The sequence below is a fragment of the Psychrosphaera algicola genome (assembly GCF_028401425.1).
Classification (GTDB): Bacteria; Pseudomonadota; Gammaproteobacteria; order Enterobacterales; family Alteromonadaceae; genus Psychrosphaera; species Psychrosphaera algicola.
In genome coordinates, this window is the sequence record NZ_JAQOMS010000002.1 from 4152343 (window position 1) to 4209582 (window position 57240).

General features: G+C 41.2%; 66 protein-coding genes and 10 pseudogenes. 44 read left to right on the plus strand and 32 right to left on the minus strand.

Annotated features, from left to right (window positions below):
* Nucleotides 1-36: 36 nt before the first annotated feature.
* From PN838_RS22820 to PN838_RS22845, 6 genes are all read right to left on the minus strand, one after another.
* Complete coding sequence (locus PN838_RS22820) at nt 37-573, minus strand: TonB-dependent receptor (protein ID WP_272182091.1); 537 nt, start codon at nt 571-573, stop codon at nt 37-39.
* The gene (locus tag PN838_RS22825) at nt 548-1615 is read right to left on the minus strand and encodes a TonB-dependent receptor domain-containing protein (protein WP_272182092.1); all 1068 of its coding nucleotides are present in this window, start codon (nt 1613-1615) and stop codon (nt 548-550) included. The genes PN838_RS22820 and PN838_RS22825 overlap by 26 nt, the downstream gene beginning before the upstream one ends.
* Nucleotides 1600-2142: a hypothetical protein gene (locus tag PN838_RS22830; protein WP_272182093.1), complete on the minus strand. Its 543-nt coding sequence runs from the start codon at nt 2140-2142 to the stop codon at nt 1600-1602. The genes PN838_RS22825 and PN838_RS22830 overlap by 16 nt, the downstream gene beginning before the upstream one ends.
* Nucleotides 2139-2696, minus strand: coding sequence for a hypothetical protein (locus PN838_RS22835; protein WP_272182094.1), 558 nt, complete (start codon nt 2694-2696; stop codon nt 2139-2141). The genes PN838_RS22830 and PN838_RS22835 overlap by 4 nt, the downstream gene beginning before the upstream one ends.
* Nucleotides 2697-2785: 89 nt before the next feature.
* Nucleotides 2786-3106 (minus strand): hypothetical protein, encoded by a 321-nt coding sequence (locus PN838_RS22840; protein WP_272182095.1) that lies wholly within the window; start codon nt 3104-3106, stop codon nt 2786-2788.
* Nucleotides 3107-3173: 67 nt separating this feature from the next.
* Nucleotides 3174-3317: a hypothetical protein gene (locus PN838_RS22845; protein ID WP_272182096.1), complete on the minus strand. Its 144-nt coding sequence runs from the start codon at nt 3315-3317 to the stop codon at nt 3174-3176.
* Between the two features lie 571 nt (nt 3318-3888).
* Between PN838_RS22845 and PN838_RS22850 the strand changes: the two genes are divergently transcribed.
* From PN838_RS22850 to PN838_RS22875, 6 genes are all read left to right on the plus strand, one after another.
* A complete protein-coding gene (locus tag PN838_RS22850; protein ID WP_272182097.1) occupies nt 3889-4131 on the plus strand; it encodes a hypothetical protein in 243 nt (80 codons plus the stop codon).
* A complete protein-coding gene (locus PN838_RS22855; protein ID WP_272182098.1) occupies nt 4125-4520 on the plus strand; it encodes a carbohydrate binding domain-containing protein in 396 nt (131 codons plus the stop codon). Before PN838_RS22850 ends, PN838_RS22855 begins: the two co-directional genes overlap by 7 nt.
* Nucleotides 4517-5080 carry a carbohydrate binding domain-containing protein gene (locus tag PN838_RS22860; protein ID WP_272182692.1) on the plus strand — a complete coding sequence of 188 codons (564 nt, stop codon included), beginning with the start codon at nt 4517-4519 and terminating at the stop codon, nt 5078-5080. Before PN838_RS22855 ends, PN838_RS22860 begins: the two co-directional genes overlap by 4 nt.
* Complete coding sequence (locus PN838_RS22865) at nt 5056-5898, plus strand: carbohydrate binding domain-containing protein (RefSeq protein WP_334313555.1); 843 nt, start codon at nt 5056-5058, stop codon at nt 5896-5898. Before PN838_RS22860 ends, PN838_RS22865 begins: the two co-directional genes overlap by 25 nt.
* Nucleotides 5899-5994: 96 nt before the next feature.
* A complete protein-coding gene (locus PN838_RS22870) occupies nt 5995-6858 on the plus strand; it encodes a carbohydrate binding domain-containing protein (RefSeq protein ID WP_272182100.1) in 864 nt (287 codons plus the stop codon).
* Nucleotides 6849-7043 carry a putative glycoside hydrolase gene (locus PN838_RS22875; RefSeq protein ID WP_272182101.1) on the plus strand — a complete coding sequence of 65 codons (195 nt, stop codon included), beginning with the start codon at nt 6849-6851 and terminating at the stop codon, nt 7041-7043. The genes PN838_RS22870 and PN838_RS22875 overlap by 10 nt, the downstream gene beginning before the upstream one ends.
* 249 nt (nt 7044-7292) lie before the next feature.
* Here the strand turns inward: PN838_RS22875 and PN838_RS22880 are convergent, their stop codons facing one another.
* The 12 genes and pseudogenes from PN838_RS22880 to PN838_RS22945 form a co-directional block, all read right to left on the minus strand.
* Nucleotides 7293-8714 carry a BspA family leucine-rich repeat surface protein gene (locus PN838_RS22880; RefSeq protein ID WP_272182102.1) on the minus strand — a complete coding sequence of 474 codons (1422 nt, stop codon included), beginning with the start codon at nt 8712-8714 and terminating at the stop codon, nt 7293-7295.
* A pseudogene (locus PN838_RS22885) lies at nt 8686-9189 on the minus strand (BspA family leucine-rich repeat surface protein); the annotation flags it as partial. The pseudogene PN838_RS22885 and the gene PN838_RS22880, both read right to left, overlap by 29 nt.
* A 12-nt stretch (nt 9190-9201) precedes the next feature.
* On the minus strand, nt 9202-9570 hold the full coding sequence (locus PN838_RS22890; RefSeq protein WP_272182103.1) for a hypothetical protein: 369 nt from the start codon (nt 9568-9570) through the stop codon (nt 9202-9204).
* Between the two features lie 270 nt (nt 9571-9840).
* Entirely contained in the window at nt 9841-11307 is a 1467-nt protein-coding gene (locus PN838_RS22895; protein WP_272182693.1) for a tryptophan halogenase family protein, read from the minus strand.
* Nucleotides 11308-11426: 119 nt separating this feature from the next.
* Nucleotides 11427-11840, minus strand: a complete 414-nt coding sequence (locus PN838_RS22900) for a cupin-like domain-containing protein (protein ID WP_272182104.1) — start codon at nt 11838-11840, stop codon at nt 11427-11429.
* Between the two features lie 17 nt (nt 11841-11857).
* Nucleotides 11858-12462, minus strand: a pseudogene (locus PN838_RS27675) (cupin-like domain-containing protein).
* A 57-nt stretch (nt 12463-12519) separates the two neighbouring features.
* Nucleotides 12520-13253 (minus strand): annotated as a pseudogene (locus PN838_RS22915) (SapC family protein).
* Nucleotides 13254-13390: 137 nt separating this feature from the next.
* Nucleotides 13391-14251, minus strand: a complete 861-nt coding sequence (locus PN838_RS22925; protein WP_272182108.1) for a TonB-dependent receptor domain-containing protein — start codon at nt 14249-14251, stop codon at nt 13391-13393.
* Nucleotides 14232-15647, minus strand: a complete 1416-nt coding sequence (locus PN838_RS22930) for a TonB-dependent receptor (protein ID WP_272182109.1) — start codon at nt 15645-15647, stop codon at nt 14232-14234. The genes PN838_RS22925 and PN838_RS22930 overlap by 20 nt, the downstream gene beginning before the upstream one ends.
* A 4-nt stretch (nt 15648-15651) precedes the next feature.
* Complete coding sequence (locus PN838_RS22935; protein WP_272182110.1) at nt 15652-16455, minus strand: TonB-dependent receptor plug domain-containing protein; 804 nt, start codon at nt 16453-16455, stop codon at nt 15652-15654.
* 744 nt (nt 16456-17199) lie between these two features.
* Nucleotides 17200-18228, minus strand: coding sequence for a glycoside hydrolase family 43 protein (locus PN838_RS22940; RefSeq protein WP_215964317.1), 1029 nt, complete (start codon nt 18226-18228; stop codon nt 17200-17202).
* A gap of 44 nt (nt 18229-18272) precedes the next feature.
* Nucleotides 18273-19754: an MFS transporter gene (locus PN838_RS22945; RefSeq protein WP_272182111.1), complete on the minus strand. Its 1482-nt coding sequence runs from the start codon at nt 19752-19754 to the stop codon at nt 18273-18275.
* Nucleotides 19755-20202: 448 nt separating this feature from the next.
* On the opposite strand from PN838_RS22945, the pseudogene PN838_RS22950 reads away from it, so the two are divergent.
* Nucleotides 20203-21424, plus strand: a pseudogene (locus PN838_RS22950) (XylR family transcriptional regulator).
* Nucleotides 21425-21546: 122 nt separating this feature from the next.
* On the opposite strand, the gene PN838_RS22955 reads toward PN838_RS22950, so the two are convergent.
* From PN838_RS22955 to PN838_RS22990, 8 genes and pseudogenes are all read right to left on the minus strand, one after another.
* On the minus strand, nt 21547-21942 hold the full coding sequence (locus PN838_RS22955) for a Gfo/Idh/MocA family oxidoreductase (RefSeq protein WP_272182112.1): 396 nt from the start codon (nt 21940-21942) through the stop codon (nt 21547-21549).
* On the minus strand, nt 21930-22544 hold the full coding sequence (locus tag PN838_RS22960; RefSeq protein ID WP_272182113.1) for a Gfo/Idh/MocA family protein: 615 nt from the start codon (nt 22542-22544) through the stop codon (nt 21930-21932). Before PN838_RS22960 ends, PN838_RS22955 begins: the two co-directional genes overlap by 13 nt.
* A gap of 13 nt (nt 22545-22557) precedes the next feature.
* Nucleotides 22558-23196 (minus strand): hypothetical protein, encoded by a 639-nt coding sequence (locus tag PN838_RS22965; RefSeq protein WP_272182114.1) that lies wholly within the window; start codon nt 23194-23196, stop codon nt 22558-22560.
* Nucleotides 23197-23275: 79 nt separating this feature from the next.
* Entirely contained in the window at nt 23276-23731 is a 456-nt protein-coding gene (locus tag PN838_RS22970; RefSeq protein WP_272182115.1) for a hypothetical protein, read from the minus strand.
* Nucleotides 23721-24491, minus strand: a complete 771-nt coding sequence (locus PN838_RS22975; protein ID WP_272182116.1) for an alpha-glucuronidase family glycosyl hydrolase — start codon at nt 24489-24491, stop codon at nt 23721-23723. Before PN838_RS22975 ends, PN838_RS22970 begins: the two co-directional genes overlap by 11 nt.
* Nucleotides 24440-24739, minus strand: coding sequence for a hypothetical protein (locus PN838_RS22980; protein ID WP_272182117.1), 300 nt, complete (start codon nt 24737-24739; stop codon nt 24440-24442). Before PN838_RS22980 ends, PN838_RS22975 begins: the two co-directional genes overlap by 52 nt.
* A gap of 96 nt (nt 24740-24835) precedes the next feature.
* Entirely contained in the window at nt 24836-25468 is a 633-nt protein-coding gene (locus PN838_RS22985; protein WP_441295815.1) for a mannitol dehydrogenase family protein, read from the minus strand.
* Nucleotides 25469-25540: 72 nt separating this feature from the next.
* Nucleotides 25541-26292 (minus strand): annotated as a pseudogene (locus tag PN838_RS22990) (mannitol dehydrogenase family protein); the annotation flags it as partial.
* Between the two features lie 236 nt (nt 26293-26528).
* Between PN838_RS22990 and PN838_RS22995 the strand changes: the two are divergent.
* The 20 genes and pseudogenes from PN838_RS22995 (at nt 26529) to PN838_RS23090 (ending at nt 39489) form a co-directional block, all read left to right on the plus strand.
* The gene (locus PN838_RS22995) at nt 26529-27074 is read left to right on the plus strand and encodes a hypothetical protein (RefSeq protein WP_272182120.1); all 546 of its coding nucleotides are present in this window, start codon (nt 26529-26531) and stop codon (nt 27072-27074) included.
* A gap of 116 nt (nt 27075-27190) precedes the next feature.
* The gene (locus tag PN838_RS23000; RefSeq protein WP_272182121.1) at nt 27191-27919 is read left to right on the plus strand and encodes a sugar-binding domain-containing protein; all 729 of its coding nucleotides are present in this window, start codon (nt 27191-27193) and stop codon (nt 27917-27919) included.
* Nucleotides 27920-27927: 8 nt separating this feature from the next.
* Nucleotides 27928-28449 (plus strand): hypothetical protein, encoded by a 522-nt coding sequence (locus tag PN838_RS23005; RefSeq protein ID WP_272182122.1) that lies wholly within the window; start codon nt 27928-27930, stop codon nt 28447-28449.
* A gap of 380 nt (nt 28450-28829) precedes the next feature.
* A complete protein-coding gene (locus PN838_RS23010) occupies nt 28830-29741 on the plus strand; it encodes an endo-1,4-beta-xylanase (protein ID WP_334313557.1) in 912 nt (303 codons plus the stop codon).
* Nucleotides 29726-30088: a family 43 glycosylhydrolase gene (locus PN838_RS23015; protein ID WP_272182123.1), complete on the plus strand. Its 363-nt coding sequence runs from the start codon at nt 29726-29728 to the stop codon at nt 30086-30088. Before PN838_RS23010 ends, PN838_RS23015 begins: the two co-directional genes overlap by 16 nt.
* Nucleotides 30085-30966, plus strand: coding sequence for a family 43 glycosylhydrolase (locus PN838_RS23020; RefSeq protein ID WP_272182124.1), 882 nt, complete (start codon nt 30085-30087; stop codon nt 30964-30966). Before PN838_RS23015 ends, PN838_RS23020 begins: the two co-directional genes overlap by 4 nt.
* Before the next feature lie 17 nt (nt 30967-30983).
* The gene (locus PN838_RS23025; protein WP_272182125.1) at nt 30984-31385 is read left to right on the plus strand and encodes a beta-xylosidase family glycoside hydrolase; all 402 of its coding nucleotides are present in this window, start codon (nt 30984-30986) and stop codon (nt 31383-31385) included.
* A gap of 110 nt (nt 31386-31495) precedes the next feature.
* Nucleotides 31496-31831, plus strand: coding sequence for a hypothetical protein (locus PN838_RS23030; protein ID WP_272182126.1), 336 nt, complete (start codon nt 31496-31498; stop codon nt 31829-31831).
* Nucleotides 31832-31923: 92 nt separating this feature from the next.
* A complete protein-coding gene (locus PN838_RS23035; RefSeq protein WP_272182127.1) occupies nt 31924-33264 on the plus strand; it encodes a glycosyl hydrolase 115 family protein in 1341 nt (446 codons plus the stop codon).
* Between the two features lie 44 nt (nt 33265-33308).
* Nucleotides 33309-33725, plus strand: a complete 417-nt coding sequence (locus PN838_RS23040; protein WP_272182128.1) for a hypothetical protein — start codon at nt 33309-33311, stop codon at nt 33723-33725.
* Nucleotides 33726-33736: 11 nt separating this feature from the next.
* Nucleotides 33737-34270: a hypothetical protein gene (locus PN838_RS23045; protein WP_272182129.1), complete on the plus strand. Its 534-nt coding sequence runs from the start codon at nt 33737-33739 to the stop codon at nt 34268-34270.
* A gap of 6 nt (nt 34271-34276) precedes the next feature.
* Nucleotides 34277-35092 carry a C4-dicarboxylate TRAP transporter substrate-binding protein gene (locus tag PN838_RS23050; RefSeq protein ID WP_272182130.1) on the plus strand — a complete coding sequence of 272 codons (816 nt, stop codon included), beginning with the start codon at nt 34277-34279 and terminating at the stop codon, nt 35090-35092.
* A 17-nt stretch (nt 35093-35109) separates the two neighbouring features.
* Nucleotides 35110-35238 carry a hypothetical protein gene (locus tag PN838_RS23055; RefSeq protein WP_272182131.1) on the plus strand — a complete coding sequence of 43 codons (129 nt, stop codon included), beginning with the start codon at nt 35110-35112 and terminating at the stop codon, nt 35236-35238.
* 60 nt (nt 35239-35298) lie between these two features.
* Entirely contained in the window at nt 35299-35862 is a 564-nt protein-coding gene (locus PN838_RS23060) for a TRAP transporter small permease (protein ID WP_272182132.1), read from the plus strand.
* Nucleotides 35859-36395 (plus strand): TRAP transporter large permease subunit, encoded by a 537-nt coding sequence (locus PN838_RS23065; protein ID WP_272182133.1) that lies wholly within the window; start codon nt 35859-35861, stop codon nt 36393-36395. The genes PN838_RS23060 and PN838_RS23065 overlap by 4 nt, the downstream gene beginning before the upstream one ends.
* 97 nt (nt 36396-36492) lie before the next feature.
* Nucleotides 36493-37133: pseudogene (locus PN838_RS23070) on the plus strand (TRAP transporter large permease subunit).
* Between the two features lie 37 nt (nt 37134-37170).
* Nucleotides 37171-38343, plus strand: a complete 1173-nt coding sequence (manD, locus tag PN838_RS23075; protein WP_502592193.1) for a D-mannonate dehydratase ManD — start codon at nt 37171-37173, stop codon at nt 38341-38343.
* Between the two features lie 213 nt (nt 38344-38556).
* Nucleotides 38557-38891, plus strand: a pseudogene (locus PN838_RS23080) (aldo/keto reductase).
* Nucleotides 38885-39256, plus strand: a complete 372-nt coding sequence (locus PN838_RS23085; protein ID WP_272182134.1) for an aldo/keto reductase — start codon at nt 38885-38887, stop codon at nt 39254-39256. The pseudogene PN838_RS23080 and the gene PN838_RS23085 overlap by 7 nt, the downstream one beginning before the upstream one ends.
* Nucleotides 39257-39264: 8 nt before the next feature.
* A complete protein-coding gene (locus PN838_RS23090) occupies nt 39265-39489 on the plus strand; it encodes a hypothetical protein (protein WP_272182135.1) in 225 nt (74 codons plus the stop codon).
* A 190-nt stretch (nt 39490-39679) separates the two neighbouring features.
* Here PN838_RS23090 and PN838_RS23095 read toward each other — a convergent pair whose 3' ends face one another.
* From PN838_RS23095 to PN838_RS23120, 6 genes are all read right to left on the minus strand, one after another.
* Entirely contained in the window at nt 39680-39940 is a 261-nt protein-coding gene (locus PN838_RS23095) for a response regulator transcription factor (RefSeq protein WP_272182136.1), read from the minus strand.
* A gap of 197 nt (nt 39941-40137) precedes the next feature.
* A complete protein-coding gene (locus tag PN838_RS23100) occupies nt 40138-40572 on the minus strand; it encodes a response regulator (protein ID WP_272182137.1) in 435 nt (144 codons plus the stop codon).
* Nucleotides 40562-41338: a response regulator gene (locus PN838_RS23105; RefSeq protein ID WP_272182138.1), complete on the minus strand. Its 777-nt coding sequence runs from the start codon at nt 41336-41338 to the stop codon at nt 40562-40564. Before PN838_RS23105 ends, PN838_RS23100 begins: the two co-directional genes overlap by 11 nt.
* 47 nt (nt 41339-41385) lie before the next feature.
* Nucleotides 41386-42255 (minus strand): sensor histidine kinase, encoded by an 870-nt coding sequence (locus tag PN838_RS23110; protein WP_272182139.1) that lies wholly within the window; start codon nt 42253-42255, stop codon nt 41386-41388.
* An 8-nt stretch (nt 42256-42263) separates the two neighbouring features.
* Complete coding sequence (locus PN838_RS23115) at nt 42264-42857, minus strand: purine-cytosine permease family protein (protein WP_272182140.1); 594 nt, start codon at nt 42855-42857, stop codon at nt 42264-42266.
* A 46-nt stretch (nt 42858-42903) separates the two neighbouring features.
* A complete protein-coding gene (locus PN838_RS23120) occupies nt 42904-43944 on the minus strand; it encodes a purine-cytosine permease family protein (protein ID WP_272182141.1) in 1041 nt (346 codons plus the stop codon).
* Between the two features lie 573 nt (nt 43945-44517).
* On the opposite strand from PN838_RS23120, the gene PN838_RS23125 reads away from it, so the two are divergent.
* The 17 genes and pseudogenes from PN838_RS23125 to ureG all read left to right on the plus strand — a co-directional run bounded on the left by PN838_RS23125 (nt 44518) and on the right by ureG (nt 56884).
* Nucleotides 44518-44697, plus strand: coding sequence for a hypothetical protein (locus tag PN838_RS23125; RefSeq protein WP_272182142.1), 180 nt, complete (start codon nt 44518-44520; stop codon nt 44695-44697).
* The gene (locus tag PN838_RS23130) at nt 44663-45469 is read left to right on the plus strand and encodes an outer membrane beta-barrel protein (RefSeq protein ID WP_272182143.1); all 807 of its coding nucleotides are present in this window, start codon (nt 44663-44665) and stop codon (nt 45467-45469) included. Before PN838_RS23125 ends, PN838_RS23130 begins: the two co-directional genes overlap by 35 nt.
* Nucleotides 45470-45524: 55 nt before the next feature.
* Nucleotides 45525-46808 (plus strand): annotated as a pseudogene (gene urtA, locus PN838_RS23135) (urea ABC transporter substrate-binding protein).
* Nucleotides 46809-46992: 184 nt separating this feature from the next.
* Nucleotides 46993-47157 carry a hypothetical protein gene (locus tag PN838_RS23140; RefSeq protein WP_272182144.1) on the plus strand — a complete coding sequence of 55 codons (165 nt, stop codon included), beginning with the start codon at nt 46993-46995 and terminating at the stop codon, nt 47155-47157.
* The gene (locus PN838_RS23145; RefSeq protein ID WP_272182145.1) at nt 47142-47702 is read left to right on the plus strand and encodes a hypothetical protein; all 561 of its coding nucleotides are present in this window, start codon (nt 47142-47144) and stop codon (nt 47700-47702) included. Before PN838_RS23140 ends, PN838_RS23145 begins: the two co-directional genes overlap by 16 nt.
* A gap of 85 nt (nt 47703-47787) precedes the next feature.
* Complete coding sequence (locus PN838_RS23150) at nt 47788-48234, plus strand: ABC transporter permease subunit (protein WP_272182146.1); 447 nt, start codon at nt 47788-47790, stop codon at nt 48232-48234.
* A 2-nt stretch (nt 48235-48236) separates the two neighbouring features.
* Nucleotides 48237-48638: an ABC transporter permease subunit gene (locus PN838_RS23155; protein WP_272182147.1), complete on the plus strand. Its 402-nt coding sequence runs from the start codon at nt 48237-48239 to the stop codon at nt 48636-48638.
* Nucleotides 48639-48643: 5 nt separating this feature from the next.
* Nucleotides 48644-49795 carry an urea ABC transporter permease subunit UrtC gene (gene urtC / locus PN838_RS23160; protein ID WP_272182148.1) on the plus strand — a complete coding sequence of 384 codons (1152 nt, stop codon included), beginning with the start codon at nt 48644-48646 and terminating at the stop codon, nt 49793-49795.
* Nucleotides 49795-50649: an urea ABC transporter ATP-binding protein UrtD gene (gene urtD / locus PN838_RS23165; RefSeq protein ID WP_272182149.1), complete on the plus strand. Its 855-nt coding sequence runs from the start codon at nt 49795-49797 to the stop codon at nt 50647-50649. The genes urtC and urtD overlap by 1 nt, the downstream gene beginning before the upstream one ends.
* Nucleotides 50646-51341 carry an urea ABC transporter ATP-binding subunit UrtE gene (urtE, locus tag PN838_RS23170; protein WP_272182150.1) on the plus strand — a complete coding sequence of 232 codons (696 nt, stop codon included), beginning with the start codon at nt 50646-50648 and terminating at the stop codon, nt 51339-51341. The genes urtD and urtE overlap by 4 nt, the downstream gene beginning before the upstream one ends.
* A gap of 286 nt (nt 51342-51627) precedes the next feature.
* A pseudogene (locus PN838_RS23175) lies at nt 51628-52464 on the plus strand (urease accessory protein UreD); the annotation flags it as partial.
* Nucleotides 52465-52553: 89 nt separating this feature from the next.
* Nucleotides 52554-52856, plus strand: a complete 303-nt coding sequence (locus tag PN838_RS23180) for an urease subunit gamma (protein ID WP_272182152.1) — start codon at nt 52554-52556, stop codon at nt 52854-52856.
* A gap of 29 nt (nt 52857-52885) precedes the next feature.
* Nucleotides 52886-53194: an urease subunit beta gene (locus PN838_RS23185; RefSeq protein ID WP_272182153.1), complete on the plus strand. Its 309-nt coding sequence runs from the start codon at nt 52886-52888 to the stop codon at nt 53192-53194.
* A gap of 2 nt (nt 53195-53196) precedes the next feature.
* Nucleotides 53197-54900 (plus strand): urease subunit alpha, encoded by a 1704-nt coding sequence (gene ureC / locus PN838_RS23190; RefSeq protein ID WP_272182154.1) that lies wholly within the window; start codon nt 53197-53199, stop codon nt 54898-54900.
* A 55-nt stretch (nt 54901-54955) separates the two neighbouring features.
* Nucleotides 54956-55446: pseudogene (ureE, locus tag PN838_RS23195) on the plus strand (urease accessory protein UreE).
* A 42-nt stretch (nt 55447-55488) separates the two neighbouring features.
* On the plus strand, nt 55489-56169 hold the full coding sequence (locus tag PN838_RS23200) for an urease accessory protein UreF (protein ID WP_272182155.1): 681 nt from the start codon (nt 55489-55491) through the stop codon (nt 56167-56169).
* Nucleotides 56170-56272: 103 nt separating this feature from the next.
* Nucleotides 56273-56884 carry an urease accessory protein UreG gene (gene ureG, locus PN838_RS23205; RefSeq protein WP_272182156.1) on the plus strand — a complete coding sequence of 204 codons (612 nt, stop codon included), beginning with the start codon at nt 56273-56275 and terminating at the stop codon, nt 56882-56884.
* The last annotated feature ends 356 nt before the right edge of the window (nt 56885-57240 follow it).

Here is a 57240-nt window from a genome sequence, read left to right on the forward strand (position 1 = left end):
GGTGTGCTTCCATGAACAACTAATTCAATGTTTGAATTAGAACGTACCTCTAACAATGAAAGAGTAACGTCGGTCATTAACTAACCATGAGCGATGTAGTTTCAACTTGTTATCAACTTGCATATACGTTTCAGTTTGCGTATTTAACAAGTTAACACCTTGAACACCGATTTTAAGTTGGTCATTGATTTGATAGAAAATCGAACCGTCCATATACCCAGAGTCACCCGTCCAAATCGGTAATTTACTGATTGTATCGCGCGACGTTACAAGGTACTCAGAGCGCCAGTTGTAAGCAACACGAGCTGACCAATCGTCTTTTTCATACATCAAAATTAAGTTCGCTGTATGTTCAGATTGACCTTGCAGTGGTAGTGACGATTGCAATGCATAGCTCTCGCTACCTACGTTGCCGTATACATACTCTAAGTTACCGTCACCGTTTGTATCACGTTTGTCGGCATCATCTATCTTACCATCTTGGTTAAGGTCTTGAGCATCACCAATATCTGTGCTGTCTAAGTTAGCGTTTGGCGTTCCTTCCGTTTTAATATACGTATAGTTTGCTTGCATTCCTAAGCCGCTCCACGCACCTTAGCAACATATCGAAGAATTGTTGATAGTTAATTTCAACACCTTTCATCGAACCTTTGCCACCATTTGTCGGGCCACTTACGTCAACTTGCTGAGTAACGCCTGTTTCTGGATTGGTAAATTCTCTAACCGTGCCGCCATTAATAAAGAAATTGGTTAGATCTTTATAAAAGAACGAGGTGGTTAAAGAACCAACGTCATCGTAATACCATTCGAATGACGCATCCCACTGTACTGATTCCATTGGTTTTAAGAATGGGTTACCTGATGATGCAGTCCAACCGTTAATTCGGGCACTTTCAGGGTCGATCATTAAGTTTTGTTCTAAATCATTGCCGCTCGCATCAACCGGTAAACCGGTTGTAGAATCTGATGGGGCGTCTGGATGCGGATTTTCTGCATTCCAATAGGCCGGCAATCTGTCGGCTTCTAAGTTATGACCCAAAACACCAATCGTTGTATTGTTTCTCAAGTTACCAATATCTGGCAATGCAATGGCTTTTGACACGGCAAAACGTGCAAGTAGATCGTCTGTTAATTCAACTTTAATGTTAAAGCTTGGTAAATATTTAGTGTAACTTTGTGATGCTTCATTAGGCACTAATGCACCATTTGCAAAGTTTCTAAAATCTTCAGACATATAGTTAATAGTTTGTTCTAAGAACCGAGAACTTGTTGCAAATAAATTGTAATCTTCAGGATTATAATTTAACGGATCCCAACCTTCAGGTGCAGGATATTGAGTCAGCTGCTCAGGAAATGACGTAGTACCACGAGTGGTATTTTCAATTCGAACTGCACGCAAACCAATGTTACCGGCAACACGATATTCCCAGTCGTCATTTTCGAAATCTAAACGAATATAGGCTGCTGTATTGCCTTCAGATGTATAACTGATCTCTTGTGGTAAGAATTGGTTCGTTAATGAACGGCTTGAACAGTCATCTTCGTATATACGAGATGCGGCTGGTCTAAAGTCGCCACAACGGTCTGAGTACATTGGCTCTAAGATAACCCCCAATTTTCGTAATTGTTGGTCATCGCATTTGCCGGATGAAGGGCAGTATTTCCACCTTGAATTGTGGCAGTACCGCCGCGGAAGAAATTACTCCAATCGACAACTTCATGAACTTGACCAAGCTGTGCTCTACCGGCAATATCATCAATTAGCGGATCATCTAAATAAACCGGATTAGCCCAAAGTGCACCTAATGAGCCCCAGTTGTACTTACTGTATTTGACTCTTTGTTCACGTTCAGCACGACGAACACCAAATTTCAATTGAACAAAGTAGTCACTGTCGAGCGAATAAGTTGCATCAATACTTAGCGCATTTGATACCCCTTTACTGCGTTCGTAATGGTCCATCGCCGCAGCAAAATGGTATGAAGTTAATTCATTAAAGTAGTTGTCACCACGATAGTCGACACCAATAGCATCCACTTCTTCTTGCGTTGCAGCTGACCAAGGATTGATCATTTCAAGATTTGGGGTACTACCAGTGGTGTCCCAATTTTGATTCGCGTGGGTCATAAACATAAGTTTCATGTCATCATCTGTTTTTTCAGCAACAATGTGTTGGAAATCAAAAACGAGTGACAAGTTGTCCGTCGGCGTGTATTCAACTTTAAGTGAAATGTCGTCGACTTCTGTACGTTGCTGCTTAATTCGGTTACCAGTATTGAATCTGAAACCAAAGTTTTGAACTTCACCACTATAGGCGAACGTTCGGCGTCGCCGCGCCAACCACCAGATGTATCGGTGATACTGCCGCTTTCATAAACACCGTCGTCATCAAATTCAAACTCAGTACCTGGAATTGCGCCTGCTCTATAATCGCCAGGTTGCCATTCTGAATTTATGTTATGTTCATTCCAAGATAAGACAGAATCAGAACGCAAAAACTGCACAGTTGCTTTAAGTGAGCTATCTTCACTTTGCCATTGTAGTGCTGTTGCAATACCTGTTCTTTCTCGAGTATCTTGTTTCATGCTTAAGTTAGCACTTGTTGGTACTAAGACACCTTCATCACCAATTTGTACACCGGTTGGCGCATATTTGGCAAACGAACCGTCATAGATATATGGGTTCGCGACTTCCATCCCGTTTAAACTACTTAACGGTCTGAATTCAAAGACATTATTTTGAATGCCGTGGCTGTCAGCTTCTAATCGAGACTTAGAAAAGTTAATTAAAAACCAAATTCACCAAGTTCACCTTTATCCCAGCGATCGCTGTATAAACCCGAGAAGGTTGGGGTGGTTTCTTTAGCAATATCACCACGTGTCCAATCGGCAGAAAACGCTAATTGGCGACCCGCTTGGTCAAATGGACGACGGGTGCGCAAACTAATTGTTCCGGCAATGCCGCCTTCAATCATGTCAGCCGTTTGGTTTTTGTATATATCAACACCGGCCATCATTTCAGGTGGAACGTCTTGGAAGCTTAATCCACGGCCTGAGTCGGCGGTAAAAGAATCTCGACCATTAAATTCGCTTCGAGTTTGAGTCATTCCTCGGACGACTGCACCAGAACCTTCAGAGCTAAAGTGATCAGGGTCGTTTGATGCCGCAAAACGTTCAATCGATACGCCAAGGTAAACGTTGCATTGCTTCTAAAACGCTTCGGTCAGGTAAAGAACCGATATCGTCAGATGTAATGGAATCGACAAATGTTTCAGCATTACGTTTTAAATTTTGCGCGTTAAGTAAGTTGCTCCTCATGCCCTTTACTTCGATGACTTCTACATTGTCTTCAGCTTCTGTTTTTTCTCTTCTTGACTGTAGACATTTGTACTTAAGCTCATAATAGCCATGGCTATTAATGACTTTTTAAATATAGGTATTTGTCTTTGAATACCCTTTGAATTACGACCAACGTGCCCCATGCTTTTGCTCCACATTTTAGCTTTATTATTTATTATGACGGATACATTTTATTCATATTTTGCAGGTGACATTTATTGTCTCTACTTTTAGCAAATTATCGCTAACGCCCAACAGAGCTTAACAGATAAACCTTTAATACAAATTTCTTAGGTGTATTTAGGTACTTATTTACCAAATAGTCAATTGAACTATAAGAAAACGCAAATTAAAAACAATATATCGCAAGATATACTGATTTTTGTCACTTACTGAGGACGTAATTTACCGACAAAATTAGGTCGATTTATTATGTTTTTGAGTTTGAAACTTGTCTTTTTTTTAATCCTGATTATCGCTATACCTTTTCTAAATTCATCTCTATATAGTTTGAAAAGACATAATTATAATAATATTTGTGAGTAGAAAAATGATAAGTACAAATTATAAAATTGGTTTATTGAGTTCTTTAATCGCATTGTCAATTACAGGTTGTTCTCTAGAATTGGAAGATGAGGAAATTAATGTAACCCCGCGTTATGCTGATGTGGTTATTGCACCAGTTAGTGATGACGTAGACACTGGAGCGGGCTCTGACAAATTATCGTTAGATAATGCAGACTTGAAACGGGTAGCACCGACCCATGGTTCGGGAACGGTCCAGCTGTGTTGACCATCGAACAAACTGAAGTCAAAGCAGGGTCATTTAGTTTAAAAGTAACCGATAGAACAGATGGATGGAATGGTGCCGCTATTTCCTTTGGCGACAAGCTAATTGTCGGCCACACTTACTCTGTTTCTGTTTGGGTTAAAATGGCAAATGTTGACTCATCTAATGTTTCATTGACAGTCAAAGTCGCGGACGACGATGGTGATCATTATAACGGTATAGGGTCAACGATAGCGACAAACACCGATTGGGTTGAGCTAACGGGTGAATATACTCATGCGCCAATAGGAACTGAAACTGCAGAACCTTACATTTATATCGAAGGTGCAGATGCTGGCGTTGAATATTATGTCGATTCGTTAGTGGTTATCGATAATGATTTCGAACTATAGGTGGCGCTGTAGATACGAGCGTCGCACTTGATAACTCAGGTTTTGAGTCTGGCGTTCAAGCCCCGTGGACGACTCAAGGCGATGCGATGTTAACGCTTGAGCCGACAGAAGTTAAAGAAGGGAGTTTTAGTGCGTTGATAACCGGTCGTTCTTCAGGCTGGCATGCTCCTATCTATACAATTACAGACAAATTAGTTGTTGGCGACACATATTACTTTTCAATATGGGTGAAGTTAGTCGAAGAGACAGCGGAAAACATGAAGTTAAGTTTAAAAGTTGTTGATGACAGCGGCGATAACTACATAACAATTGCCAATGCATCGGTTGATAATACGGCATGGGTTGAATTAACCGCCGAATATGTTCACGCGTCAGATGGTCCTGAAACACAAGTGATTGTTTATGTTGAAAGCGACTCTCCAACAGCATCTTATTATATAGACTCACTAAAAATTGATGGTGAGGCCGTAGTCGTTCCAACCAATATTTTACCAAATGGTGACTTTGAATTGGGTGCCGGTGACAGTTTTGAAAACTGGGGGCTTGGAATGGTTCAGTAAATGTTACTGCTGAAACAACTGATGTTCATGGTGGTAACCGCGGTGTGAAAGTGGTTGGTACCGGCACGAATCCTTGGGATGTACAATTAGGAAGTGACGCTGTAGAAACAGTTGTTGGCAATGAATATGTGCTTTCAATGTGGATAAAAGGTGAAGAAGACGGAGGTGTAGTTCGCTTCTCTACAAGCAGTGAAGCTGGTGCACTTTATGGTGCTGATGAAACGATTGGGACATCATGGCAACAAGTGACCTGGACATTTGCAGCGAACGATGTTGCAACTCAAGTTGTTCTGGATTTAGGAGCGTCTGCAGTTACTTATCTAATTGATGATGTTGAACTTATTCCTGTTGCTGCCGAACCGGCTTACATGTTATCGGCTGATACAGTCTTGTTAAACGGTGACTTAGAACTAGGTACAGACAATGACTTTGATAATTGGGGCAAGTGGAACAATGGTGATGGCATTGTGCAAGAACTTACTGAAGTTCACAGTGGTGCACGTTCAGCCAAAGTGACTAATGGCAGTGACTTTAACGCCGAGTATCAATCGCAACTTGTTAGTGATGAAACCACTTTAGTTGTAGGCACTACTTATAGTGCATCGGTTTGGATAAAAGGAACCGTTGATGGCGAAGTTCGTTTTTCTACCAATGAAACTACGCCGCAATATGGCGCTACAGCTATGGTTACCGCTGATTGGTCTCAAGTCGTTTGGGAGTTTACCGCAACAGAGGAAGTGACTAGGCTCGTTTTTGACTTAGGTAAAACGCCAGACGCAGTTTATTACGTCGATGACTTTGAATTAGTGGCTAAATAGTCAATTGGCTATTTAGCCCTAATACATAATCATAAAAACTCTTAATTTATTAGTAAATTAAGAGTTTTTTACTTTATCAAGAGAAGAGATGATCTTATGAATCAATACAAACAAAAGTTAAAGCGCGCAGCTCAAAATATTTCATTGGCTATAATGTTTGGCATTTCTTGCTTAATAACTGCGCACGCCGCTGATTTCTCAATTACGGTAAAAACCAAGACAATAAAAGGCGACCAGTACAACAACGTTGCCACAAAAAGTATTACGGGAGACCACTGGGAGCTAATTTCAGGGCACTATAAACATAGTAACGACAAAGACCTTGCCAGTCCGTATCTGTATATCGAAGGGCCCAACAAAGGCATCAATTATTATATCGACAGCCTCGTTGTGGTAGATTTAAATTCAGAGCTATCTGGCTCGGCAGAGAATCTAACCGATAATGCAGATTTGGAAACCGGATCTGTGTCACCTTGGTTTAAAAATGGTGATGTAAAATTAGCCCTTGAAAGTGCAATTGTTAACGATGGTAAATACAGTTTAAAGGTCAGTCAACGAACAGATAATTGGAATGGGGCCGCAATCGCGTTTAATAGAGCTCTAATCAGCGGTCATACTTATAAAATATCAGCTTGGGTTAAATTAGCTAAATCTGAGGCCACAGTAAAAACCGTGCAAAAAAGCAATCCTTCCTCAGTAAACAGTAATTATGTTTATTTTACCGACGGTAAACCAACAGGCGAATGGGGAATAGTGCTCGGCGATAGCAGCGACTGGACAAAAGGCATCAAAAATAACACCGGGTCATCAGCCGATAAGCAACTAGCGGTAAAACCTGCAACGTATAAAGTGGCTAATGATGCGATAAATATCAAGTGGGCTCGTAAAAAGGCAAGGGGCAGTTTGCGATTTACGGTGCAAACATTGATCTATCTTCGTTGCAAGATTCAGTGGCTTTAACGATGGAAGTTAAAGTCATCAGGAAACCTAAAAAGAGCGTCCAGTTTGGTCTAGACTGCGGATATCCATGCCGTGGTGAAATGAACATTCAAAAAATGTTTAGAGGTCTACCAAAAGGTGAATGGGTGACGTTTCCTATTCCACTCAACTGTTTTGTCGCCCAGGGCTTGATGCCAGTAGAATAAATGGCCCATTATTGATCGCGTCCGACGGTTCATTTGAAATTGAAATTGCGGATGTACGCATGGAGCAATTACCTGAGGGCGCACCAACCTGCGCAAACTAGATAACTTTTAATTAGATTCGCTGAGTATTGACGTTATGTTCAATACTCAGCATCAGAGGTTTTATAAACCAACCAACATCAACTCACTTATTAACATCAAAGCGTTTGACGGTAGATGTTAGGCGTTCAATAAACATCAAACTTAACGTTAATTAAAGGGGTTGAACTCAGGCGGTAGCGTGCCGCAACTAAGGGTAAACATAGCACCTTTTTCATAGGGTTCGCCGAGTGAGGTTTTCTTAACTTGAGATACCACCCAACCACTGATATCTTGCTTAAAGCTAGAGTTACAGAACATTTTATTCATAGACCAGACACTAGACACATCCCACGAACCAATATTTTGGTTGAATTTAGATTCGGCAAACATGCTATACGCTCGATTCAGATTAGAGACATCCCAAGAACTAATATCTTGATTGAAAACAGAACGTTGAAACATACTTTCCATATATTTTACATTAGAGACATCCCATAAGCTGATGTCTAGGTTAAAAACTGACCCTAAAAACATTGAACTCATATCAGTTACAATAGAAACGTCCCAAGAGCTTATGTCTTTATTAAAAACAGAATCTTGGAACATACCGTCCATATATTTCACATTAGAGACATCCCAATTTCCAATGTCCTGATTGAATACTGAGCTTTCGAACATTCTAGCCATACTTTTTACATTAGAAACATCCCAATTTCCAATGTCCTGATTGAATGCAGAGCTTCTGAACATTCCAGCCATAAGCTCTACATTAGAGACATCCCAATTTCCAATGTCCTGATTGAATGCAGAGCTTCTGAACATTCCACCCATATATTTCACATTAGAGATATCCCAAGAGCTGATGTCTTGATTAAAAGGGGTAGCTGAAAACATTCCACCCATATTTTCTACATTAGAGATATCCCAAGAGCTGATGTCTTGATTAAAAGGGGTAGCTGAAAACATTCCACCCATATTAGTTACATTAACGACATCCCAATTGCTAATGTCTTGATTAAAAAGGGTAGCTGAAAACATTGCACCCATATCAGTTACATTAGCGACATCCCAAGAGCTGATGTCTTGATTAAAAGGGGTAGCTGAAAACATTGCACTCATATCAGTTACATTAGCGACATCCCAAGAGCCGATGTCTTGATCAAAAGGGCTAGCTGAAAACATTTCACTCATATCAGTCACGTTAAAGACAACCCAAGGACGAATGTTTTGATTGAATTCTGAGTCTTTGAACATTTCACTCATATCAGTCACATTAAATACATCCCACGAACCTATGTTTTGATTGAACTTTGATCCTTTGAACATTTCACTCATATCAGTCACATTAGATACATCCCACGAACCTATGTGCTGATTGAACATTGATTCTTTGAACATTTCACTCATATTAGTCACATTAGCGACATCCCAAGAGTCGATATCTTGATTAAATTCTGAGTTTTTGAACATTTCACCCATATTAGTCACATTAGAGACATCCCACGAGCCTATGTCCTGATCAAATTCTGAGTTTTTGAACATTTCACTCATATTCGCCACATTAGAGACATCCCACGACCCAATGTCCATAGTTGAACTTAGAATCTTTGAACATTTCACTCATATCAGTCACATTAGAGACATCCCAAGCGCCAATATCTTGATCGAAACTTGACTCGTTGAACATTAATTTCATGCTAGTCATACTAGAGACATCCCAAGAATTAATGTTTTGATTAAACAGTGAAGAAGTAAACATCCTGCTAGCACTTTTCAAATTAGAGACATCCCATGAATTAATGTCTCGATTGAATGCTGAGTAGGCAAACATTTCGTTCATATTCACCACATTTGAAACGTTCCAATCACCAATATCTTGTTTGAATTGACTATTATAAAACATACGCTCCATATTAGTCACATTAGAAACATCCCAAGAGCCGATATCTTGGTTAAATCTTTCATTGGAAAACATTTCACTCATATCAGTCACTTTAGAAACATCCCAAGCGCTAATATCTTGATTAAAATCTGCTGAATTGAACATTCTCGACATGTTTGTTACATTTGATACGTCCTAGGATGTAATATCAGGAACGTATTGTGCATTTATAAACATCCATTTCAAGTTAGTGACTTTGGTCGTTATAACGGTATGTAAATCGGCTTTATCATAGTCTCGAATGGTTTTGTCATCTACTATGGTGTATTCGACCCCATTGATTAATTGAGTTTTCCCCACACTTGCTTCATCAACTGCAACAATGGTTATGCCATTCTCTGCGAGGTAGGCATAGGCAGATAGTTCAGGGTTATGTGGGAAGGGATCCAAACTGTCGACAACGCCATCGTTGTCAGAATCGATATCAGTTTCTTGGTCCGGCTTACTGTCAGAGGAGCAGCCAAAAAGGAACAGGGGAATTGCAATTAACCATAGTGTTTTCAAAGTCATAATCCTTTATTATTATCATTAAAAATTATACTAGGCAGTGTGTAGAAGATAGTCAATAGTACACGCGGTGCATTAGTTTCGGTTGTTAGTTGTTAGTTGTTCGTTTTTTGTCAATATTACTTTACGTCGTAAAGACGGCATCTTTTCGATGGTTATATTAAATAACTGTGGCTCATAATTGCCTTACTTAACCAAGTAACGGGGGCATGTCTATTTAGACTAATCCTGTTGCAATATTGTGACTGCATTTAGGATTGGCATAAGTTAGTTTTTAATTTCTGGTGCTTGGCAATAATGTTTAACAAACTCCTGATGAGTGGGCAGTTGGTCTACTGCCGATTTAATTGAATGCTTCAACCCTGTCAGGAACTTTTCTAGCTCTTGGTCACTCATCGTTTTAACCATGTGGTGGTACTGTTTAGGGGCTATGCCTTGCCCCAACATCACCTGAACCCAAGAGTCGACTCTGAATAACTCACCGTCTGACTGAAACGCACGACCACCGTCTTTAAATAAATTAATCCTGTGTGACAAGGTCTTAGGTACTTCCATATCTTTGCAATAACGCCAAAACGGGCTGTCGTCACGTTGCGTTACGTGATAATGCAAAATGATAAAGTCGCGTATTTTTTCAAGCTCGACTGCAGCTTGTTGGTTGTATTCATCAATAACTTCATCTGTGATGCCACCAAAGGGAAATAGCTTCATTAAGCGAATGGTTGCCATCATAAAAAGATGGATACTGGTTGATTCCAAAGGCTCAACAAACCCACTGGAAAGTCCCATTGCAATACAGTTTTTATTCCAATTTTTCCGTCGTCGACCGGTTCGGTATTTGATCACTTTGGGTTTGGTAATTGGCGGTCCATCAATGTTATCTAAAAGTTGTTTTATGGCTTCTTCATCCGACATATATTGACTGCAAAACACTAATCCATTACCTACTCTATGTTGTAATGGAATTTGCCACTGCCAGCCCGCGCTATGTGCAATAGACCGCGTATACGGAACTGCAGGACCTGTCGACGCGGTTTGCACAGCGACAGCACTATCACATGGCAACCAATGTGACCAATCTTCGTACCCTGTGTGCAGCGCTTTTTCGATGAGTAAACCTCGAAAACCTGTACAGTCAATAAATAGGTCACCTTCGATGGCTTGACCGGAGCCCAATGTAATAGCGCTTATGCCGCCAGTTGTTTGGTCTTTCAGTACATCTACAATTTTACCTTCGATGCGAGTAATACCTCTATCTTCACTGAATTTTCGTAAAAATCGACCGTATAAAGTTGCATCCATATGATAGGCATAGTTTATTTTTGATTTAGCCGAGGTGGCAAATTTGCCAGCTTTGGCTGCTTGTAATTCATAACAATAGTCACCAAATGGCGCATCGATGCCTTTTTCTAACCCATGTAGCCAAAAGTCATGGAATTCACCCAAGTAAAAGTCTTTACCTGTGATCCCAAATGAATGTATGTATTTATCACCAATTTGGCCCCAATTTTCAAATGAAATACCTAACTTGAAGGTGGCTTGCGTGGCTCGCATCACTTCCTGTTCGTCGATACCTAAAAACTTATGGAAGGTCCTCATGGGCGGTATGGTCGCTTCACCTACGCCTATCGTGCCGATGTCATCCGATTCGACTAGGACAATGTCGAGTACTTTTCCAAGTTGTTTAGTTAAGGCTGCTGCGGCTATCCATCCGGAGGTTCCGCCACCTGCGATGACGACTTTTTAATTGGTTTTGTTGCCATGTTTTTATTATACGAAGTCAAAATGAGTTCCAACGTTTAAAGTGAGCTTTAACTTAACCTATGTTAGCAAAGTTAGGAAATTCGCTCGGGTTATCGATTAAGCTTATTTAACAATTGCGCTCTGAGTTTTCTTGCCTGTAATTCGTCTATTTTTCCCAACGAACCTCTTGCCTGCTCTGGCAGGTGTTCACCCGCGTGAGTTGACTCGGAAAAAATATAATAATCAAAGACTTGCTGCCATGCCTTTTTCTCTGTTAATGGTCGATCTTTAATGCTGAGTAGGGCATGTTGTAATACGTTCATTGCTTCACCTAAGTAGTTAGGTACGTTGTTCCACCAGTAGTTAATAAGTACGTTAAACTTACTTAAGCCTTCAACTTGATGCCACCACATACGGGGCAAATACAAGGCATCCCCGGGGGTCAATTCAGCAATTTGTCCCGCTGCAATGGCGTCTTTAAAACGTGGGTATTTGTCAACGTCGGGCTCGTTAAAATCAACCATACTGATAGCAGGACCACTTATAGGTTTAACTCAAGTGGGTCTGGGTAAAGGTTATGTATTTGTTCAGGAGGGAATAATGTGAATCGACGATTACCCACAACACAACACGCAATATTGTCTGACGTATCATAATGGCAAGCGGCGAGGGTGGCATTGCCGAGCCAAATTTTCATCTCGGGTTTTGACATCAAACCGCTGTTGATGTGTTTTGAAATATCGAGATCGTTATTTTCCCTGAGCGAAGGTAAGTGTTTATCAACAAAGCTTGAGGCAATATAATACGACGGAGTTAGAGGGGCATTCAGAGTTGCCATTATCAAGTCTAAAACCTCGCTAATTGGCATTTTTTGAGATTGATAATCGAGCTTACTAATGTCGTTATTATAAAAAAACGACCTTGGATTTCGGGTCTACCAATACATGCAATGGCGGGTTTGCCATTGTCGGCAGATTTTAAATAATCTATTGCTTGGCTATTTGAAGCTTGGCCCGCCTTATATAATTCCCAGTTGTTAACCAATCCTCTTAAAATAACAGGCTCGGAGGAATTCAGTATATGCTCAGGGATTTGACCTGAAGTACCGACATCAATGCTGTTTGTTTTGTTTGTTATATTTTGCATACCCTAACTTGCCACAAGTCTTGTTCTATTACATCGAAATTAATAGATGCTGCCGAATTATTCTATTAGTTGGTTTTTCAAATTGATTAATTTTTGAATGTTAGAAATTGAGGCAATGATTAAAAAGGCACTTTGTAAAAAGCCTGACCGATTTAGCTTTTCAAGACTTGCGCCATCGAGGTTTTGGAGTTTCTCTTCACTAATTGTGTAGTTGCCATTGAGTTGGTATTTTTCACCGTTATCTAACGTAAATTCAATTGTAATGGGTTCTATTAAACTGAGCTCTTCAAATGCCGCAAACATGACATTGGTCAATTTCGCGCCCTCGGTAATTCGCTTTAATGAACTTGCGCTGTTTTCCAAGTACTGACAGTTACCGCCATGCTCTAAAAATAAGGCTGTTCCGTCAGAAATATTTATTCGTGTGCTGTCCATATCAATATGGATCACTGGTGCTTTTTCGTCACCACCATCGGCTGATTGGTCTTGATAACCAATTAAAAAGGGTTCACGGGCGATAATAGCCGGGACATATTCTGCATTCCATCCAGTGGCTGTTGTAGTGTCTAAAAACAGGTTTTCGTTTTTTCGAAGCCTAATATAACGGTAGATAGGAACTGGTTAGTCTCAGGGTCTTTGCGAAATAAAATAGGGTACTCTTTTTGAATGTCTTCAATCTCATTAGGGAAGATTATTGTACTCGCAATGTTATTGCCGTGAGCAGCGCTATAGCGAGGATCAATTTTTAAATCTTTGTGGGTTACGTTGTTTAGCAATACATGGTTGGCCATTGTTATTATTATTCCTGTATTTATAGGGCAAATCGGTTTGATTCCGCGTGCATTAATCTCGTTGTTGGGAAAAGAAAGCCGCTAAATTTAGCGGCCTTCTATACGTTCAAACTGTTTCTAAGTAATTAGATTACGTATTAGAAAGAGTAACGTGCGCCCACTTGATAACGTGCCCCTAACTCTGTTAAGTACCAAAGTTGGGTTTTGTTACGTGCATGCGAACGGCTGTTTTCTTCAGTAAGGTTAATCCCTTCGAAGAATACGGTTAAGTCGTCGTTCACTTCATAACTTACGTTAAGGTCAATTTGAGAGTAAGCTTCAACGTAACGCGGGTTATTTGAACTACCTTTGTTAACTTCCGCTAAGTACTCGTCACGCCAGTTGTAGGCAATACGTGCTTGCCAACCATCTTTCTCGTACATCGCGACAACGTTAGCTGTATCGCTCAAACCAATTAACGCAAACTGAGATACATCTGGATCCGCTTCGTTATCAAACTTAATATCGCCACGAACTAACGTATAGTTAGCTTGTACACCAAAGCCAGTATCACCAAAGAAGTGTTGGACCGCAAATTCAGCACCATAAATCTTAGCTTCTTTGTTATTGTCAGGTGTATTGGTGCGGAAAATCATTTCAGGGTCGCCAGCAACTGCTGTTAGATCCCATCCCGGAGTTTCTGCAAGTTGTGCTGCTTGAGCATCAGAACCATCATAATCCGCTGCGCCGTTCGGGAATACTTCTGGGTGCTCTAACAATACCATCATGTTATATAATGAACTGTCGTCTAGCGCCCAACCACCGTCTATTACAGCTTGTGCTGCTGCTTTTGCGCGTGCTCCGCCTGTAACGTCTAAGATACCAAAGTGACCGCTGTCAACTTGCTTGCTACCAATAAATTTAGCCACGTTCTTTTGGAAGAAACCAGTAGAAATGTAACTTGCTTCGTCAAAGTACCATTCTAAAGACAAATCAACGTTAGAAGATTCTAAAGGCAATAAGCATCAGGTTAGATGCGCTAGCTGTTGGTTTTGCGCCAAGTAGTGTTGAACCACCGCCGCCGCCAAAGTTACTAGCAGAAACCCCTAAGCTTCCTAATCCAGCGCGAGCGATTGTTTTACTGAATGAGAAACGACCTTTTAAATCATCTGTGATATCAATATCGAAATCAAATGTTGGTAAAAGGTTGTCATAGCTGTTTGTTGCCGAAAATGGCGCAGCAGGAATGTTACTGTCTACATAAGGTACTACGTCATCGTTATCTTCCCAGCTGAAAAATATTGTGCCTACCAAAGAACTCGATTCAACTTCAGTCTTTTCAAAACGTAGACCAGTCAATACGTGGAAAGGCATGCCATTTAGTTCACCGCCAACTGCAATTTGCATATAAGCAGCCGTTGTTGATTCAATAACACGGTTACTTGCAGACAAAGATGCTTCAGATTCAGTCGGGATACCTGGATACAGATTAAGTGCTGCATCATATATTGCAGAAGGGCTACCAATAAAACCATAACCTGGGGTAGATGACGTTGGGTAATCGTTAAATTCGCCCGCTAAGTCAAATGGCTGAAGTATATCGCCAAACTCACCTAGGTTTGCAACACCCCAGTTACCAAGCGCAATATTGTTACCAGCCGTTTGCATAGAAAGTGAATCCATTTCACTGACTTCCACACCAAAGTCAAAGCGACCGTCGTCAAATTCATACGTACCATCAAACTTAACTTGAGATATGTCTGTTTCTTGTGATGCATTTCTAATACGAGCGATAGACGAACCAACATCGCCTGCGTCTACCATGCCGTTATTATTTGCGCCACGGATACTGTCATCGTAAACGTTGCTAAACGTTGGCAAGTCAGCGCCCCAGAACCATTCTGTTTGTGTTTTAATTGGAGCACCTAGACCAACAGCAAGTTCACCACTGTTACGAGGGCCAACACCGCGACTGTGCATATTTGACTGGTGGGCATCAAGTCGTAAAATCAAGCTGTCATTAACTTCGAATTCAAAGTTAACACCTAGTGAGGTGAGGGTATTTAAGTTTTCACGTAATTGTTGCTCGTAGCCTTCATCCGAACCGCCAGAATAGGCTTCTTTAGCATAAATTGGTGTTGCTACCGCAGAGTCGTCAAAAATGACTTGTTGTACGTTGTCACCATTCTGCATCCAGTTGGTGATTTCACCACGGTGCTCAGTAAGTTGGTTTTCAGCGAATGTATAATCAAGTGTACCGGTAATTCTATCGGTAGGTCTAAATTGTAATGTTAATTGGGCGTTATCTCGAACACGTTGGGTGTTTGAAAATGCATAACGGATGTCATTTGGACGAGCGTATAATTGACCATCTTCAGGTTCATTTTGATAAATGTCTCCGGTATTATTATACAAACCACTATAGGTTATTTAGGTCATTCCAGTATCCGATGTTCCAGTTGTTTACGGTCGCTCCAGTGTAACCAGAATCACGCTCTTGGTGACTGACTGATAAGCTAACTCCATAAATTGAATCGTCATCGCTATAGCTGATCAAGCCTGAAAGTTCAGGTGTAATGTCGCTGCCAGTTCTGTTTGTTGTATCTGCTACAGCTTTAACGCCTACATTGGCTTTAAACCCGACGGTATCGAGTGGTCTTGCTGTATTAATATTGATTGTTGCGCCAATACCGCCAGTGGCAATATTTGCTTTACCTGTTTTATAAACTTCAACAGACTTTACGCTTTCTGATGCAAGGTTGGCAAAATCAAATGCTCGCGTACCACCGCCTCGAGTCGTTCCATCAGCACCTGAACCGGCACCATAAGTTGTTGCCGCAGGCATCATTCGACCGTTTAAAGTCACCATGTTGTTATCACCCGCAAAACCACGGACAGTAACTTCCGACCCTTCGCCGTTTACACGACTGATAGAAACACCAGTAATACGTTGTAGTGATTCAGCTAAGTTAGTATCTGGGAATTTACCCATATCCTCTGATGAAATTGCGTCTACAACGCCCTCTGCATCTCGTTTTAAACGCGTTGACTCTTGAATACTTGAACGCATACCAGTAACAGAAATGACTTCAATTGAGGCCTCCGCTGCTGCGTTATCGTCGGCTGCAATTGCGACACCCGCATAGAAGCTTGATGCAATGCTAGCGGCTAGTAGTGATTTTGCAAAAGTTTGATTCTTACGCTGTGATTGTAAATGTTTCATTTTAATTCCCACTTTGTATTGTTGTGATTTTTTTAAGTGTTCGTCCATTTATATTCATGACTGAATAACAAAAGATACATTTTTAATCCCTCAATCCTTGAGCGAGTTGTTTCCCGGACAACTTTCCCTCAAAAAATGCATCATTCGCACAAATACAACCCAATTTGTAAGCGGTTACATATGGACATTTAGTAATCTATTACAAATCGCTTTTTAACGATAATACTAAATTAAACATTCCATTTATGTTAATCCGCAAATTAGATTTTGGTTTTTCGTAATGTTGTTTTTTGTTTTTATATTTCAATGGTTTACTTTCATTGTTGAAGTTTGGTTTGTTTCTGAAAATTAGTTTGGCTTGTCGTTTTAAACTCATGTGTCCAGACGAAACTGCACCCGTTTTAGGTGTTTTTTGAGTCGTCACAAAATAGAAAGAATACATGATGGTTAAAAGCGTTTTTGGATTGCTATATTGGATATGAATAATGTCAAAATAGTCATTCCTCACTCTCAAAAAAACAGGTGTTTGGTCTATGACTTTTTAGTCAAATAACCTGATATGAATGTAAATTGTTCACGACTTTACTGCCGTTACGTTGGTGTTTACTCAGGTTCGTCTCAACATGTGTTTGTAAAGCGTGGTTAGTTGAAATTTCGAACCAAGGTATCTACAAGTAAGTCATTTTTAAATAGAAAATAAGTGATTGGCTCACTTATTTTCTATTAGCCACAATGGGTTACAGGTTATTTGTTGTAAGGCGCAATCGGAATTATGGTGCCATCATCATTGTAATTAATTTCTGCCATTTTAATTGACCGTAAATGTGTTACGCCTTTTGAAAGCACACAGTCATGGTAAAACAAATACGATTTATCATCGATTTCACAAATGGAGTGATGCGTTGTCCAGCCCTCTACAGGGGTTAGGATGTGCCCTTGATAGGTGAATGGTCCGTATGGATTGTCACCGATGGCATAACAAATCAAATGGCTATTGCCTGTTGAATAAGAGAAGTAGTATTTGCCATTATGTTTGTGCATCCAAGACGCTTCAAAAAAGCGACGTTGGTGATCACCGGCTAATAATACATCGCCATTTTCATCTAATATTTTTAGCTCTTTAGGTGTTTCATCACATTCCAGCATATCGTCAGTTAAGCGCGCTACAATAGGCCCTAACTGCGGTTCATCGTCCGCAGGTTCACCTTTGGATGCATCATAGACATTGTTTCGATAGTTTTGTAACTGGCCGCCCCAGATACCGCCCCAGTACATGTAATGACGGCCATCATCATCTTCAAAAACAGCAGGGTCGATTGAATAACTTTCTTTAATCGGGTTTGGTTGGGCGATAAATGGCCCTGTAGGTGAGTCACTTACCGCTACGCCGATTTGAAAAATACCATCGGCTTTTTTCGCCGGAAAATATAAGTAATATTTGCCGTCTTTGCAGGCTGCGTCTGGTGCCCACATTTGACGTTCGGCCCAGTCTACATCGTCAACGTGCAGCGCCACACCGTGATCTACAGCTTCACTATTAACATCGTCCATGGAGATTACATGGTAATCTTCCATCGCGAAGTGATCACCGTTATCGTTAAACTCGATGCCAGCTTCAATATCATGTGAAGGGTAGATATAAATTTTACCGTTAAAAACATGGGCCGAAGGGTCAGCGGTATAAATATGTTTAACGAGAGGTTGAGAAATCGCTTTCTTCTCAAGTTGTTCATAATCTACTTGTTCAATAGTTACATTTTCTGTATCAGACATTTTTAAACTCTTATTTAGTAAATTGTATTAATTTCTAGATTTTCTTAAATCCGCTTCGATTTGCAGTTCCATTTTTTGTTTATCTCATAAAAGAATAAACTTGCGCAGCCAATCAAAAATGGCACAGCGGCGTAGATGCTAACGGCAAACTTAATGCCCTCGATTGTCTCTGCTGTTTGTGTCACCAGCTCGGCGTTATAATGGTAACTTGCTAAAATACCGGCGACTAAAGACCCGCCAATAGCGAGGCCAGACTTGAGTCCAAACAACATTGCGGAAAAGACAATGGCTGTAGCTCGGCGACTGTTTTTCCATTCAGAGTAATCTGCGACGTCGGCAATCATTGCCCAAAGGATAGGGGTTGTGATCCCGTAGAAGAAACCGTGGAATATTTGCGTGCCAAACATTAAGGCAACGGATTCAGGCTCATAGAAATAGAACATCATGACAAAAAGAGTCGATATAAATAATGCGCCGGCAAATACGTCTCGTTTACCAAATTTGTCTGCCAGTGGTTTGGAGAAGCCGATACCAATAATCATAAAGATAATGCCACAGGCATTAAATATACTGTTGCCTGATATCGCGACATCTTTAGGCCATAAGAACTCAACAAATCCCATGCTAGTGAGCATGCTATTTAGGCCACTAATAAAGCTGTTGAAACCGATGTCTTGTTGGAATTGAGCAAGGTGACTTTCGCTGACATAATTTTGGAAGTAGTAAATGTACATTCCGCCTTTAAGCGCGAGCGTGACAAACACCAAAATAGTAAGCGTTAACATAACCACCCAAGGTTTGTTTTTCACTAAATCAATGAGGTCTTGCTTAATTGTAGACTTCTGCTCAGCTTTGGTTATCACGCGTTCTTTTGTCGTGAAGAAGGTAATAAGAAAGAAAACAATGCCCACGAGTGCAAACATGGTCATGGTATTTTCAAATCCAACGGCTTTATCGCCGTCACCCATAATTAGAACAAGAGGCAATAACATTACTTGGATGAGAAATTGAGCGACCATAACAGCGACAAATCGATAAGAAGACATGCTGTTTCTTTCAGACATGTTGCCCGTAATAACACCGCTTAAGGCGGCATAAGGCAGATTGTTTGCAGAATAGATGATAACTAGCCCGACATAGGTCACTAAGGCGTAAATCATTTTACCCTGAGGGCCAATGTCTGGTGTACTAAAGGCTAAAATGGCCATTAAACCAAAAGGTAAAGATGTCCATAATATCCAGGGTCTATAACGTCCCCAGCGTGTACTGGTTCGATCGGCAATTACGCCCATGATTGGGCTAAAGAAAGCACCAACCATACCGCCCACAAAAATTATGAAGGTCGCGGTTTCTGCTGGTATTTTATATACATCAGTATAGAAAAACGCTATAAAAGTGACAAATGTCTGGAATATCAAGTTGGCAGCAAGATCGCCCAAGCTGTATCCAACTTTTTCTGTGACGGATAGCTTTTCCATCGCCAAGTCTGGTTTATTCAAATTTGCAGTATCGAGTTCTGTTGTCATAGTCTTATAATTCTTCTTATTTTTTGTCATTCTAATGCTTTCAAGGCGTTTGAGTATTGTGAATTTAAATTTTGTTATTATCATTTGTTACGATTAACGCAAAAAACAATAACGTATTATGCTTTTTCTGAATCCACAAACACTAATGCTTGCGGGCGTTTAGTGGGTTTGTTCAGCCATCGGTGGTTTTGAGTTTACTTAAGTAAATCGTGTGTAAACCCTTTTGTTGCTAAGGAGACTCACATCATAACTTTCTCAAAACGCACTAATTTATAACATGTTCCACAGCTAAGTATTTAACTCGCCCATCTACGAATTAAATGTAAAACAAATAAAACGTAATTCTGATTATGAAATTTCTTATACGAATATTTTTATTAATTCGTATAAGATGAATTTAAGTAGTAACGTTATAAATAGAGAGTTTTAAACCAAAGGGGTGGGCGATATGTTTGAAAATAAACATAGTATTACGCTGTTATTAAACGCGAGTAAAACATACGACCGAAAAGTGATTGAAGGAATAGGTCATTATCTACAAGCATCTAAAACGGATTGGGACTTATATTTGGAAGAAGATTTCCTAGCACGCTTCGATAATATTGATGAGTGGGGGAGACGGCATCATTGCCGACTTTGACAATCCGGAAATTCAAGAAGCACTCATGAAGACCACAGTTCCGGTTGTTGGCGTGGGTGGCTCTTATAGCAATCCAGACGATTATCCAGATGTGCCGTATGTCGCTACCGACAATTATGAACTGGTGAATACCGCTTATCAGCACTTAAGACAAAAGGGCATAGAACGTTTTGCTTTTTATGGCACCCCAAAAGACGAACATCATCGTTGGTCCGAAGAGCGTGAAAAAGCCATTATTAGTATTTGCAAAGCGGATGGTTACGATTGCCAAGTTTATCGTGGGCATCCTATTAAGCCTGAAACCTGGCAAGATACCATTAAGCGTTTGTCAGATTGGCTACAGTCTTTACCAACACCTATAGGCATTATTGCCGTTACTGATGCTCGTGCCAGACATTTGTTGCAAGTTTGCGATCATACTGGGATGTTAGTGCCTGATAAATTATGTGTCATTGGTATCGATGATGACGAAATTGCTCGATTTCTTAGTCGTGTAACACTTAGTTCGGTGAGCCAAGGTTGTTTTGAAATGGGCTTTCAAGCCGCCAAAAAATTACATCGTTTACTCAACGGCCAAAAGTGTTCAACTAAACCCCACTTAGTGCCGCCAGCTGGTATTTTAGAGCGCCAGTCTACGGACTTTAAGGCGATTAAAGATACGCATGTCATGCAGGCGATGCATTTCATTCGTCAAAAGGCGTGTCGTGGAATTAAAGTTGATCAGGTTTTAGATTACGTGGGAATTTCTCGTTCTAATTTAGAGCAACGGTTTAAAGAGGAGCGTGGGCATAGTATTCATAATGAAATTCATCATGAAAAGCTGAGAAAAGCCTGCAGTATGTTAAAAAATACTAGCCAAACAACCAGTGAAATTGCCAGTGTTTGTGGTTACCCATCATTGCAATATATGTATGCGATATTCAAAAAGCACTTTAATAAAACGCCGCGTGAATATCGTGATGATGCAAAAGGCGTCGTCAGCGAACCCGACAATTTAGATATTAGTGATATTAAATTAGAAGATGAGTAAGTTGGCGCACACTTTCTTTTAAGCCCTTGCTTTACTGCTTTTTGATGAGCTAATGTGGTCCTTGTTGAAATATTATTGATATTTTTAATATCTCAACAAGGATTTATATTTTTAGTCACAGCTTATAGCACGACCCAATTTTGTTTCTTATCGCTGGCAAATATTCCATCAATTACTTTCATGTTCGCTAGCGCATCAGTTAATGGCGTTGGTGTGGCTAATTTGTTATTTACTGCATTTGCTAATGCATCCACTTGAAATACATATTGATCACAATTTTCTACTTTATGGACAGTTTTAACTTGATCATGACGCACTGTTAGTTCGGCTTGGCAATCGTCTGGTTGATAAAACGGATATTCAATTGTTAAGCTACCGGTTTCACCAACTATGTAAACCCGTTGACTCGACTCACTTTGGGTTGAACAGAAGAAAGAGGTTTTGACATCCCCAAAGTCCAAAATGGCATTGGCATGTTTATCAACGCCAAAGTTAGTATCCATAACTAATGATCCCATGACTTTTTTAGGTTCTTTCCTAATAAAAAGCGGGTTGCGGAAATGCAATAGCAGCCGATATCCATCATCCCGCCACCACCTATGTTTGGCATGTTTCTAACGTTTTCTGGGTCAACGTTGTGAAAGGTAAATGCCGCATCAATTGTATGCACTGTTCCGATTTCACCAGCCTCGATGAGTTGTTTAGCAAGTGTCCATTGGGGATGAAAACGGTACATAAACGCTTCCATAATTTTTAACTGTGGATGTTTATCTGCAACTGCAATTAACTGCTCGACTTCGGCCACATCTAAGCCAATTGGCTTTTCACACAATACATGTTTACCAGCCTCTATGGCCTTAATGGTCCAAGGGACATGTAAGTGGTTTGGCAGTGGGTTATAGATAATATCTATACTTGGATCGTCAAGTAACGCTTGATAGCTCCCAAACGCATTTGGAATATTTGTTTCCTGAGCAAATTTTTCAGCTTGCGCTAAATTACGAGAGGCTACGCCATAAACCATCGATGAATTTGAGGCATGAATTGCAGGGATTAGTTTGCCTTTAGCGATATTGGCGGTACTTAGAATACCCCACTTTAGTTTTTTGGAATTAGTCATAACTAGCCTTGTCCTATAGTGCGTATGGAAATGTTAACGATTTGAAATAGTCTAACGACTTGTCTGGTTTACTTAACCCATTAGGTAGTGGGCGTTTTGAATAGGTTTGAAAATAAAGCACACAGGCGTCACGCCACCATTTTGCTTCTTCAACTTGAATTTCGAGTGCCATCTTAACCTGATTAAACTGATGAGGGGCGATATGGTTTTTTTGTGCTAGCCAGTCTTTTTCCATCTGTTCGGTAGCGACGACGCCTCGATAGTAATGTTTTACGAGCTCATTCCAAAGAGTATCGCCAGATGGCATGGTGTGATCCCACGGTAAATGATGGAACCAAAGTAAAAGCGGTTGCGGTGTTTTAGCTGGGTCTTCAAACCTTGTTTGCCAATATGTTGCATATTGTGACACGGCGTTAGTGCCTTTACTGGTTCTATCTAATCCAATGCCGTAGTCATCCGCTCGGTGGTAATAAACCGGATTCCAATCGTCACGGCCTAAATTATCTACCCATGGCCCTGATCCATAGTGATGGCCAGTGTCCATTAAATGATGCAGCCCTAAAGGTGTCATGTAGCTAACGATATTTTCACGGGACCTCATCATCATGTTGGTGATGCTATTAACACTGCTCTGTTCTTGAGTCAGTGTCATCTTTATCCAGTCCTGCGCTATTTCGTCGGCAGTTAAATCATGGTCCTATACCAAACGGCCATAGGCATACCAATTTGCCTTAGCCAAAAATATGACCAGTCCAGTTTCTGTCGCTGCCAATGTTGGCAACACCGGCGATGGCTGTAATATTTTTATTAACTAACGTGCCGTCGATGATTTTAGCTACTGTAGAGCCTATACCTTTAACTCTTGTATCGGCGTCGAGCACTTCTTTGTATAACGTTGCTAAGTACGCTAAATGGGTACTAAATCCGAGGTATTCATGGGTAATTTGAAATTCCATTGCTAGCGGTGTTTTTGGCATGGCGCCAAACATTGGACTAAAAGGCTCTCTAGGTTGAAAATCAATCGGGCCATTTTTGACTTGGATACTTACGTTTTTTTCAAATTGACCATCTAACGGTACAAACTCATTGTAGGCTTGCAGAGAGCGTTCTGTTTTTTCTTCATGTGAATAAACAAAAGCACGCCAGATAACATTGCCGCCATATGGTTGCAGTGCTTTAGCAAGCATATTCGCCCCTTGAGCATGTGTGCGCCCGTAATCGCCTTAGCCCCGGTTGACCTTCTGAATTTGCTTTTACCAAAAAACCACCAAAGTCTGGAATTAGCTTGTATATTTCAGCTGCTTTCCCTTGCCACCATTTTTGTACGTTAGGGTCTATAGGATCCGACGTGGACAAATTACCAATCTGCTGCGGCGAGCTAAATTTAATTGAAAGGTAGATTTTGATGCCATAAGGGCGAAATATATCAGCAAGTGAACGTACTTTTTCAAGCCAAGCTGGCGTTAGAATTAACGAGTTTGCATTAACATTGTTGACGACAGTGCCGTTAATACCAATAGACGCATTGGCCCTAGCATAGTCGAAATAACGTTGTTCTTTGTATTGCGGTAATTTATGCCAGTCCCAAATCGACTCTCCTGCATATCCGCGTTCGGTATGCCTATCGAGGTCGTCCCAGTGATTAAGCATTCTTAAGGCAATTTTAGGTGACTCAACAATGTTAACATCCGAAAGCGGTTTGCCCGTTTGCATTAACTGAATTAATCGGTAGGTGCCATATAGCAGACCAATATCAGATTTAGCCGTGACTAAAACATGTTGATTTTGCTTTTGGTCTGTTACGGTTTTAATGATAAAACCTTCGTTGTTTATCATCTTTAAACTGTGATCTAATTTATAGTTATGACGCAACGTTGAGTTAGCTTTTGAAATGATTAATCCGTTGCTCTGCGGAACATTCGTCGACCAGTTAATTGAATTTCCCAATAGTGTAGGTAGGGCCTTTTTAGCTCACGGTCTATAATACTGATGGTGTCGGATTGCCCTACAAGTTGCACATTGGCAATCTGGCGCAAATATAATAAGCGTTGTGTGTCATTTTCGATGAAAGTGTAGTTTAACCACAAGCGATAACCGTCATCGCCTTGGTCATATTCATTACTCCATGCTTTGCCACTGACGACGCAGTAAAAAACAACAATAAAACGGTTATAACTTTCATGTTTGGGCTCCAAAATTGAGGGGTATTACGTCAAGTTGTCCGTAGACTGTGTCTTGAATTCCTTTGTTGTATAGGTAACTCGCTGAAAAGTCGTAATATTGGTAAGGCATTAGTTTGTACTTACTAAAGAAGACAATATCGCAGCGGGGACTTGGCATAACGTCCGATAGGCTTGGGTCACTTGGGCAATAAAGTCGGGCTCGTCGGCGACACCTGAAAACAATTCGAGTGCCATAAAATGCGCAACATCTTGTTCTGCACTATCACAACAATAAGAGCTTATGGCTAATAATTGATGATTTAGTGGGTCTATCAACTCACTCTTGTTGCGAGATTTAATAATGACAAAGCGCATCCAAGCCGCGACAGCAAAACAGCAACTTTTGATCGGGAATCGATGTTTTATGTTGTGCACAATAATTGGCAATATTCGTACCTGCAGTTTTTGTGAACCATCCCAGGCTATTTGTGACAACAGATGTTTGATTGCCGGATTACGGTAACGTTGTAAAATTGCGCCACAATAAGACTCATAGTTCATTTCCTTAGGGATGACTAACGAAGGTTTGATCTCGGTTTTTAGCATGTTGGAGATGAATGTATGCAGCACTTCATTGTTGATCGCGTTGTATACCGTATCGATATCGAGCAAGTGGCCTAGATAAGCAAGTGTTGAATGTGTGGCATTGAGCACTCTGAGTTTGGCGTTTTCGTACCCTGCAATGTCGTGCGTAAATGTCACACCGACATCGCACCAGGCTGGAGTATCATCGGGTAATATGTCTTCGATTACCCACTGGGTAAAGGTTTCACGTTTAATTGGCCAATTGTCTCTGTAACCAAACTGTTGTTCGATTTGCACCGCCATGTCGGCGTCAGTTGCCGGGGTAATAGAGTCAACCATAGTGCGGGGGCAAATGACACCGGTCTGAATTATGTCGGCCAATGTTGTATCGACAAGTTGTGCATAGTTAACCAAGGCGGCTTTTAGTTTGACGCCGTTATCATTTAAATTGTCACAACTAATGATGGTTAAGGGGAGGTGTTTTGCTGGTGGCGTATTTTACAGGCAAGGAATAACAAGCCAATTGCCGACTCAGGACGTTCAGCGTTTAACAAATCTCGTTTAATTATGGGATGATTACAGTCCAAACGACCTTTGGCGTCAAGGCAATAGCCCTTTTCTGTAATTGTTAACGTCACTATCTTTGTGGTTGTCGCCGTGAGACGAGAGACAACCTGACTGAAATCTTCCTGTAACGCGAGAAACTCTTTGACCGAGCCAATAATTGAATATTGTGCAATGTTATCCTGCTCAACTAAGGTGTATAAACCCTGCTGTGGTTCTAACTGTTGTTTAACGCGATTACTATTTAATGCAATAGCACAAATACCCCAGTTTCCAGCTTTTACATTAAGTGCTTGTTGAGTATACCAAGCCTGATGTGCTCTGAAAAAAGCGCTAGGACCTAAATGTACAATACCAATTTGGGTTTGTTGTCGGTCGAATTTCGGTTTTAGGATGTCTTTGCTAAGACGATCCAAATTGTTTTGGGTTAACTGCATTACATTTAAATTCTTATTATTATGTTGATATAAGCGGTTTCAGCATTTTTGTTTGCCTATAAACAATATCAAATAAAAAACCGTAAAGCTCAACACTAAATAAAATCATAACTTTGTTGTGGTTTTAGATAATAATCTTATGGCTAAAAGTGATTACAATCGTGGCTTGTTTGTCGATTCCTAGAGGTTGTCTTTATGTTTAATTTAATCAGCAGAGCATTAGGCTGTTGCGCTTTTTGCTATTTTTTAGTGCGTCTGCAATCGCAAATATAAGTCTACCTCGGTTGATTGGTGATGGGGTTGTTCTGCAAAGAGACAGTAACAATCTACTATGGGGATGGGCGGATAATCACGAACAAGTTTCAGTAAGTTTAGACGGCAAATTGATAGGCACAGTCACCGCCTTAAACCAAAAGTGGTCGATAAATTTACCACCTCAAATCGCTGGTAGTGACCACAAAATCGTTATTAGTGGGCATAATACATTAACAATAAGGGATGTTTCATTTGGTGATGTGTGGCTAGCCTCTGGGCAGTCAAACATGGAATTGACCATGGCGCGAGTTAAAGTCAAATACCCCGAAGAGTTTACTTTAAGCCAATACCCAAATATCCGCTTATTTAAAGTCCCACGAAAATATGATTTTGAGCAGGCTCAAGATGACGTAACATCGGGGTCGTGGCAGCGTGTAGATAGCTCAAACTTAGGACAGTTTCCTGCGGTCAGCTATTTTTTGGAACCCGTCTCGCAGAAAATCACCAGATCCCGATTGGCATTATAAATAGTAGTTATGGTGGCTCGCCAGCGGAAGCTTGGCTTAGTGAATCGGCCCTAGAGCAGTTTCCACATTACCTCGATATCATTAATAAATACCGTCAAGAAAATTATCTCGCTAATTTGATAGCCAGCGATCATAAACGGAATGACGATTGGTACAACCAACTAAACGCTCAAGATTTAGGGCTGAAACCCAATGACAAAAACCTGACTTGGTCTGACCGCGACTATGACGCTTCGATGTGGCAAACCACGGTTTTACCGTCATTTTGGCAAGACAAAGGCATTGACACAAAAAATGGTGTGGTGTGGTTTCGAAAGGAATTTGAATTATCCAAAGCTGAAACCAACCTACCTGCGAAACTGATTTTGGGTCGTATTGTTGACGCTGACACTGCATTTATCAACGGTCGGAAAGTAGGTAATACCACTTACCAGTATCCACCGCGTCGATATAGCGTTGATAAAAACATTTTGAAGGCGGGTAAAAATGTGGTGGTGGTTCGAGTGATTAGCAGTGCCGGAAAGGGTGGGTTTGTTAGTGATAAACCTTATCAGCTCAATGTTGGAAGTCGGACAATTGATCTAAATGGTCCATGGAGCTTTCGAGTTGGAGCAGAGTCGTTACCACTTGCGGGTCCTAGTTTTCAGGAATATAAACAGCCACTTGGTTTTTTCAATGCGATGTTATCGCCTATATTGAAGACCAAGATCAAAGGAGCAATTTGGTATCAAGGTGAATCAAATACTGACCGACCAACTGAATACGCAACTTTATTCCCTGCCATGATCCGAGATTGGCGCAAACAGTTTCAACAGGGTAATTTCCCTTTATTTTTGTTCAGTTAGCTAACTTTATGGCAGAAAACAATAAACCTGTAGAAAGCCAATGGGCCGAAACTCGAGAAGCACAACGATTGGCATTGACCGAGCCAAACACGGCGATGGCAGTGACGATTGATATCGGTGAATGGAATGACATTCATCCATTAAATAAAAAAGACGTTGGTGAACGATTGTTCCTTGCGGCTCAAAAGCTGGCTTATGGCATCAATGAAGTCGTGTACTCAGGTCCAGAAATAAGCAAGGGTAAAGTGGTCGACAATCACGTTTGGCTGAGTTTTAAGTTGTTTGGTAGCAAACTAGCGATTCGAAATAAAGCCAACGAGAACGCCCCTTTATTGGGATTCAGTCTCGCAGGAAACGATGGTAAGTTTGTGTGGGCCAATGCCACTATTGTCGGAGACAAAATAAAAGTGTGGAGCAACCAAATCAGCAACCCAGTAACGGTCCGCTATGGGTGGGCAGATAATCCAGTCAAGGCGAATTTAATTAATGTTCATGGGCTGCCTGCGTCGCCATTTCAGCTTTCCATTTGAAGAAGAACTTTGAAATAACTGACTGAGTTATTTTTGTTCTAAGCGTTTACAAATAGGTAAATTTCATAACTTAAATATGACAAGCAATAAAAGCACGGAATTTGGATAGGTAGTAGTCTCAAGAAATACTAGCCTAAATAATAATAATAAAAATAATTATGCTCAAATTAGCCCAAATACCGTCAAATCGCTTTATTATATCAACATTAGCAAGTGTGCTACTTATGGGGTGTAGCCCCACAATCACAAACGTCCCAATCGAATCCTAGGTTCTAAAATCGAATGTTTTTTCCATCGATTCAGTCCCTCCGCTTAAATCGTTAGTCGACTTCCCTGTTGGGGTTGCCGTCCCTGCAGATCCATATGCGCATAGTTTATTAATCAGTTCTGAGCGCCAAGAAGTTGTTGAAACTCACTTTAATAGCCTGACCGCTGAAAATATTATGAAAATGATGTTTTTGCAGCCCGAGCCAAACAAGTTTGCTTTCACCCATGCCGATGCTTTGGTTGAATATGCACACCAACAAAATATGATAATGCATGGCCATGCGCTGGTTTGGCACACGCAATCTCCGAAATGGATGAACGATTATCAAGGTTCAAAAGACGATTTCAAAGCACTGTTAAAAAATCATATTTCGACTGTTGCTGGCCATTTTGCTGGAAAACTAGCGAGCTGGGACGTGGTAAACGAAGCTTTTTTAGATGACGGCACAGCGAGTAACCCAACAAAATACCGAGAAACTATTTGGTATAACAATATTGGTCCTGAGTATTTGGAAATGGCCTTTAGGTTAGCAAGAGAAGCAGACTCTGAAGTCGATTTATACTACAACGATTATGACTTAGTAAAAAACGTCAGCAAAATTGACCGTGTGGTTAAAATGCTAGAAGACTTTCAGCAACGCAATGTGCCAATTGATGGCATAGGCTTTCAAGTCCATATCGATACTGACACACCAAGCATAAAAAATATCAAAGAGGCATTTACGAAAGTCGTAAAACGAGGGGTTAAGGTTAGAGTTTCGGAGCTGGACATTGCCGTAAACCAATCGGAGCAATATTCGGAGTTAACCAAAGAAGTCTCGACGTTACAACGCCAACGGTACGCTGAAGTGGTTGATGCCTATATGGATGTGGTTCCTGAACATTTACGAGGAGGTATAACGCTTTGGGGGATAACCGATGGCGATAGTTGGATCCTGGGTTTAGAAAACGCGCAGATTGGCCTTTATTATTTAATGAGAAGTTTCAAAATAAACCTGCACTTGTTGGCATGGCTGAAGGGTTAACCGGCCAAACGCCAAACCCCAAAACCGTCGAATTTGATTGGTTTGAATACCAAGGTATGGATGAAATATTTTCTGAACCTATGCCGGAAGGGCAATATCAAAACCCTGTTATTTCTGGATTTTTCCCGGACCCGAGCATCACACGTAAAGGAGACGACTATTACATTGCTGTATCTTCTTTTGCCTACAACCCTAGTGTACCAATTCTGCATAGTCGCGATCTAGTGAATTGGAAGCTAGTGGGTCATGCGTTAACTAATCAAAAGCAACTCGACTTAAAAGGTAATCAAGTATCGCAGGGGTTTATGCCCCAACGATTCGATTCCACAACGGATTATTTTATATGATCACAACTGCGGTAAATGGCGGTGGCAACTTTTTTGTCACGGCCGAAGATCCTGCGGGTGAATGGTCAGAACCTTATTGGCTACCGGAAATTGGTGGGATTGACCCCGACATATTTTTTGACGACGACGGAAAAGTTTACATCACTCATAACGACGCTCCGGTTGACGAGCCTTTATATGAAGGCCACCGTGCGATTTGGATGTGGGAATATGACCTAGCTGCTAAAAAAGTCATAAGTGACAGCGGTCGAGTAGTTGTTAACGGTGGCGTGGACTTGGCTAAACAGCCGATTTGGATAGAAGCTCCCCACGTATATAAAGTTAATGGTTGGTACTATTTGATGTGCGCTGAGGGCGGTACTGCGGATCAGCATTCAGAAGTTGTGTTTCGAGCGAAAAACATAAACGACCCATTTATTCCATATTCAGGAAATCCGATATTAACACAGCGTGACTTACCTGATGACCGACGCAACCCAATTACAACGGCTGGTCACGCCGACTTAGTGCAAACGCCACAAGGCGACTGGTGGGCCGTATTTTTGGCAACTCGCGCTTATGATCAACGGTTTTATAACACGGGGCGCGAGTCATTTTTATTACCCGTAACGTGGCGCAAAGGTTGGCCACATATACTTGAACAAGGCAAAGCAATTCCGCACCGTTTACCTAAACCCGCCATTAACAATTCCCTTGATATTGATGAAAAACAAACGGGCAATTTTATCTGGCGTGATGAATTTGACGGTCAAAAACTGAATGTAAATTGGAATACATTACGCAGTTTTTATAGTGGATGGTATGAGTTAACCGATGGCAAAATGAACATCACACCTGCGCCAATTGATTTAACGTCATTAAAGCAGCCGGTTTTTTAAGTCGTCGCCAGCAGCATATGACTTATCAAGTCACAACAGGCTTAGCGCTCCCTCAATCTACAGATATTTCAGCTGGGTTAGTGGCATTTCAAAACGAGTTTTACCATTATTATTTGGGAGTTAAAAAGATCGGCGATGGCAAATTTCAACTATTTTTGGAAAGAACAAAGGATAAAAACGCTTCTGAACCAAGAAAGATAATCAAGCAAGTTGAAATCAGCGCTAAAAACGACCAGCAACTCGTTTTAGAAATAAGTGGTGACAAGGCTGATATCAGCTTTGCATACCAAATTGCGGATGGTGAAAAAATAACGTTAGCGGCGAACTTGGATGGCAAAATACTCAGTACTGCGATTGCTCAGGGGTTTGTCGGCACTATGTTAGGCATCCATAGTCGAATTGAAAGTACGGATAAGTAGGATGAAATCGTTATCTATTATTGCTAAAACAATAGTCGCGTTATTCATCTGCATCTTATCGACTTCGATAAGCTAAGGCAAATGACGGCGATTATGTCCTCTTTAACCCGTTGAATGCGGACTTTGGCATTGTTCAAAACGATAGGGTTGCTGATATCTACGTTGATAAAAGTGACCATAAGGGCGTATTACGAGCAGTAAACAATCTGCAAGCTGATATAAAAAAGGTGACGGGGAAGCTCGCCACAGTTTCAAATTCAAATCATACGCCTGATAACGCTGCACTTATCATTGTTGGTACGATTGGCCGCAGCGCTTTAATCGACCAACTTGTCCGCACTCAAAAGCTGGATATTGAAAGCTTACAAGGTCAATGGGAGGCGTTTCGAATTGAGGTTATTGATAACCCGTTTCCTCAATCACACCCATCAACAAAAAAGCATTAGTCATCGTTGGGAGTGACAAGCGGGGAACAACCTTTGGGGTTTATGATTTAGCCGAAAAAATTGGCGTTTCACCATGGTATTGGTGGGCTGATGTGCCCGTTAAACAAAGTAAGCAGCTATATGTCAAACATAATACGCACTATCAAACTCAGCCTAAAATAAAGTACCGAGGCATTTTTCTTAATGACGAGGCCCCGGCGCTGACTAATTGGGTTAAGGCCAAATTTGGTGAATATAACCATCAATTTTACCAACACATCTTCGACTTATTGTTGCGACTAAAAGCCAATTTTCTTTGGCCTGCAATGTGGAACAATGCCTTTAGTGATGACGATCCTTTAAACATGGTGTTAGCCGACGAATACGGCATTGTCATGAGCAACTCTCACCATGAACCCATGTTGTGCGCTGATAAGGAGTGGGACCGTCGTGGCACAGGCAAATGGGATTACGACGTTAACGCCGAAAATCTATATCAATTTTGGCAAAAGTGCGCCGAGCGCAATAAGCCATTTGAAAGCATTTATACCTTAGGTATGCGTGGTCAACACGATACGCCAATGAGTGAAAATGAGAATATTGAGTTATTAGAACACATCGTGGCGGACCAGCGAACGATTCTCTCAAATGTCTTTAAAGACAGGGAGGTAAGTGACGTACCGCAGGTTTGGACGCTTTATAAAGAAGTGCAAAGTTATTACGAAAAGGGCATGCGTGTGCCTGACGATGTTACCTTACTTTGGTCAGACGATAATTGGGGCAATATACGCCGATTACCAACGCCGCAGGAGCGCAAGCGAAAAGGCGGGGCAGGGGTGTATTATCATTTTGACTATGTTGGCGGTCCACGTTCTTATCGCTGGATAAATACAACACCTATTGCAAAAATTTGGGAGCAAATGGCGCTCGCTTACCAGTTTGACGCAAAACAAATCTGGCTCACTAATGTTGGCGACTTAAAGCCGATGGAATACCCAACGGATTTCTTCCTTACCTATGCGTGGGATCCCGAGGCAATACCAAAAGAAAAATTAGCAGAATATACTCATGAATGGGTGAAACAGCAGTTTGGTGATAAATATGCGACCCAAATAGCAAATATTTTGACGACATACACCCGTCATAATGGTCGTAGAAAACCGGAACTCATGGATGTCACTACGTATAGTCAGTTTAATTACAATGAAGCCGACCGAATTTCGGTTGAATTATCCGCTGCGGTAGACCTAGCTGAGCGCATACATAATAGGTTATCTGACGATAAAAAATCGGCTTATTTCCAATTGGTTTTGCATCCAATAAAAGCAACGGCGAATCTTTATGAGCTATACAATAACGTCGCTAAAAATAGGTTGTACGCCAGCCAAGGGCGCGCCAGCGCAAATAAATATGCGGCGGCTGCCCAAAAAACTTTGAAACAGATGCCGCTTTAAAAGCAACTTACCATCAATTAAATAATGGTCGCTGGGCGCATTTTATGGATCAAACTCATATTGGTTATACCCATTGGAATAATCCACCAGCAGACGTAATGCCCTGGTTGGCAACAAGCTCGCCTGCTAATGTTTCTGACATGGGGGTTGCTGTAGAAGGCACTGCCAATGTTTGGCCTCATATCGACCGATTAGTGCTAGACCAATTCAGTCCGTTTGGGCAAAAACAGCGTTACATTGATGTTTTTAATAAAGGGTTAATGCCATTTGAGTTTAGCGCGACAGCCAGCAAAACATGGGTAACGTTAAGTCATAACAAGGGGTTGTTAACTAACGATACACGCATTTTAGTAGGTGTTGATTGGGCAAAAGCTCCTAAAGGTGAGTTAAGTGCAACGGTATTTATCAAAGGCACCGGTTGGGGCGGTGCGACAGTTAACATCAGTGCATTTAATCCATAGGCAATACAGAGTTGCGCGGATTTGTCGAAGCGGACGGTTATGTTGCTTTAGAAGCCGTTAGTGCACAGGCACTTGGTTCTACTGGTAATGCAAGTTGGCAAGAGATCCCGTTCCATGGACGCACGCAATCGTCGATGTCAGCAATGTCAAAAAATATTGACCAAAGCATTCAAAATTATAAAGACGCGCCTTACCTAGAATATGATTTATTTCTATTTAACCAAGGGGCCGTGGAGATCCAAACCTTAGTCGCGCCAAGTCTAAATTTTGTGCCTACACGTGGTTTAAGATTCGCCATCGGATTTGATGATGAAGAGCCAATAATGGTTGATGTCTTAGAGAATAGTAAGCAAAACGATTGGCAGGAGTCTGTCAAAAATGGTGTGCGCTATGCGGTGAGTCATCACAATGTAAAACAGCCGGGAGCGCATAAGCTACGGATTTATATGGTGGATATTGGAGTCGTTATCCAAAAAGTCATTGTAAATACTGGCGGACTTAAAAAGAGCTATTTAGGCCCAGAGCAGAGCATGTGGGTGGACTAATTTGAAATGAAACTACTCATTTTCATCCTCGTCACTTTAGGTTTTATTCGTCCAGTTTATGGGGGTGTAAATGAGCTAAATGTGATCACTTCGCTTAGTAGCTCTGATCCTATGTATCAAGGTTTGCTCAAGTTTAAACAGGGCGTTGAAACAGCAACAAATAAAGACATTATTGTTAGGATTTTTGTAGGGTCACAACTTGGCAGCGACAACGATATATTAGAACAGGCGCGTGCTGGAGCGAACGTTGCGGTTCTGGTCGATGGCGGCCGGTTGGCAATTTATCAAAATGAGATGGGCATATTAGGTGCCCCTTATTTGGCTAGTGGGCTGGCGGAGGTCAAAAAAATTGTTACCTCAACAGTCTTTAACGCTTGGGCTGCGCAACTTAGTCAAAACGCGGGGTTAAAGGTATTGTCTTTTAACTGGTGGCAGGGCGAACGGCACTTGTTAACACACAAAGAAATTAACCATCCAGATGACTTGATTGGCGTTAGAATACGTACCATTGGCGCCCCCGTTTGGCTAGAGACAATCCGTGCGCTCGGTGCTACGCCTACGCCTTTAGGTTGGACTGAAGTGTATAGCGCATTGCAACAAAAGGTCATTGACGGTGCCGAAGCTCAACATCCGGGCACATGGGGTTCGCGTCTTTATGAAGTTATCACCTACATCACTAAAACAGCTCATATCAACCTAATATCGGGCCTTGTGGGCAGCGCAACTTGGTTCGACAAACTTTCGATAGCAGATCAATTGATAGTCACTGAACAAGCGTTTTTAGCAGGGAATTTGCCTCGCAACTCAACTTTGATTTATTAGCCGAATACGAAACAAAAATGCGCGATTATGGCGTTGTGATCCATGAAGTAGATAAACGCGCATTTATCGAAGCGACCAATAAAACCTATGACGTACTCGGTTATACCGAACTTAGAGCAAAGCTTAAGTTGAGTTTAAAACAATGAAATTATACTTAATCGAATGCTTTTCAATTAAAAACAATGCAATTGGCGCAGGGTCAGTTGATGAGTGACAAGTTAGTTCAGTTTGAACAAAGATTAGCTGCGAGTTTATTGGTTGCGATTGTGCTGTTGGTTTTTTCGGCTGCCGTGATGCGTTCATTTGGCGCACCAATTATATGGTCGGTTGATTTTGCGCAACTGTTTTTTGCGTGGCTTTCCATGCTGGGTGCGGACCAAGCACTGCGCAATTTTGAACACGTTGGGGTTGACCTATTTGTTCGGCATTTGAGTTGGCAACACAGGGTGAAACTCGATTTAGTGTTGTACAGTTTGATGTTTATCGGTTTAGTCATATTGCTTATTTTTGGGCTTAAACTGGTACTGTTAAATCCACAACGCGAACTTGGTACAACGGGATTATCATATTCTTTGGTGACATTGGCTTTACCTGTTGGCGCCTTATTAATGCTAAATACAGTGCAACAGCAATGGCGAGCGTTATTTAGGTTGAGACACGGAATACTGGCTAACATCCATTCAGATGGCGTTAAGCTACCAAGTTACCTGCTCAGTGAGTTAGAAGACGAACAAAAAGCTAACCTCGGACAAATGGGTGTAAATAAATGATCCTATTAGCGATGTTTATTCTTTTACTCATTGTCGGCATGCCCTTGTCATTTAGTTTGTTATTGACCGGATTGGGCTATTTTACCCTATCTGAACATATACCAATTCTCGTTGGGGTTCAGCGTATTGTTGCAGCGAGTCAGAGCTTTCCCTTACTTGCCATACCGTTTTTTATCCTCGCCGGGCAGGTGATGAATAAGTCAGGAATTACCCGCAGACTTATTTCGTTTTCAAACTTGCTGGTGGCTTGGATCACCGGCGGTTTAGCCCACGTAACAATTGTACTCAGTGCATTAATGGGAGGCGTGTCTGGTTCGGCAATCGCTGACGCCGCCATGCAATCAAGAATTCTGGGTAAACCTATGATTGATTCTGGGTTTAGTAATGGCTTTAGCAGCGCGATTATTGCGATAAGCGCTTTAATTACAGCGACTTTACCACCGAGCATTGGCCTTATTCTTTATGGTTTTGTTGGTAACGTATCAATTGGTAAGTTATTTATTGCTGGCATAGTACCTGTAGCATATTACTGACCATGATCCTAATGTTGACCGTATACATAGTCGCAAAAAACGAGGCTACACGCCGGAGTCGAGTCAAAAACCAAGTGCTAAAGAAATTTGGCATGCCATGAAGGATTGTAAATGGGCACTGATTTTTCCGCTAATTTTAGTGGTCACAATACGTTTTGGTATCTTCACGCCCTCTGAAGCCGGGGCTTTTGCAGTTATCTACGCGGTATTAGTGGGCTGGCTGGCGTATGATGAAATTACCTTATCGAGTATCAAAAACGCACTTGTTGAGAGTGTTTCTGACATCGGCATGATCATGTCGATTATTCTATTTTCGGGGATGATTGGCTACCTCTTTGCTTATGAACAATTGCCGGTTGACCTCGCCACAGCGATAACTCAAGTCACTGAAAACCCTGGAATCGTTCTATTGCTGTGCCTCGTATTATTGTTTGTTGTCGGCATGATAATGGAAGGCACAGTAACCGTATTACTCCTTACCCCTATTTTAGTGCCAATGATCCAATCAGTTGGTATTGATCCAGTGCATTTTGGTATTTTGATGTTGCTCATGGTGTCATTTGGCGGCACGACTCCCCTGTAGGAATAGCGATGTATACCGTATGCGGCATTCTAAAATGCCCGACCGATGACTATGTGAAAGAAGCGATGCCGTTTTTCAGTGCGGTACTGGTGTTAATTGCGTTGTTAGCAATCTTTCCAGAAGTCGTTCTATTTTTACCTAATTTATTTTTCTAAGTTCGCGGCAAACTAAATTTAACCAGAGGAAAACGTTGTGAAAATTATAGATGCAAAAGTCATCGTTTGCAGTCCAGGACGTAATTTTGTGACCCTCAAAATTATCACAGACGAAGGCTTGTATGGGGTGGGTGACGCAACCTTGAATGGGCGAGAAAAAGCCGTTGTTTCTTACCTTGAAGATTATGTTATTCCAATGTTAATCGGCCGAGATCCTCAGCGAATTGAAGACATATGGCAGTATTTATATCGAGGCGTGTATTGGCGTCGTGGCCCCATTGGCATGACGGCAATAGCGGCGGTAGATACTGCTCTGTGGGATATTAAAGCGAAAGCCGCCAATATGCCTTTGTATCAGCTGCTCGGTGGTCGAAGCCGGGATAAAATCATGGTGTATACCCATGCCAACGGTCTTGATCTCGGATCAACCCTTGAGCAAGTGGGAAAAGCCATAGATCAAGGATACAAGGCGGTTCGTGTGCAATCTGGGATCCTAGGCGTGGCAGGGACTTATGGGGTTTCTAAAAACAACAAGAAGTACGAACCCGCAGACTCAGACTTACCTACGGAAGATACGTGGTCGACAGAAAAGTATTTAAACTATGCACCTAAGTTGTTTGCCGAGGTGCGAAAGCAGTTTGGTGATGATATTCATCTTCTGCACGATGTGCATCACAGGTTAACGCCCATCGAAGCGGCGCGATTAGGTAAAGAGTTAGAACCTTACCACCTGTTTTGGATGGAAGATCCGGTTCCGGCTGAAAACCAAGAAAGTTTCAAATTGATCCGTCACCACACAACGACCCCTATTGCGGTTGGTGAAGTCTTTAATTCAATTCATGACTGCAGAGAGCTTATTCAAAACCAATTGATTGATTATATTCGAACTACCGTTGTGCACGCCGGTGGCATTTCGCAGCTAAAACGTATCGCCGACTTTGCCAGTTTGTTTCATGTTAAAACAGGGTGTCACGGGGCGACCGATCTTTCGCCAATTTGCATGGCTGCGGCATTGCATTTTGATTATTCGGTAGCAAATTTTGGTATTCAAGAACATATGGCCCACAGTGAAAAAATGGAATCGGTATTCACCCGAGATTACCGTTACGTTGATGGCTATTTTACTCATGGGAGGCGATTGGGCACGGCGCTGATATCGACGAATCAATTGCCAAAAAATACCCATATAAACGTGCTTGTCTGCCGGTAAATCGCCTTGAAGATGGGACATTATGGAATTGGTAACAAGTCAAAAGAACAGTTGGTTTTAGGTACAAGGTCGGGTATTTAGCGGCCAAACAAGGAGCTTTATACCAATTAAATACGAACATAAATACGACGTTAATAATATTAAAAACACATTAGATGGGCCACACATTATGAAAAAAGAACGTTAGGAAAAACCGGTTTTGAAGTCTCTGAGATAGGTTTAGGCTGTTGGCAGTTAGGCAATGACTTTGGCCCGGTTGAGGATAGTGAAGCAAAGGCAATATTGGATTCGGCTGCTGAGCAGGGAATTAACTTGTTTGATACTGCCGATGTTTACGGCGGTGGGGTCAGCGAACAACGCATTGGGGATTGGCTAAAAACCCAAAAACTAAACCCGTGGTGATCACTAAAGTTGGTCGCGGTGGTGACTTGTTTCCGGATGGGTATAACAAAAACAGCGTACGAAAAAGCCTAGAAGGTTCAAAAGCTCGATTAGGTGTTGAGTCCCTTGATTTGGTGCAATTGCACTGCATTCCCCGGAGATGTTAAAAACCGGTGAGATATTTAGTTGGATGGAAGCGTTTCAACAGGAAGGGTTGATCACACATTACGGCGCAAGTGTTGAAACCATTGAAGATGCTTTAGTCTGTTGCCAGTCGAATAGTCTGGCGACGTTGCAGATCATTTTTAACATCTTTAGACAAGACGCGGTTGAGAAGTTACTGCCTATAGCCGAGCAGAAGAATATCGGCATTATTGCCCGTTTGCCATTAGCGAGTGGCTTATTAAGTGGACGGATGCAAAAAATCGTACTTTTTCAGCTCAGGATCACCGTAACTACAACCGTGACGGCGCCGCATTTAATGTTGGTGAAACCTTCAATGGTCTGCCATTTGAACTTGGTGTTGATTTAGCTGACCAAGTGAAAACCATGCTCCCAAGTGACATGAATTTGCTGCAGTGCTCGCTGCGATGGTTGTTAGACCAACCTCAAGTCAGTACGGTTATTTCGGGGGCGAGCTCGTCACAGCAAGTGATTAGTAATGCGTTAACTAGTGATTTGCCACCATTGTCACAAGTACTAAGCGCTAAGTTACAAACGTTTTATCAAGAGCAAGTTAGACAGCACATTCGCGGTGAAATATAACGAGTTCATCAGGGGAATAGTCGTCCTTTTGTTAATGACAACTGAAAAGGTTAAACCGGTGTTTTTGTCGTTTATTGTCGACGATAATATCGGTTTGATTAACTAATTTTTACATGTAATTGATTTTAAATGGTTAATTTAAAGTTGGAAATCGAATAGACAACTGTCGAACTAACTGGCTAATTGACGATTAGTGTGTTGCTTCTAGGAGCCTAATTGAAATCGCCGCGGCAGATGTTCTATTATCAACGCCTAATTTACGATAAATTTGCTCTAGATGTTTGTTCACTGTTCTTGGACTCATCGCTAGAATTTGTGAGATCTCCCAGCTCGTTTTGCCATAAGAAACCCAAAATAATACCTCCGACTCACGCTTTGTAATCGGTAGGTTTTGCTGTAAAACTTCAGCAGTTTGCTCTTGCTTAAAGCCTTTGATATGGAGTAAATGCATGTCTTTTTGGGCACGTTCATAGGCAATTTCAAGTGGAGTACTAAAACAAGTTAGATGCAGGTTTTTAGTTGGGTCAGATTGTAACCAGTCTTTTAAATGTGTCGCTAAAGTAGCCTAGGGGATGTTATTGCTTTTTGCTGTTTGTTCAATCAATTCATGTACATGAGGCGTAGCCCACGACAATCGCCCTTCGTTACTCACACAAAAACGTTATTGCCTGCATGGTCAAGTGCATCTTGTGCACTTAGAGCTAGTTTTGCTGTTTGAATATGGGTTTTAATTCGAATGATAACTTCATCCGGAGAAATGGGTTTTGTAACGTAATCAATGCCGCCGGCTTCAAACCCTTTAACAATATCTTCCACGTCAGTTAAGCCAGTCATGAATATGATTGGGGTATTTGGAAGCATTTGCTTCAATCTTTTGCACGTTTCAAAGCCATCCATCTCAGGCATGACAGCGTCGAGTAGGATCACATCCGGTGCAATTTTTTCGACTATAGACAGGGCTTGAATACCGTTAAGTGCAACAAGGGCCGTGTAACCTTGGGTATTTAAGGTTACATTTAACATTCCTAATGATTCCGGAGAGTCATCAACAACTAAAACGACTTCCTGCAAATTATTCTTCATGACACATCTCTGTTAGGTATTGAATGATAGCGGGAAAATTACAATGTTCGATATAACTTTTTAATTGGATCGCAACATCTTCAGGTATGGCAAAACTTTCATTTATGTCGTCAAACGTATTTTGGAATCCCGATAAATAACCAATTTCAGCAAGTGCAATAAGTTGTTGATACTGTTCGTTTTTTATCGAATGTTTTGGGGTTTTGGAAACCGTGACTTTGTCATTATCGTCAGCGTCATTCTCATTTGAAGTTATTGGAAATTGCCAGCCGAGTCCGAGAAGTTCGCCAATTCGACTTAACAAGGTATTTAGGTTTACCGGTTTAGCGAGATAATCATTGTGATATCCCTCGGCAGAATACGTAAATTCATTGTCCCGAGCGTTGGCCGATACCATAATCACTGGCATGGCAAAATGTTGTTCCCGAATGAGTTTGATCATTTGCCAGCCGTCCATATTTGGCATTCGCACATCTAATATCATTAAATCAACATGATTTGTATGCAATATTTTTAAACCATCAGCGGCATTAGAGGCGAGTAATACCTTAAAATTGATAGGTAATAATAAATCCGACATTAGCTGTTGCTGATTTACGTCGTCATCAACCACTAAGATGGTTTTGACCGAACCATTGTAACCGACAACTTTTTTGTTGTGGCTTTCTGGAGACTGGGTTTCGCGGTGAATTTTTGGCAACATCAACTTAACGTTAAACGTAGAGCCTTTACCAATTTGGCTTTCTAGGGTTATTTCACCACCCATCAAGTGGGTCAACGATCTGGATATGGTTAAACCTAATCCTGTGCCACCTATTGATTGAGTATGGGGGTTCGTATCTGCTCAAATGGTTTAAAAATTGTCTCTTGGTCTTTTTGCGCAATCCCGATGCCAGTATCAATCACACTGAAGTGTATGACCTCATTGCGGTACGTTATTTGTAGCGTGACCGAGCCTTTTTCTGTGTATTTTATTGCATTTGAAATAAGGTTAATTAGCACTTGTCTAAAGCGTTGTTTATCGGTTGCAACATAGTCTGGCAGGTTTACGCATGTCTCGTAGTAAAATTCGATGTTTTTACTTTTGGCTTGCATCTGAAACATATCAACAAGTTGCTGTAAAATGACTTTAAGGTTAAATTCGTCACGGTGCAATGTTAGTCGACCGGCTTCAATTTTTGATATTTCCAATAAACCTTCTATTAGATCCGCAAGGTGATCGCCATTTCGTTTAACGATATGCAGTGTATCGCGCTGTCGCTTTGGAATGGCTTCATCCTGACTCAGCAATTGCGCATAACCCAAAAGGACATTCAAAGGGGTTCTTAGCTCGTGACTAAGGGCTGCCAAATATCTACTTTTAGCTTGGTTTGCCGACTCTGCAACATTTTTGGCATCTTCTAATTCATGGGAGGTATTTTTATGGGCGTCAACTTCTTTAGCTAACGCTAGTGTTTGAGACCGCAGTTCTTTGACGGCTGAGCGGTTAGCGCTTCGTGCCAAAATAAAGAACCAGCTTACAACACCAATAATAATGAGTAGCAAAAAGAATATTTTGATTAAGGTATGGGAAAACAACGTTTTAATTGTCGGGTCGTTCAAGGGGACTTGCAAGTAGATCAAAAAGAGTATGCCAGCGCCAATGAGACTTAACGTTAGTGTAACGCCAACAAACTGCGCCATTGGGGTTGTTAAAATTCGCAGCAACCTAGCCGACAAAAAACGGTTAAAAAAGTGTTGAGATTGTTGTGCGAGTGTCGCGTTTGGACGGCACTGATCACCGCAGCGAACGTCCAACGAGCAACACAGGGAACAAATAGGTTTTTATAGGCGGGGCAGTAAGTTATGTCTTCTTGGTCAAAGGTATTTTCGCAGATATAACAAAATGTAGGGGCTTTGTATTCTGGTTTATTTGCGTCGACTAAATAATATTTACCTTTGGTTAGGTAGCCAATGAGCGGCACAGTAATAAATGGTAAACCACACGCCGTAAACGAAGCTAACGCTTTTGCCGTTTCACCATACCAACCAAAATGACTGGTAAACCCGACAAAACTTGCAATGAACATTGAGCCAACCCCAACAGGGTTGATGTCAAATAAATGCGAACGTTTAAATTCGATATGTTTAGGACTAATGCCCAGCGGTTTGTTAATAATTAAATCGGCAACAAGAGAACTTAACCAAGCGAGCACCAGAACGGAATATACCGCTAACATGCTTTCAATAGTTTGGTAGATACCTAGTTCCATCAATAATAAGGCAATTGCGACATTAAAGAACAACCATACAACACGGCACTAGGTGGGTATGGGTAACCCGTGAAAAAAGTTAGACTAAGGCAAGTGAACCTGCGTAGGCATTAGCGACATTAATTTTTAGTTGCGAAATAACGACAAAACAGCAGGCAACAATGACGCTTAGTTGTGGGTTGTCAAACGCTAAACTAAAAGCCAAGTTATACATATGTGCAGGATCATCGGCTAAATCTGGCGCGACTCCCTGCGTTAAAGCAAAATAAGCTAAAAACGACCCAAGAAACAGTTTTAATGCCCCAAATATTATCCAGCTAGGACCGGCACTAATTAAAGCAAACCACCAGAGCCATTGTTTTTCTTTTGGTTTTTCCGGTAAAAAACGCAATATATCAACTTGTTCCCCAATTTGCGCAACAAGGGATAACAACACCGCAGACGCTGCACCAAATAGCAAGAGATTAAAGGATTGCCCCTGTTCACCAGCGTTACCGGTAAATTCATACCAAGCAGACAATTGGCCATCGGGGTGACTAAAAACAAAATAAAGAGGGATAACTTGTAGAATGATCCAAACCGGTTGACTCCACACCTGAAAGCGGCTGATATACGCAATACCATGGGTCACTAGCGGAATAACCACTAATGCACTAATTATGTAACCAATCGCCAGCGGTAAGCCAAAAAGCAGTTGCAGAGCCATCGACATTATCGCCGCTTCAAGGGCAAAAAAGATAAAGGTGAACGAAGCATAAACAAGAGATGCGATGGTCGAACCGATATAACCAAAACCAGCGCCGCGGCTCAATAAATCTATGTCGACTCCGTATTTCGCTGCGTAGTAGCTAATTGGCAAACCCGTTAGAAACACCACAAAGATAAGCGCCAAAATGGCCCATGCCGAGTTTTCAAAGCCAAAGTTTAAGGTAATTGCGCCGCCAATGGCTTCGAGTACTAAAAAAGAGACAATGCCAAGTGCTGTAACTGCTATGCGATTTAACGACCATATACGGGCACGTTTAGCGGTAAAACGCAGGGCAAAGTCCTCCATCATTTCATTGGCGACTAGCTTATTATACGTTCTTCGTGTCGAGAGTATCTTTTGGCCTTTTTGCATTGTTTACGCTTTTATTCTTTTTATAAAGTTATATTTAGGTAACTAAAACCTATGTACTTTAGGCGTTTATCAGTGTGATGGCTCTTAGCTGATTAATCTAGCAGTGACGTAGCGCAATACCTGACCTCCAATAAACTGCATTTTACCATGATGTTTTGTGTCACTAGCACAATCATTAATCACTTTTTGTAATCAGATAGTTTTTATTATCTCTAACGAGATATTCCAATACCACACGCCCGGTTTAACACCAGTGTTCGCCATCAACACCCAATTTTATGACCAGTTGTGAATCGCGATAACCCATTTAGGATTTGACGACATTTTTGTGCTCTTTTTGGAGGGCAGAAGCTGAAATATTGCAAAACATCCGAGATGGTATTTCATCTTACAAAAATAACGCCGAGTAAAATATGCGTAATTATGCGTAGTCGATATCGCGCTATTGCGCATGTTTTCTATAGACGAAAGCAGAGATACTAATTCCAGTTGAAATTAGCTAGGTGTTTACAGGCATCAACTTAAACATCACTAGCATGCCCAAACACATAAACCCTTAAAGAGGAATGTAACATGAAAAAACTACTTACGAGATTAACACCTGTAGCAGCAACGTTGTTGCTTTCGTTGGGAGCTGCTTCGAATGCAAACGCAGCGGAAGAGAAGCAATTAACGGTCAACGGTTTTGTTGATATGTCAGCACTTTACACCGATAACGATGACGATTCCGACAGTGTTTTTGGCGTTGACTAAGGTTGAAATCGATATCGCATATGATTTTGGCAACAAGTTAAAAGCCGTTGTTGATGTTGAATACCAAAATAATGCTGAAGGTGTCGACGTTGAACAAGCGTTTATAACTTACGCAGTAAACGATGGTTTCACCGTTAAAGCGGGTCGCTTTTTAAGTTATAGCGGTTGGGAAACTGAAGAGCCGACTGGCTTGTTCCAATATTCAGGAGCGGGTTACGCACCATATTTTTATGGTTATTACCAGCAAGGTGTTTCGGGGATGTATAGCGGCGACGGGTTTGCCGTAGCGGTTTCATTAGTCAACGACCTTGCAGGACCACTTGAAACTGATTCTTCAACGGTTGGCGTAGAAACAATGGTCGCAATCATGCCTACCGACGAGATAACAGTAAAAGGTTTTTACTCATTTGAAGATGAAACTACTTTAGTCAACTTATGGGCAAGTTATGGCAAAGGACCTTTAACGGTAGCTGCTGAATACAACATGTCTGAAAATGCCCCTGCTTATGCTGCCGCAGGCGTTGATTCAGAAGCGTCAGGCTTTTTACTTATGGGTAATTACGCTTTTGATACGTTTGGTTTAACGGTTCGTTACCATGCATGGGACATCGAAGACGCGACTGGCGCAACGTATGAAGAAGCGAGTGGCTTTACGATTTCGCCAAGTGTTGCGGTAAACGACAACCTACTTATGGTGTTTGAATACCGTATGGAAGAAATCAACAGTTCGGATTCAAACAGCATTGCGGTTGAGGCGTTAGTTACGTTCTAAAGAATATTCAGTACATAAATTAAAAATAAAATTAAAAAATTTGAAGGGAAAAATCATGAAATTTAAAAAGCTATTATTAGCAAGTTCAATTGTTGCGAGTAGCCTACTCTCTAACATTGCTACTGCGGCAGATACAATTAAAGTCGGTGTTTTACATTCATTGTCGGGCACTATGGCGATTTCTGAAACAACATTAAAAGATACGGTTTTAATGATGATTGAAGAACAAAATAAAAAAGGCGGTTTGCTTGGCAAAAAATTGGAGCCTGTCGTTGTTGACCCCGCGTCAAACTGGCCATTATTTGCTGAAAAAACACGTGAGCTGTTAGCGAAAGAAAAAGTTGACGTAATATTCGGTTGTTGGACATCAGTTTCTCGTAAATCAGTATTACCGGTCATCGAAGAATTAAACGGTTTATTGTTTTATCCAGTTCAATACGAAGGTGAAGAATCTTCTAAAAACGTATTTTATACAGGCGCAGCGCCTAACCAACAAGCCATACCGGCTGTCGATTATTTAATGAATGACATTGGTGCAACGCGATGGGTTTTAGCGGGTACCGACTATGTTTACCCACGTACCACAAACAAGATCCTCAAAGAATATTTGCTTTCTAAAGGTGTGAAAGAATCTGACATCATGGTGAATTACACACCATTTGGTCATTCAGATTGGCAGGGCATTGTTTCAGATATCAAAAAGTTTGGTTCTGCCGGTAAAAAAACAGCCGTGGTTTCAACAATCAATGGCGATGCTAACATTCCATTTTACAAAGAACTTGGCAACTAGGGCATCTCTGCAGAAGACATTCCTGTTGTAGCCTTCTCTGTTGGTGAAGAAGAGCTTTCTGGTTTTGATACTAAACCATTAGTTGGTCACTTAGCTGCTTGGAACTACTTCCAAAGCGTTGAAAGTGAAGCGAACAGCGAATTTATTGCTAACTGGAAAAAATATATTGGTGATGACAAACGTGTAACAAATGACCCAATGGAAGCAACTTATATCGGTTTTAAAATGTGGGCAAAAGCGGTTGAGAAAGTTGGTACAACTGACGTAGATGCTGTCGAGCAAGCGTTAATCGGTGTGGCAGTACCTAACTTAACTGGCGGTACCGCAGTTATGAACTCAAATCATCATTTATCTAAACCTGTATTGATTGGTGAAATTCAAGAAGACGGTCAATTTGAAGTTGTATGGGAAACTCCTGATACCGTAATTGGTGATGCATGGTCTGATTTCCTACCGAGTTCTAAAAACCTAATTTCAGATTGGACTGCCCCAGTTTCGTGCGGCAACTTTGATGTAAAAACGGCTAAATGCTCCGGTCAAAGCTTTTAATAAGCAGTACGTCAATATCGGTTTTCATGTGAACTAGATATTGACTTTGAAAGATAGGGTTATGGTTCCCTATCTTTCTTTTTGAGACTACATGAACACGTACCCACTATGTAATAGCTCGGATTCTTGTTTATTACGGTTACTGATTTTTAATACCGAGTTTTTTGTAAATAAGGAAAAAACAATGATTAGAATGATTTCTGTGTTGTTTTGCTGTTTTATGTCTTGGCAAACGATTGCACAAGCGACTGTTGTTGCAGATGAGATAAGCCCAAGTATAGATCCTGCATTAGCCGCGTTAATTCAACAATTCCCCAAACAAAACTACGAAAAATGCCGGAATTGGTAAGTAGTATTGCTGCGATCCCAAGTGATAAAACGCGTGAAATTCTAGAATTTTTACTCAATGGAGATCTTTATTATGTTAAAGCGTCAAAGCAAGTTGTATTTGCTGTTAAAAATCAGGAAGAGGCTTATCAATTAACTGATGCACTGACTAATGTGGCGATGGACGCTGTTAGTAAGTCAGCCATTAAGAAAGTAAGAACTAATAATTCACTGCGCAGTAAAATACGAAGTGCGATAGCGCGTATTGATTTAACGAACTCTAATAAAGCGGTTCGAATTCAAGCCGTTAAGCAGTTACTGGACAATCCGTCAGAGGCGGGTTTACAAGCAATTAAAGAGCTTCTAAGTCAAGAGCAAGACGATGATGTCCTTGAGTTGATGAATGTCATTTTAATGATCAACCAACTCAAAAATGGTGAACACGCCCAAAAAATGGCGGCGATAAAGCGTTTGTCTGACAATCTAGAACCCGCTATAAAAAACACTATGGTGACAATGTTAAACGCACTTCCGAAAAAGGTAAAACCCCAGAACAACTGGCCTTAGCACAAAGTTTAAATAAAGTTATTACCTCTATTGAAGACCGACGTGGCCTATATTCATTTATCGAAAATATCTTTTTGGATTAAGTTTGGGTTCAGTCCTGTTGCTTGCTGCTATTGGTCTTGCAATTACATTTGGTGTTATGGGCGTAATTAATATGGCGCACGGCGAGATGATGATGTTGGGCGCGTATACAACTTATGTTATTCAACAAGCATTTCCACAATTAATCGAATACTCCCTGTTAATGGCTATTCCTGCGGCATTTTTAGTCTCTGGTTTAGTGGGCATCATAATCGAACGTGGGGTTATTCGCCACTTAAAAGGCCGTCCACTGGAAACGCTACTAGCAACATTTGGTATTTCACTCATTTTGCAACAACTTGTCAGAACCATATTCTCACCACTAAACCGTCAGGTTCAGGCACCAGATTGGATGACTGGGTCGTGGGAAATTAACCCTGTGTTCTCACTAACGTTTAACCGTTTATACATCATTATTTTTTCGTTAATGGTGTTTTTGCACTTTTATTAATATTGAAAAAATCTTCGCTTGGATTGCATGTGCGTGCGGTTTCACAAAATCGAGAAATGGCTCGAGCGTTAAGTATTAAAAGTGATTGGGTAGATGCAATTACATTTGGGTTAGGTTCAGGCATTGCAGGAATTGCAGGCGTTGTGTTGAGTCAATTAACAAATGTCGGTCCAAACCTCGGGCAGGCTTATATTATTGATTCATTTCTTGTTGTGGTATTTGGCGGTGTTGGAAATTTATGGGGGACACTAGTTGCGGCTATGTCGCTGGGTTCGATCAATAAGTTTTTAGAACCGATAACCGGTTCAGTATTAGCCAATATTATTGTGTTGGTAGGCTTAGTGTTGTTTATTCAAAAACGACCTAAAGGGTTATTTCCTCAAAAAGGTCGCTCTGCGGATTAATTATTATGAACTCTTCTATATCGTTTAAACCATTATTTGAAAAGCTAACGCAACTGCATGTTGTGGTTGGCACACTATTTCTGGCGACGCTATATGTCAGCATCTGTAACTTGTTTTTTCAGGAAGGCAGCATGTTACACGTTAGTGACTATACCGTGAGCTTGTTTGGTAAGTATCTTTGTTACGCTTTGTTGGCTTTAGCAGTGGACCTTGTATGGGGATATTGCGGTATTTTAAGTTTGGGGCACGGGGCATTTTTCAGCCTAGGTGGTTATGCTATGGGCATGTATCTAATGCGTCAAATTGGTGACCGAGGCGTCTATGGAAATCCAGAGTTACCTGACTTTATGGTGTTTTTAAATTGGAGTGAATTACCTTGGTATTGGGCAGGCTCAAGCAGTGTGTTTTGGATGGTCGCTATGGTGTTTATTGGCCCAGGTTTGCTTGCTTACGTATTTGGTATGTTGGCGTTCCGTTCTCGAGTGAGTGGAGTTTACCTTTCTATAATGACCCAGGCGATGACATATGCCTTGATGCTGGCGTTTTTTAGAAACGAGATGGGATTTGGTGGCAACAACGGATTAACCGACTTTAAAGAAATCCTAGGATTTTCACTGCAGGATCCAAAAACTAAATTAGGGCTATTTGTCGCTACAGCCATAGCTTTAGGGTTGGGTTATTGGGTGAGTGATTACATTGTTAAATCTAAAATGGGTCGAGTGATAACGGCCACTCGGGACGCAGAAAGCCGCGTACGTTTTGTTGGATTTAAGCCTGAGTATTACAAAGTGTGGATCTTTGTTGTATCGGCCATGTTAGCCGGTGTTGCAGGGGCGTTATACGTGCCGCAGGTGGGGATTATTAACCCTAGTGAATTCTCTCCATTAAACTCCATTGAGATGGTTATCTGGGTCGCAATTGGCGGACGAAATACTTTATATGGTGCAATCATTGGCGCCATCGTTGTGAGTTACGCTAAAACCCGATTTACCGCCATCATGCCAGAAGCTTGGTTATTTGCACTCGGTGGACTATTTGTATTAGTCACGTTGTTATTACCTAAGGGTATTGCAGGTATGTTGCCAAGTGTCTACGAAAAATTATCAATATTTAGAAATAATAAAGCTGCTGTAGCCGCTAAAGCGGAGGTGAAATAATGATTGTTGATAAACACGGCTCTGCGTTAACCGCAACAAAAAATATAAAGCCAGATACACGACACGGGGTCATTTTGTATGTTGAAGATGTCAGTGTCAGTTTTGACGGATTTAAGGCACTAAATGATCTTAATTTATACATTAATGACGGTGAATTACGTTGTTTAATTGGGGCAAATGGTGCCGGTAAAACAACTTTAATGGATGTTATTACTGGCAAAATTAGACCAGACAAAGGTTCAGTAAACTTTGGTCAGCAAGTTAACTTACTCGAACTTGATGAGTCTGAAATTGCTCAAGCTGGAATCGGCCGAAAATTTCAAAAGCCAACCGTATTTGAAGCACTTACCGTTTTTGAAAATATCGAATTGAGTCTAGCGGGTGACAAAGGCATTTGGACTTCGCTATTTAGTAAATTAACTGGTGAGCAAAAAGACCGCATTGGTGAGATTTTGCATACTATTGGTTTAACCCCAGAAGCTTTTTACCCTGCTGGGCGATTATCCCATGGACAAAAACAGTGGTTAGAAATCGGTATGTTACTCGCCGCAGAACCTAGAGTATTGCTCGTAGATGAACCTGTAGCGGGAATGACGGGTCAAGAAACTGAACGCACAGCTGAGTTATTAACGTCGCTTGCGGGAAAACATTCTGTTGTTGTCGTTGAACATGATATGGCGTTTGTTCGCTCCATCGCTCGTAAAGTAACAGTATTACATCAAGGGTCTGTGTTAGCCGAGGGCAGTATGTCTGAAATTCAATCTAATCCTGAAGTTATTAAGGTTTACCTTGGCGAAGAGACAGGTGACGAAATAACAGATGACAAAAGTGAAAAGTCAGGAGAATACGCATGATTAAATTAAATGCGGTTGATCAAAAATACGGCGGAACCCAGATATTATGGGACTTAAACTTGTCGATTAAAAAAGGCTCCCGTACCTGCATCATGGGTCGTAATGGCGTAGGTAAAACCACATTACTAAAGGTTATTATGGGCATGTTACCGATTAGTTCTGGCAGTTTAACGATTAACGACTTATCAATGGAAAAAAGTACTGTTGAACTTAGACCTGAAATCGGTGTGGGCTATGTCCCTCAGGGCCGACATATTTTCCCGCAATTAACCGTTGAAGAAAATTTAAAGATCAGTTTGAACTGCAAACGTCAAAAAAGTAAAACAATACCTGAATATATTTACGAGCTATTTCCTGTTTTAAAAGAGATGTTACACCGCAGAGGCGGCGATTTGTCTGGCGGCCAACAGCAACAACTTGCCATAGCTCGTGCATTAGTACTAAACCCAAGCATACTTATTTTAGATGAACCTAATGAAGGGATCCAACCTAACATCGTGCAGTTGATACGTGATGTGCTGTTGAAACTAAATAAAGAGCATGGCATGACGATCGTGCTGGTTGAGCAAAAGTTACCATTTGCCAGAGCCGTTGGTGAAGAGTTTGTTCTAATGGAAAAAGGACAGGTGATTTCTACTGGGCCTATGACGCAACTTACAGACGAGTTGGTTGGCAAGTATTTGGCCGTTTAACCAACATTGTGTGTTTTCGCGTAATGTTGTCAGTCGAATAGGACAAATGTGCCGTGTTTTATATGTTAGAAATTAATAGTTAGATGTTTCGCTTTTAAGGCATGGCACAACAAACCATAATAAAATCATACAACTCAACAGGGTTAATCGCAACTTAACGATAATAAATATGACCATAAATGCCATCACAAAACCTGAACTTCAGTCATTGCATACAAGTGATAGAAATACGGCAAACCTGTGTAAAACCTTGGTGTCTAAAAACGCCTGACTTGCCGATTTAAGTCTCGAGTTTAGTGCAACACCTAGCGGCACTCAATTAACTCGTACCAAGCGACGAGGTCCTCTTAACGTACAAAAAGCATTTTATCCTGACGGCCGTGAATGCGCACATATCTACTTATTGCACCCGCCCGCAGGTATCGTATCAGGTGATGAGCTGCGTATAAAAATCGACATAAATGAACACGCCCATGCGTTGATTACAACACTAAGGGCAAATCGATTTTATCGCGCACGGAAAGACTTAACGATTGGAGACTCTAAACAAATTCAGATCACCTCTATTAATCTTAAACCTCTTGCTAGGTGCGAAAATTTCCCGTTAGAAACCATAGTTTATGAGGGGGCCGATGGATTTAATACGGTGGATATTCACCTTGCCGGCGATAGTATTTATCTCGGTTGGGACATTACATGTCTAGGGCTGCCAAAGTCAGATCAAATGTTTGTTCATGGGCGCTACACCCAATTAAATAAAGTCTTTTGTGATGACACTCTTATTTACCATGATCGCATTGCGATTACGCCGGATAACAATATTCATCAACATGTCGCTGGGTTAAATAAACATAATGTTTTTGCCACATTTTTGGCCCATGCACCCTTTTCAAAAGTTGATGAACAATGCCGAGTTATCCTTATTGAACAACTTAGAGACGTGTTAAAAGCGGAACAAAGTGAAGAATTAGTCAGTATTACCCAAATTAGGCAATTGTTAGTGATCCGGTATTTGGGTGAACACGCAGAACAATGTAAGCGTTTATTTGTCATCTTATGGAAAATTTTACGCCCGTTGTATGCCGACAAATCAGCGACCATGCCGCGTATTTGGCATACTTAATCAACAAAAATAACTCATAGGGTTATTTGTAAGCTATTAAAAAATTGAATTAATAGTGAATAGTATTAAACGTTAGAATCGAGAATATTATGGATTTATTACCAAGAGAAAAAGATAAGCTGTTAATTTTCACTGCGGCTTTATTGGCTGAACGTCGTTTAAAAAGAGGGGTAAAGTTAAATTATCCAGAAGCGATGGCGTACATATCAATGGAAATAATTGAAGGTGCACGAGACGGCAGAACTGTCGCTGAACTGATGGATTATGGTCGTACTTTATTAACGCGAGATCAGGTTATGGATGGTATTTCAGAGCTGATCCCAGATGTACAAGTTGAAGCTACTTTTCCAGATGGTACCAAACTTGTGACTGTCCACAATCCAATTGTTTAACGTGTCTACAAATCTTATGGAGCAAGCAAATGTTTATCCCCGGTGAAATAAAAACAGATCATGGTGTACATGAATTAAATGTTGGGCGTGAAAAAATTAACGTAGCGGTAGCTAACTCAGGAGACCGCCCAATTCAGATTGGGTCGCATTATCATTTTTATGAAGTTAACCCTGCTTTAACATTTGACAGAGAGAGCACAAAAGGATTTCGATTAGATATTACATCAGGCACTGCCGTGCGTTTTGAACCCGGACAAGAACGCGAAGTCACATTAGTCGCCTATCAGGGAAAACGTAAAGTATTTGGCTTTCGTGGTGAAGTGCAAGGAGATTTATAATTATGGCGAATATTGATAAACACGCATACGCGCATATGTTTGGACCAACCGTTGGCGACCGAGTACGACTTGCTGACACGGATTTATGGTTAGAGGTCGAAAAAGACTTTACCGAATACGGTGAAGAAGTGAAATTTGGGGGCGGTAAAGTTATCCGTGATGGCATGGGCCAAAGCCAAGCATCATGTAAAGATACCGTCGACTTAGTCATTACAAATGCCTTGATCTTAGATCACTGGGGAATTGTCAAAGCTGATGTTGGTATTAAAGATGGCCGCATTGCAATTATTGGCAAAGCCGGTAACCCAGATATTCAAGATAATATCGATATAGAAGTTGGCGCAGGAACCGAAGTTATTGCTGGTGAAGGTCAGATATTAACGGCGGGTGGAATCGATGCACACATTCACTTTATCTGTCCACAGCAAATTGAAGAAGCGCTAATGTCTGGCGTTACTACTATGATAGGTGGTGGCACCGGTCCTGCGACCGGAACAAACGCTACGACATGTACTCCTGGGCCTTGGAACATCTATAAAATGTTGCAAGCCACAAATGATTTTGCGATGAATTTTGGCTTTTTAGGGAAAGGCAATGCCAGTTTACCTCAGGCGTTAGAAGAGCAGATCGAAGCAGGGGTATGTGGTTTAAAACTGCATGAAGATTGGGGGACAACACCAGCAGCGATAGATAACTGTTTAAGCGTTGCTGATGAATACGACGTACAGATTGCGATACATACGGATACGTTAAATGAATCTGGATTTGTCGAAGATACATTGGGCGCATTTAAAGGCCGCACCATTCATACGTATCATACAGAAGGAGCTGGTGGTGGGCACTCGCCTGACATTATTCGAGCCTGTGGCGAAGCCAATGTTTTACCATCATCAACAAACCCAACACGACCATATACGGTTAATACCATTGACGAACATTTAGATATGCTCATGGTTTGTCATCACTTAGATCCATCTATCCCTGAAGATATCGCCTTCGCGGATTCGCGGATCAGAAAAGAAAGTATTGCTGCCGAGGATATCATGCACGACTTAGGCGCTATCAGCATGATCGCCTCAGATTCACAGGCTATGGGGCGTGTAGGTGAAATGATCACGCGGACATGGCAAACGGCCCACAAAATGAAACAACAACGTGGGCCATTAGCGCCAGATACAGACCGCAACGATAACTTTCGGTTAAAGCGTTATATCGCCAAGTACACTATTAATCCCGCAATAAGTCATGGCATAAGTCATGAAGTTGGGTCAATTGAAGTAGGAAAATTAGCTGATTTAGTACTTTGGAAACCGGCATTTTTTGGCATTAAGCCATCAATGATCTTAAAGTCTGGTTTTATTGCAGCTGCGCCAATGGGCGATGCAAATGCTTCTATACCAACGCCACAACCTGTTTATTATCGACCAATGTTTGGAAGTTTCGGCCAAGCCCCAGCTAAAACCTGTATGACTTTTATGTCGCAGGCGTCAGTGGACTTAGGTGTACCTGAAAAAATAGGCATGACACGTATGGTTGGCGTGTGTAAAAACACTCGCAGTATCGGTAAAGACGATATGATCCACAATAGCTGGCAACCTAAGATTGAAGTTGATGCGCAAACCTATGAAGTGCGAGCAAACGGTGAATTGCTTACCTGTGAACCAGCAACTGAATTGCCTTTGGCCCAGCGTTATTGTCTGTTTTAACTCACTTTCAATTGATATCGACAATAAACGCAAAAATTTAGGAAATATAAATAAGATGTTATTAGCATACGATCGACTTGATCATACCCATGATGAAATAACCGATTCGATTACATTAGATCAGGACACTCGTAAAAAGCTCGGATAAAAGGCAAAACCGATGGTGGCGCTGAGATCGGTATTTTTATGGAACGTGGACACCCACTTTTAGTCGGTGAGGTATTAAAAACTCAATGTGGCAAGCTCGTTGAAATAAAAGGGCAAGCTGAGCCGGTGTCAACAGCCATAGCAACAGATTGGTTAACGTTTTCTAAGGTTTGTTATCACTTAGGTAACCGCCATACTGTGTTGCAGATTGGCGAGTTATGGGTCCGTTTTAAACCTGATCATGTGTTGGAAGAATTAGCGGTCAAATATGGCCTGACAATTAATAACACCCCAGCTATTTTCGAACCAGAAAACGGCGCCTATGGCAAAGGTGGTCATGGGCATTCTCATGACAGCCACGAACATGGAGAAAAACACGGACATTCTCATGGTCACTAAAGCAAAAAGCATCGATGATATTGTGGCGAAAAAAGCAGTGCCATGGATGCGATTAAACTTAATCGCTTGTTACAGCTGTGCAGTGCAAATTTACCCGTTGGTGGATTTTCATTTTCACAGGGGTTGGAATTTGCGGTAGAAAAATCATGGGTTAATAATGTCGAAAGTACCGCAAGTTGGATCGAACTCAACTTGCAAGAGTCTATTGCAAGAACCGATTTAGCCATTTTAAAACGGTTATTTTCAGCATTGTCAGACCAAGATTTTCAACGGTTTATTTACTGGAACCAACACTTAATTGCGTGTCGAGAAAGCCAAGAATTATTGTTTGCAGATGCGGCGATGGGGAAGGCATTAGTCAGACTGATTAGGCAATTGGATGGCGTAGATAGTGACATTTATCAGCCACTCTTTGCAGTTAAGGATTTAAGCTTTGTCAGTGCTTTTGCCTTATGCGCATTTCTTTTTGACATTGATTGTTTTTCGGCACAAAGCGGTTATTGCTGGACAATTATCGACAATCAAGTGGCAGCGGCAACCAAATTAGTCCCATTGGGACAAACTCAGGCCCAAAACTTACTGTTTGAATTAACTAGTCGTATTACGCCCAGTTTAACCTTAGCCAATGAATTGCAAGATGATGAAATCGGTGCAAGTCTACCGCATTTAGCGATGGCAAGTGCATGGCACGAAAGCCAATATTCAAGGTTGTTTCGCTCCTAAATATAAGCTGAACGACTGAAAAATAAAGAAAAATTTATAACGTTAAATAAGTGATTTAACGTAAGTAAAAATCATTAAATAAATTAGTAGAGTTAAAATTAATATGAAAAAACAAGTATTACGAATTGGTGTGGGTGGCCCTGTAGGGTCAGGAAAAACAGCTTTATTAAGACAATTGTGTTTTACGCTTCGCGATAAATACAATATGGCTGTGGTGACCAATGATATTTATACAAAAGAAGATGCGGAGTTTTTAACTAAAAATGACGCTTTGGCAGCCGACAGAATTATGGGAGTAGAAACCGGTGGTTGCCCGCATACCGCTATTCGTGAAGATGCTTCAATGAACTTAGCCGCGATTGATGAGTTACAAGAACGCCATCCTAACCTTGATTTTGTCTTGGTTGAAAGTGGCGGAGATAATTTAAGCGCTACATTTAGCCCTGAATTATCTGATTTAACGCTTTATGTTATTGATGTTTCAGCGGGAGATAAAATACCGCGTAAAGGTGGTCCAGGTATTACAAAGTCAGATTTACTTATTATAAACAAAATTGACGTAGCTGACTTAGTCGGGGCGTCCCTTGATGTTATGGATCGTGATACCAAACGAATGCGCGGTGATAAACCATTTATCTTCAGTAATATGAAGACAAAACAGGGACTCGATGAAATCATTAGGTTCATCGAAACCGAAGGCATGTTAAAGGTTTAACCAACATTATTACCGGTTAAGCAGATTTACTATTGTCTAGCTTGGCCCAGCAAAATTATTATTATTTTTAGAGGAAGATTATGAAATATTTAACGTTAATCATTGTACTTTTTTAAGTTTTCAATCTCAGGCCCATGACGATCATTTATTGGGTGATGGTGTGGTACACAATCTAGTCCACGCAGTATTGTTACTGCTTGTTGTTGCGGTTGTAGCAGCTGGAGTTAAATGGCATAAAGCCAAATCAAAACAACCTAAAAAATGTAAGTCAGTAGTTTACAACATAATTTGAGAACATAAGCCCCACCGTAATTGAAGCACGTAACGATTAAAAGTTACGTCACAGTTTAGGTGGG

Excerpts from the sequence above, each read along its gene's own strand:
- PN838_RS22820 (WP_272182091.1), bottom strand. The coding sequence starts at position 573 with ATGCAAGCAAACTATACGTATATTAAAACGGAAGGAACGCCAAACGCT.
- PN838_RS22830 (WP_272182093.1), bottom strand. The coding sequence starts at position 2,142 with ATGAAACTTATGTTTATGACCCACGCGAATCAAAATTGGGACACCACT.
- PN838_RS22835 (WP_272182094.1), bottom strand. The coding sequence starts at position 2,696 with ATGGAAGTCGCGAACCCATATATCTATGACGGTTCGTTTGCCAAATAT.
- PN838_RS22840 (WP_272182095.1), bottom strand. The coding sequence starts at position 3,106 with ATGACTCAAACTCGAAGCGAATTTAATGGTCGAGATTCTTTTACCGCC.
- PN838_RS22845 (WP_272182096.1), bottom strand. The coding sequence starts at position 3,317 with ATGAGGAGCAACTTACTTAACGCGCAAAATTTAAAACGTAATGCTGAA.
- PN838_RS22850 (WP_272182097.1), top strand. The coding sequence starts at position 3,889 with ATGATAAGTACAAATTATAAAATTGGTTTATTGAGTTCTTTAATCGCA.
- PN838_RS22870 (WP_272182100.1), top strand. The coding sequence starts at position 5,995 with ATGAATCAATACAAACAAAAGTTAAAGCGCGCAGCTCAAAATATTTCA.
- PN838_RS22880 (WP_272182102.1), bottom strand. The coding sequence starts at position 8,714 with ATGGACATTGGGTCGTGGGATGTCTCTAATGTGGCGAATATGAGTGAA.
- PN838_RS22900 (WP_272182104.1), bottom strand. The coding sequence starts at position 11,840 with ATGGTTGATTTTAACGAGCCCGACGTTGACAAATACCCACGTTTTAAA.
- PN838_RS22935 (WP_272182110.1), bottom strand. The coding sequence starts at position 16,455 with ATGAAACATTTACAATCACAGCGTAAGAATCAAACTTTTGCAAAATCA.
- PN838_RS22940 (WP_215964317.1), bottom strand. The coding sequence starts at position 18,228 with ATGTCTGATACAGAAAATGTAACTATTGAACAAGTAGATTATGAACAA.
- PN838_RS22945 (WP_272182111.1), bottom strand. The coding sequence starts at position 19,754 with ATGACAACAGAACTCGATACTGCAAATTTGAATAAACCAGACTTGGCG.
- PN838_RS22955 (WP_272182112.1), bottom strand. The coding sequence starts at position 21,942 with ATGGGATCATTAGTTATGGATACTAACTTTGGCGTTGATAAACATGCC.
- PN838_RS22960 (WP_272182113.1), bottom strand. The coding sequence starts at position 22,544 with ATGACTAATTCCAAAAAACTAAAGTGGGGTATTCTAAGTACCGCCAAT.
- PN838_RS22965 (WP_272182114.1), bottom strand. The coding sequence starts at position 23,196 with ATGACACTGACTCAAGAACAGAGCAGTGTTAATAGCATCACCAACATG.
- PN838_RS22970 (WP_272182115.1), bottom strand. The coding sequence starts at position 23,731 with ATGCTTGCTAAAGCACTGCAACCATATGGCGGCAATGTTATCTGGCGT.
- PN838_RS23005 (WP_272182122.1), top strand. The coding sequence starts at position 27,928 with ATGGCAGAAAACAATAAACCTGTAGAAAGCCAATGGGCCGAAACTCGA.
- PN838_RS23015 (WP_272182123.1), top strand. The coding sequence starts at position 29,726 with ATGGCTGAAGGGTTAACCGGCCAAACGCCAAACCCCAAAACCGTCGAA.
- PN838_RS23020 (WP_272182124.1), top strand. The coding sequence starts at position 30,085 with ATGATCACAACTGCGGTAAATGGCGGTGGCAACTTTTTTGTCACGGCC.
- PN838_RS23025 (WP_272182125.1), top strand. The coding sequence starts at position 30,984 with ATGACTTATCAAGTCACAACAGGCTTAGCGCTCCCTCAATCTACAGAT.
- PN838_RS23040 (WP_272182128.1), top strand. The coding sequence starts at position 33,309 with ATGGATCAAACTCATATTGGTTATACCCATTGGAATAATCCACCAGCA.
- PN838_RS23050 (WP_272182130.1), top strand. The coding sequence starts at position 34,277 with ATGAAACTACTCATTTTCATCCTCGTCACTTTAGGTTTTATTCGTCCA.
- PN838_RS23055 (WP_272182131.1), top strand. The coding sequence starts at position 35,110 with ATGCGCGATTATGGCGTTGTGATCCATGAAGTAGATAAACGCGCATTT.
- PN838_RS23060 (WP_272182132.1), top strand. The coding sequence starts at position 35,299 with ATGAGTGACAAGTTAGTTCAGTTTGAACAAAGATTAGCTGCGAGTTTA.
- PN838_RS23065 (WP_272182133.1), top strand. The coding sequence starts at position 35,859 with ATGATCCTATTAGCGATGTTTATTCTTTTACTCATTGTCGGCATGCCC.
- PN838_RS23085 (WP_272182134.1), top strand. The coding sequence starts at position 38,885 with ATGTTAAAAACCGGTGAGATATTTAGTTGGATGGAAGCGTTTCAACAG.
- PN838_RS23095 (WP_272182136.1), bottom strand. The coding sequence starts at position 39,940 with ATGCATTTACTCCATATCAAAGGCTTTAAGCAAGAGCAAACTGCTGAA.
- PN838_RS23100 (WP_272182137.1), bottom strand. The coding sequence starts at position 40,572 with ATGAAGAATAATTTGCAGGAAGTCGTTTTAGTTGTTGATGACTCTCCG.
- PN838_RS23105 (WP_272182138.1), bottom strand. The coding sequence starts at position 41,338 with ATGGGTGGTGAAATAACCCTAGAAAGCCAAATTGGTAAAGGCTCTACG.
- PN838_RS23110 (WP_272182139.1), bottom strand. The coding sequence starts at position 42,255 with ATGGCGCAGTTTGTTGGCGTTACACTAACGTTAAGTCTCATTGGCGCT.
- PN838_RS23120 (WP_272182141.1), bottom strand. The coding sequence starts at position 43,944 with ATGCAAAAAGGCCAAAAGATACTCTCGACACGAAGAACGTATAATAAG.
- PN838_RS23125 (WP_272182142.1), top strand. The coding sequence starts at position 44,518 with ATGAAAAAACTACTTACGAGATTAACACCTGTAGCAGCAACGTTGTTG.
- PN838_RS23130 (WP_272182143.1), top strand. The coding sequence starts at position 44,663 with ATGACGATTCCGACAGTGTTTTTGGCGTTGACTAAGGTTGAAATCGAT.
- PN838_RS23140 (WP_272182144.1), top strand. The coding sequence starts at position 46,993 with ATGATTAGAATGATTTCTGTGTTGTTTTGCTGTTTTATGTCTTGGCAA.
- PN838_RS23145 (WP_272182145.1), top strand. The coding sequence starts at position 47,142 with ATGCCGGAATTGGTAAGTAGTATTGCTGCGATCCCAAGTGATAAAACG.
- urtC (WP_272182148.1), top strand. The coding sequence starts at position 48,644 with ATGAACTCTTCTATATCGTTTAAACCATTATTTGAAAAGCTAACGCAA.
- urtD (WP_272182149.1), top strand. The coding sequence starts at position 49,795 with ATGATTGTTGATAAACACGGCTCTGCGTTAACCGCAACAAAAAATATA.
- urtE (WP_272182150.1), top strand. The coding sequence starts at position 50,646 with ATGATTAAATTAAATGCGGTTGATCAAAAATACGGCGGAACCCAGATA.
- PN838_RS23180 (WP_272182152.1), top strand. The coding sequence starts at position 52,554 with ATGGATTTATTACCAAGAGAAAAAGATAAGCTGTTAATTTTCACTGCG.
- PN838_RS23185 (WP_272182153.1), top strand. The coding sequence starts at position 52,886 with ATGTTTATCCCCGGTGAAATAAAAACAGATCATGGTGTACATGAATTA.
- ureC (WP_272182154.1), top strand. The coding sequence starts at position 53,197 with ATGGCGAATATTGATAAACACGCATACGCGCATATGTTTGGACCAACC.
- PN838_RS23200 (WP_272182155.1), top strand. The coding sequence starts at position 55,489 with ATGGATGCGATTAAACTTAATCGCTTGTTACAGCTGTGCAGTGCAAAT.
- ureG (WP_272182156.1), top strand. The coding sequence starts at position 56,273 with ATGAAAAAACAAGTATTACGAATTGGTGTGGGTGGCCCTGTAGGGTCA.